Genomic DNA, 43,142 nt, shown 5'->3' with positions numbered 1-43,142 from the left:
CGCGGCACTTGGGAGCCGGTAGAGGACCCGGACAAAGGCTACCGCGCGGGCAAACTCGTATTTAACCTGCACGGCCACAAGATGCATGGGCCGCTGGGCGCTGGTGCGCATGCGGGGCAAGGGCGAGAATAAGGAGCCCTGGCTGCTGATTAAGGGAGAGGGACGAATACGTTCGCCCTGCCGCTGAATTCAGCGTGGTCGATGAGATGCCGGACAGCGTCAAAGCGCTTGGCGCGGTCGCCGCGACGGAAGCACCCGAACGACCGGCGGCGCCACGCATCAAACGCCTGCCCCGCCGAGTTGGAACCGGAACTGGCAACGTTGGTCGACGGCCCGCCATCGACGCCGGAAGACTGGCTGTTTGAGGTCAAGTACGACGGTTATCGCCTGCTGGCACGGATCGAAGGCGGCGATAGTCACGCTGCACACCCGCAACCGCAACGACTGGACGCATAAGCTGGAACCGTTGCGCGCGGCGCTGGCCAAGGCCAAGCTTCCCGACGGTTGGTATGACGGTGAAATCGTGGTCCACAACGAAGAGGGCCGGCCGGATTTTGGCCTGTTGCAGCAGGCTTTCGACGGCGAGCGCACGAAAGACATCGTCTACTTCCTGTTTGATTCTCCTTACCTGGGCGGCGAAGACTTGCGTGGCCTGCCGCTCGAAGAGCGCCGGGTCAGGCTGGAGGCTGCAATGGCCAAGATTAAAGGCGACACCATCCGCCTCAGTGCCGTACTGCGGGCTTCTCCCGACGAAATGCTGGCTGCAGCCTGCAAGATGGGGCCTCGAGAGGTGTGATCGGCAAGCGCCGCGATTCGACCTACACGGAGCGCCGTTCGCGCGACTGGATTAAACTCAAATGCGTCCAGCGCCAGGAGTTTGTAATTGGCGGCTACACCGATCCGCAAGAGCAGCCGCACCGGCATCGGCTCGCTGCTGCTTGGTACTTACGGAAAGGATGGCGAATTGCATTACGCCGGCAATGTCGGCACTGGTTTCAACGACAAGACCTTGCGCGACCTCGCAGAGAAACTGATGCGATTGAAGGCAGAAGAGAGCCCTTTCGCCACCAGCAAAGCCATCGCCCGCAAAGCCCACTGGGTCAAGCCGCAACTGGTGGCTGAAGTCAGCTTCGGCGAGTGGACGCGCGGCGGTTCAGTGCGGCATGCCGTGTTCCAGGGGCTGCGCAAGGACAAAAAGGCCCGTGAAATCAGCCGCGAAGTTGCTGCCCATGTGGAGGAAGAAACCGTGCACAGCAAACTGCCCGCATCGCTCAAAGTGACTAATCCGGACCGCCTGGTCGACTCGGCCAGCGGAATCAAAAAGATTGATGTGGTGCGTTACTACGCCCTGGTGGCGGACTTGATGCTGGAGCACACGAAAGGCCGTCCGATCGCGCTCTTGCGCGCGCCGGACGGCGTCGGTTCCGAAGCATTCTTCCAGAAGCACGCCGATGTGAGCAAACTGCGCGGCCTGAAGGAATTCCCGCGCGAGCTGGACCCCGATCATCCGCCGATGCTGGAAGCGGGTACGACGCAAGCCTTGCTGTCTGCGGCGCAGTTCAATGTGATTGAATTCCACACGCAGAATGCTTTTGGCCGCACTTACGAAAAGCCGAACCGCATTCTGTTCGACCTTGACCCGGGCAGCGGCGTTGAATGGGCGCAGATCCAGGAGGCGGCGCAGCTGGTGCATGCCTTCCTCGAAGAACTTGGCTTGCCGAGCTTTCTCAAGACCAGCGGCGGCAAGGGGCTGCACGTGGTGGTGCCTATCAAGCCGTACTACGATTGGGATACGGTGAAGGCGTTCAGCAAGCAGGTTGTCGAGCATATGGCGATGACGCTGCCGGACAGGTTTGCCGTCAAGAGTGGTCCGAAGAATCGGGTCGGCAAGATCTTCATCGATTACCTGCGCAATGGGCGCGGCGCAACGACGGTGGCTGCGTGGTCGGCCCGTGCGCGGCCGGGGCTTGGGATTTCGGTGCCTGTCGGCTGGGACGAGCTGGCCAGCTTGCGGGGTGGGGATCATTGGACAGTTGCCACGGCCCACACGCGGCTGGATGTCGGTAATTCGCCCTGGGCAGGTTATGCGAAGGCCGCAGTCGGCCTGGCGCCGGCAATGAAGGCGATCGGCGCGACCGGCTAAAGGCACGGGGCAGGCGAGGTCGGGTCTGACCCAGGTTTACCGGTTCTCTTGGTTGATCGAGTATCGGGCTAAAGTCGCGGGCGGCGCGAGTGCATGGAAAACCGGTAAACCAGGGTCAGACCCAAGGGTCTGACCCTGATATTCGTTGGCCGCTGACTTACGGACGTGCCTCAGGCGGCTTTGCGGCGCGGACTGGTGGATTTCGAGGTGGATTTGGCTGCGCTGGTGCGCTTGGCTGCGGGCTTGGCGGCCGATTTGGTTGAGCGCGACGAGGTAGTGCCAGTTTTGCTGGCGGCAGCGCCAGAGCCGGTGCTGCGACGGGCGCGCGGCGCGCGTGGTGCTTCTTCCTGTTCTTCGACCGGTTCGTCGGCAGCGGCTGCTGCGGCCTTGCCCTTGCCACCAAGGCTTTGTTTGAGCAGTGCCACCAGATCCACCACATTGCTGGCCTTCGGTACCGGCGATTCGTTGGAAGGCTCGGTGATCGTGTGGGTGTGGCCAGCCTTTACCTTTTTCTCGACCAATTTGAGCACGTCTTCGCGATAGGTGTCGTGGTATTCCTTGGGATTCCATTTCTCGCTCATGTCTTCGACCAGCGACAGGGCCATTTTCAGCTCCTTGTCGGTCAGGCCGGAGTCGCCCGGCAATTTCAGGTCTTCCGGATTGCGGATCTCGGTCGCATACCGCAGCGTATTCATGATGATGCCGTCGCCAACGGAAACGAGAGCGCACAAATGCTGCCGGGTGCGGATCACCACCGTCGCAATCGCGATCCGGCCGGCCTTGTGCAGGGTTTCGCGCAGCAGCGCGTAGACCTTGTCGCCGCCGCGTCCTGGCGAGAGGTAGTAGGGCGTTTCATAGAACGTCAGCGGCACTGAGTCCGCATCGACGAAGGCCATGATGTCAATGGTCTGCGTCGCTTTCGGGTTCGCCAGCCGCAAGTCCTCGTCGCTCAACACCACGTACTCGCCATCCGAGTATTCGTAGCCTTTGACGATGTTGTCCCAGGTGACTTCCTTGCCGCTGCCTTTGTTATAGCGCTTGAAGCCGATCGGCGAAAAGTCCCGCTTGTCCAGCATGGTCAGGTCCAGGTCGTGCGATTCCACCGCCTTGTGCAGTTCCACCGGGATGTGCACCAGGCCGAAGCTGATTGCGCCTTTCCAGAGTGCTCGTGCCATGTTTATTCTCCAACGCTGCCGGTAATCGGCAACACGATGCCGGTGATATAGCTGGCGCATGAGGGTGCCGCGAGGAATACGAAGGCCGGCGAAATCTCTTCCGGTTGCGCTGGCCGGTGCATATCGGTCTGCGAACCGAATTCCTTGATTTTTTCAGGTGGCTGGTCGGCCGGGTTCAGGGGCGTCCACACCGGGCCAGGGGCCACAGCGTTGACGCGGATGCCTTTCTCAAGCAGGTTGGACGCCAGCGACATCGTGAACGCATGAATGGCGCCCTTGGTAGTCGAGTAATCCAGCAGTTTTTTCGAGCCGCGCAAACCCACCACCGAGCCGGTATTCAGGATCGAGCTGCCGCGTTTCATATGCGGCAACGCCGCCTTGGCCATGTGGAAGTAACCGTAGATATTGGTCTTCATGGTCAGGTCGAAGCGTTCCTCCGATAGCTCCTCCAGCGAGCCGGCGTGCTCCTGGAAGGCGGCGTTGTTGACCAGGATGTCGACCTTGCCGAAAGCACGCATCACCTCATCGATGGCTTGGCGGCAGAATGCAGGTTCGCGTACATCGCCTGGAATCAGGATGCAGTGCTGGCCTTCGGCCTCGATGTATTTCTTGGTCTCGACAGCGTCTTCCTGCTCATCGGCGAGATAGATCAGTGCAACGTCGGCGCCTTCGCGCGCATACAGCACAGCTACCGCGCGGCCGATGCCGGAATCGCCGCCGGTAATCACGGCCGCCATGCCGGCGAGCTTGCCGCTGCCGCAATAGTCGGGCGCCATGAATTGGGGCTTCAATCGCATCTGGTGTTCCAGGCCGGGTTTTTCCAGGTGCTGTTCAGGTAGCGGCGGCGCCGGGAAATCGTGTGTCCCGGTCTGTGCTGGCTGTTTATTTTCCTCAGCCTTAGGCCTGGCCGCGTCGCGCTGGTCCTGTTCTTGCTGGACGGTGCGCTGTTCGCTGCCCGCACCAGTCTTTTGCTGCGAATTCGACATGGCTTCCTCCTGTGCTCGGAAGTTCAGTATTCGCCCGAGCAACGTTGCTAACCGTGCGCTCCCTCACATAATAGGGATGTTGTCTGGAGTGAACTTGTGGCAAACTAGGCCTTATGGCTAATGCTGCTGGCCGTCGACATCACACCGGCCTTTTCTTCCATCCCGATCCCGTGCGAAGCCAGGAGTTTGTGGCCGCCTGCGCCGAATCGTTCGATCGTTTGCTGACCGCGGACAGCATTGCCAGCGCACGTTATGCGATGGCGCATAATAAGATCTCCCTGCTCGTTATCGATCTCGATGGCCCGGATACGACGGCCGGCAATGAGCTGGCGGCACTGGTGCGGAGCCGCGCCGGAGCGCCGGTTCTGGTGTTGTGCCCGGTTACCCGTACCTCGACCATGGCCGAACTGATGGCGCAGGGTCCGCTGGCTTACCGCATCACGCCGATCACACCGAAAGCCGTGTGTGAAGCGGTGACAGCGCTGCTGGCACCGGTCGCCAATACCAAGGCTTCGGCCCAGCAGCACTTGCTGGACCTGGAAGCGGACCTGAACGACCTGCTGTCGATCCAACGCAGCTTGCAACGTGCACTCTACGGTTCGGAAGAAATCGAACGGATGGGCTCCCGCATCTGCAATGCACTGTGCAGCTATCCCGGCATTTGCCACGCTGCTTTGTTCCAGGCTGTCGATGAGGGCGCGTTGCGGCTGGTGGCACAGGATGGCCGTATTGATCTCGACATCAAGGAAGTGCTGGGCGGGCGGGAAGAATTGCTGGAAGCGCCCGTGCGGCGCGGGGAACTGGTGCTGCTCGATGCGCCAACCAAAGCCGGCGATCCGGAGCTGACGGAAATGCTGGAAGAGCAGGGGGTGCACATGCTGCTGGCTTTCCCGTTGCGCGGTGAGCCCGGTGGGCCGCTGCTGGGCGCTGTCAGCATGCTGTTCGACCGGCCCGTGATCATGAGCCGTGAACATTTCAGTTGTTTCGGCTCTGCCGCACAACTGATCAGCTTTGGCATGGTGATGAGCGACCTGCGCCACCAGAATAATGCACTGGGGCTGGAGATCACGCAGATTACGCCATTTGACGGCTTGACCGGCGTGTCCAACCGGCGCCAGGGCGAGCACGTGCTGGATAGCGAAATCCGGCGCGCGCGCCGCTACGGCCTGCCATTGGCGGTGATTGCCTTCGACCTCGACAGCTTCCGCACCGTCAACGAGTTGCATGGCTATACCACGGGCGACCGCGCCTTGTCGGTATTGGCCGCGATGATTCAATCGCGCCTGCGCAGTTCGGACACCATGGCGCGCATGCGTGGCGAACAATTCATGGTCATCGCCACGCATACCGTAGCGATCGATGCCTTCAAGCTGGCCGAAGAACTGCGTGAGACAATTGCTGCCACCGAACTGCCGGGTGGCGACACTGTGACGGCCAGCTTCAGCGTGGCCCAACTCGCCCCCGACGAGGGCGCCACCGAACTGGTCACGCGGCTGGAGGCTGCGCTGCACCGGGCAAAGCGGGCAGGGCGCAACTGCGTCGAACTGGCCATGGCGCGCTGAAAAAGACGGCGGCTCACCCTCGCAAGCCGCCGCAAAGCACGATAAATAGATGACGATCGTCATCCGCGTGTGATATATTACATCCATAATAAAAATAATCAAGGAGAAGATCATGCGTGTTAGCAGGGAGCAAGCGGCCCAGAACCGCGAACGCATTGTTGAAACGGCATCGCGGCTATTCCGCGAAAAGGGCTATGACGGCATCGGCGTGGCCGACCTGATGAAAAGCGCCGGCCTGACGCACGGCGGCTTTTACGGCCATTTCGCCTCCAAGGAAGACTTGCTGGCCGAAGCTTTCGGCAAGGCGATGGAAAATTCCGCCAAGCGCTGGCGCGAGCTGCTGTCCGAGCAGCCGGCCAATCCGCGCTCCGCACTGGCCCATATGTACCTGACTGCCAAACACCGCGACAACCCGGGCAGGGGTTGTGCGCTGGCGTCGCTTGGCCCTGATGTGTCGCGTGTCGGACCGGAAGTGCGGCAAGCGATGGACGACAGCTTCAAGGCGCAGCTCGAGGCGCTGGCGCAGGCGCTGCCCGGCGAATCTGGGCAGGCAAGGCGCGATGCTATCGCCACTTATGCCGCCATGGTCGGCGGGCTGGTGCTGGCTCGCTCGGTGGCCGATAAAAAGCAGTCCGACGAAATCCTGGCAGCGGTGCTGTCGTCGCTGGAACAGGAACGCTGATGCTGGCCTGGCTTCGAAACTACCGGCGCGCGATGCTGCCGGGAGATATCAGTGCGGGTATCGTGGTGGCGATGATGATGATCCCGCAAGGCATGGCTTATGCACTTGTTGCGGGCTTGCCGCCGGTGACGGGCATTTACGCCAGCATCCTGCCTCCCATGATGTATGCGATCTTCGGCACCAGCATGACGCAGTCGGTGGGCCCGATGGCGATTGTGTCGTTGATGACGGCTGCCATCATCGGTCCTATGGCGGGCGCCGGTTCCGGCCTGTATTCGGTGCTGGCGGCGCAACTGGCGCTGGTGTCGGGGGCAGTGCTGCTGCTGTGCGGCCTGCTGCGGCTTGGGTTCCTCGCCAACTTCTTCTCGCGTCCCGTGATGAGCGGCTTTACCGTCGGTTCCGCCCTGGTGATCGCGTGGGGCCAGCTCAAACCTTTGCTGGGCGCCGGGCTGCCGCATTGGCATGGCCCGAGTGCCGCCCTGGGGCTGGGTTCCGTGCTGTTGCTGGTGCTGTCGCGCAGCCACCTTGCGCCCATGCTGCGCGCCCTTGGCATGAAGCCGGCAGGCGCCGACATGGCGACGCGCCTGGCGCCGATGCTGGTCGTGATGCTTGGCCTGCTTCTGGTACAGGTGCTGGGGCTGGAAGCGATGGGGGTGAAAACCACCGGTCAGGTGCCGAGCGGCCTGCCGCAATTGAACCTGGCGATGTCGCCGGCGCACTGGCAGCAACTGGTGCAACCTGGCCTGCTGGTCGGTTTCGTCATCTTTATCATGAGCATGTCGGCAGCGCAGTCGTTGGCGTTGAAACGCAACGAAAAGCTGGTCAGCAACCACGAATTGGTGGGCCTGGGAGCGGCCAATGTGGCCGCCATGGTATCCGGAGCTTTCCCGGTTACCGGCAGCATGTCGCGCTCCGCGGTGAATTTCGCGGCCGGTGCGCAGACGCCTTTGGCCAGCATTTTTACTGCCGCTTTGCTGGCCTTGGCGCTGGTGGCACCGACCGGCTGGCTGGCGCTGCTGCCGATGCCGGTGCTGGCTGCGACCATCATCGTCGCCGTGCTCGGCATGCTGGAGCTGGGCACTTTGCGTACCGCATGGCGCTATGACCGCGGCGATGCACTGGCCTGGTTTGCCAGCGCTGCCGGCGTGGTGGCGCTGGGCGTGGAAGCAGGCGTGCTGGTCGGCGTGGCGCTGTCGATGGGCACCTTGATCTGGCGCGCCAGCCGGCCCCATATCGCGGTGCTGGGCCGCATTGCGGGCAGCGAGCATTTCCGCAATATCGAACGCTATCCGGCCGAAACCAGGCCCGAGTTGCTGGCGCTGCGCATCGATGCCAACCTGTTCTTCGGTAACGTGGAAGCGGTGCAGGAGCGCATCGAGGATGAACTGCGCAGCCACCCGACGGCGCGCAACCTGGTGCTGGTGATGACGGCAGTCAGTTCGATCGATACTTCGGCGCTGTTCGCGCTGTCCGAATTGAACGCAAACCTGGCGCGTCGCGGCATCGGCTTGCACCTGGCCGAGGTCAAGGGGCCGGTGATGGACCGCCTGCGTCAGTCCGACCTGCTGCAAACGCTGAACGGCGAAGTTTTCCTCAGTATCGACATCGCCGACAAAAAGTTGCGCTAGTCGCTGGATTGGGTATGATCGCTGCTACATGGGCGGCATATCCTTCAAACGATTCTGGGCCGGCTTGCTACTCGCCGTTTGGGCGCTGGCTGCGCACGGCGCAGGCACGGCAAGTGCCCACGTCCTGTTGCTCAATTCATACAGCCCCGGGCGGCCCGGCATCGACCGTGTCACCGATGCTTTCGTACAGCGCCTGCGCGAAAGCGGCATCCCGCTCGATCATATTCATGTCGAATTCCTGAACCAGGAGCAGCCCAATGCGGAAATCGTGGCGCCGGCACGCCGTGCCTTGCTGCTGGCGCAGCATGGCGGCGGGCGCATCGACATGCTGGTGGCGCTGCAGCAGCCGGCCCTGAATTTCGCTTTGCGCGAACTGGGCGACATCGCGCCCGAAGCGCCCCTGCTGACCGACAGCGAACCGTCGACATTGCAACTGGCCGGCAGCCGGCGTCCGATCTTCCTGTACACGATCGTGCCGGACCTGGGGGCTACCGTGAAAGAGGTCATGCAGCTCATGCCGCGCACGCGGCGCGTGGTGATTCCAGGCGGTGTCGGTGAGGCGGACCGGGCGTTCCAGCGCCAGGCGGAGGTCGACCTGGCGCCATGGCTGCGCCAACTGCAGGTCGAATTCCTGCAGAACATGAGCTGGGCCGAGCAGATGCGCTACATCGGCAACCTGACGCCGGATACCGTGGTCGTGACAGGCATGTTCAACCGCGACCGTGACGGCTATTCGCTGCCCACCATCGACGCCGCGCGCGACACCATGCGAGCCGCAAATGTGCCGGTGTTCTCGCTGTTCGACAGCATCGTGGGCGAAGGGGCTGTGGGTGGCGCGGTGCGCAACCTGCGGCAGTCCGGCCGCGAGCTGGCGCAAAGCGTGCTGGCTGTCATCGGCGGGCGGCAGGGCGCAAATGGCGCCGTGACCAGGGTGCCGGTGGGGCCGGTGCAAAGCCTGTACGACTGGCGCCAGCTCGAACGCTGGAATATCGACCCCTCGCCGTTGCAAGGCGCGACTATCCTGTTCAAGCCGCCGTCGCTGTGGCAAGCCTACCGCGGCGCAGTGCTTGGCGCCGCCAGCGCGATCGTGCTGCTGGCCGGGCTGCTGGCAGCCATGCTGGTACGGCGGCGCCGCTTCGGTTGAATCCCCGCGCAGCTTGATACGTTTCTGCACAATCGCGGCATTGACGGCGCCGGGCCTTTGGCCGTAAGGTACACTCCCGGAACCGTTACCAACCTGAGCTTCGGGAGCACCATGAAACAGATTGTCGCAGCACTCGCCATCGCAGCAGCCTTCAGTTCTCCATCCTTTGCAGCAGCCAAACCCGGTAGTGCCGATGCCCGTTTTACCGCCATCCACAAGGCGGAGTGGAAGTGGCGCCTGCAGCAGCGCTTGGAGGACGATGAAGACGATGTGCGCGGCGTCGAGAGCCGCCTGCCAAACGTCAGCCTGGCGGTGCAATTGGAGCGCCAGAAGAAATGGGAAGAAACGCTGCGCCAACTCGAAAGCATCAAGCCTGAACAGCTTTCGAACAAGGAGCGCATCAACTACCAGGTGTACCGCGCGCAGGTCGCCGCGCTGCTGGATAACCAGCGCTTCCGCGAATACGAAAAGCCGCTGAACGCCGACTCTTCGTTCTGGGGCAACCTGGCCGGCGAAGCGCGCAAATCCTTCCGCACTGCCGAAGACTACCGCAATTACGTGGCGCAATTGAACGATGTGCCGCGCTACTTCAGCGAAGAGATCACGAATATGCGCGCCGGCCTGGCGCGCGGCTTCACGCCGCCGAAGATCACGCTGGAAGGCCGCGACAAGTCGATCACCTCGGTCACTGAGGCCAAGCCGGAAGACGTGGTGTTCTTCAAGCCGTTCAAGGAAATGCCGAACGTGATCCCGGCCGCCGAGCAGGAGGCGCTGAAAGCCGAGGGCTTGAAGGCGATCCGCGAAAAGGTGATTCCGGCCCATGCCGGACTGCTGAAGTTCATGCGCGAGGAATACGTGCCGCAAGCGAAGGAGACGCTGGCCGCCGAAAGCTACCCGGACGGCAAAGCGTATTACCAGTCGAAGATCGTTGAATTCACGACCACCACGCTGAGCGCCGAGCAGATCCACCAGATCGGCCTGGACGAGATGGCCAAGATCCGCGCCGAGATGCACGAAGTGATGAAGCAGGTTGGCTTCAAGGGCGACCTGCCGGCCTTCCTGCAATTCCTGCGCACCGACCCGCAGTTCTACGCCAAGACGCCGGAAGAACTGCTGATGCGCGCGGCGTGGATCGCCAAGAAGTTCGATGGCAAGGTGGCCGACTACTTCGGCCGCCTGCCGCGCAGCCGCTTCGCCATCATCCCGGTGGCGCCGGAGATCGCGCCGTTCTACACGTCCGGCCGCGGCGGCCCTGGCGGTTACTGGGTCAACACCTATAACCTGCCGGCCCGTCCGCTGTACTCGCTGCCTGCGCTGACCCTACATGAATCGGCGCCGGGCCACGCTTTCCAGATGCCGGTCGCACTGGAACAGAAGGGCCGTCCGGCATTCCGCAATGCCTATATCTCCGCTTACGGCGAAGGCTGGGCACTGTACTCCGAGCGCCTGGGCACCGAGATGGGCATTTACGAGACCCCGTATGAAGTGTTCGGGATGCTGAGCTACCAGGCCTGGCGCGCCTCGCGCCTGGTGGTGGACACCGGCGTGCACGCCAAAGGCTGGACCCGCGAACAGGCGCAGAAGTACCTGATGGAGAATACGGCGCTGTCCTCGCATGAGGTGATGACGGAGGTCGACCGCTATATTTCGTGGCCGGGCCAGGCGCTGTCCTACTACCTGGGCGAGATGGCGATCTTCGAGGCGCGCAAGAAGGCGGAGCAGGCCTTGGGCGGCAAGTTCGATATCCGCGCCTTCCACGACACCATCCTGGAACTGGGTTCGGTACCGCTGCCGGTACTGCAGGCGCGCATCGACGAATTCATCGCCGGCGGCGGCAAGAGCCCGTATCCGAAGGAATAAGCGCACCGGTGTGGTGCATCGCCTTATGCTGGTGCAAAAAAAGTGAGAGAATCACTTGAAATTACTGGCATGAGTCTTGCAGATATAGGTCATATGACTGATCGCACTACACTGACTGTGACAAACCAGGGGAACCGTCCTATCCAGGTCGGCTCCCATTTCCACTTTTTCGAAGTCGATTCGGCGCTGCAGTTCGAGCGCTGGAAGGCGTATGGCATGCGGCTCGATATCGCGCCTGGAACGGCGCTGCGTTTCGAGCCGGGCAAGGCGCAGTCCATCACGCTGGTGCGCCTTGAGGGGGATGCGGAGGTCGCTGGCTTCAGTGCTGGCGCAAGACGATAGGCGCCATCAGCTCGGGATGCTTGCCGAGGTGGCCCTCGAAACCGGCGCGAATGGCCGCCATGTCTTGTTCCTCGTCGCCGGTCATCCACACATGATCGATCAGGCCCAGGGTCTTGTTCGGGAAATCGATATACACCAGCACCAGCGGCACCTTGGCGGCCAATGCCAGCTGGTAGAAGCCGCTCTTCCAATAAGGCTTGTAGCCGCGCGTGCCTTCCGGCGTGATGCCGACCCAGTACCAGTCTTCCTTCATCATGGCATCGGCCTGGGCCTGGATCAGGCCTTGCGGCGCGCTGCGGTCAACCGGCGCGCCACCGAGGTAAAGGAACCAGCGGCCCAGCAACGGGATCTTGAACAGGCTGTCCTTGGCCAGCCAGCGGAACGGCAGGTTCAGCGCCCATTTGCCGAGCAGCCCGATGATGAAATCCCAGTTCGACGTATGCGGGTAGACCACAGCGATACCGCGTGGCTCCGGCAATGGCTTGAACTTCATCTGCCAGCCGAATGCATGCAACAGGCGTAAGGCGACGCGCTGCTTTAGTGTTGGCAGTTTGTCCGCCACTAGCTTATATTGATCCATGCCTTCCCCATTGTTTTATTGCTACCATTGAGCATTTGTAACTCTTGGTGCTGAAAATTTGTGCGGCGGTATTCTATCTCGCCGACCCCGGGGCAGCAAGGTGAAATTATGACGAGGCAAGTCTTGTGCGTCGCTGCGACAACGGCAGCGCTGCCGGCGGCTTTGCTTGCCGCCGACAAAACTTTCGACGTCTGCCACGTGGCCGGTCTGGCCGAGGCAGCGGCGGCCTTGCGCGAACAGCACTTCCCGGTGGGCTTGCTGGTGCTGGATGGCTGGACCGGCCCGCTCACCGAACTCGACCATTTCCTGCGCCGTCACAGCCGGCCGCGCTGGGTGGCTGTATTCCTGCCGCAAGCGTTGGAAGAGTCGGCTTTCCGGCAACTGGTCCATGACCATTGCGTCGATTTCCATACCTGGCCGCTGGATGCGCCACGCCTCAGCCATACGCTGGGGCATGCGCTTGGGCTGGCCGCGCTTGTCGGGCTCGGCCATATGCCGGAAGAATGCCAGTCGATGCGGCTGACCGGAGGCAGCACGGCTATTACGCTGCTGCGCCAGCAGATACTGAAAGTCGCCGGCGCCGACGCGCCAGTGCTGATCTGGGGCGAAAGCGGTACCGGCAAAGAGCTTGTGGCGCGTGCGATACACGAACATTCGGGACGCAGCGGCGGGCCGTTCGTGCCCATCAATTGCGGGGCGATTCCGGCCTCGCTGGTGCAGTCGGAATTGTTTGGCTACGAGAAGGGCGCGTTTACTGGCGCCGGCCAGGGCAAATGCGGGCTGATCGAATCGGCCAGCGGCGGTTCCATTTTCCTGGATGAGATCGGTGACCTGCCGCTGGAGCTGCAGGCCAACCTGCTGCGCTTCCTGCAGGAGAAAACCATCTACCGCGTGGGTGGCACCCGCAGCGTGCCGGTCGATGCGCGCGTGATTGCGGCCTCGCACGTCAAACTGGGCGACGCGGTCGAGCGCGGCCATTTCCGGGAAGACTTGTTCTACCGGCTCAATGTCCTGACCTTGCAGGTGCCTGCCTTGCGCGAACGGCGCGACGACGTGGTGCCGTTGGCGGAGGAGGTGTTCCATGGTTACGCGACAGAACGTGCACGGCACGTGCGCGGCTTCAGCAACAGTGCTTTGCGGGCGCTGCGGGCGCACGACTGGCCGGGCAATGTGCGGGAGCTGCTGAACCGTGTGCGGCGCGCTGCCGTGATGGCCGATGGCGCCTTGATCCAGCCGCACGACCTGGAGCTGGATGGCTTGGGCAGTGCCGTTGCCGCGGAAGATCTCGACACTGCCCGTGCCGGTGCCGAGCGGATCGCTCTGCAAGGGCGCATCGATGCCGGCCACAGCATTACCGCGATGGCGCGCGAGCTGGGGGTATCGCGCATGACCTTGTATCGCTTGATGGCGAAACATGGCATCCAGCGGCCGTCACGCCGTGGCGAAGACTGAGCTCGCGAACTGCCGCGTCACAAAAATGTGACATTGCCGTACGACCCTTCTCTCCTATGGTGGAAGGCACGCTGTGGTTGCCAGTGTGTCACAGCGGCGTGACACACTGACCTCCTTGATGCACTCCACTTGCTGTGCCGCCGCATTAAAGTCGAGCAATTTCAACGGCTTAATGTAGGTGGCATCAAGCTTGCGATATCGGTACAAGCCCCAGTGTTGCGGGCGCTTGAAAATATATCGACATTAGCGAGGACGAGATGAAGAAAACATTGCTTGCAGCAGCCATCGCACTGGCGATGGGTAGCGCATTTGCACAGGAGACTCCGCCGCCTAACGTGAGCCAGGCCGGGCCAGGGGCCCAGGCCAACGACAATTCCACGGCCACACAGACCAGCGACAGTAGCCAGGCAAATGCCAACAACAACAGTAGCGGCGCCGCTGATGCGGCTGCGATTGGGGCCGCCGCGGCCAACAACGGCGCGACAGCGACATCGTCGATGGCCAATGCCTTCAATACTTCGACAGCTACCGCGGTCAGCACCCTGACCGGTACCGTCACCAATAACACCATCAACAATATCGGCAATGTCGCCAGCAATGGCGGCAATGCCAATGGCGGTGCGGGTGCTGCTGCGACTGGAGGCGGCGCAGCGGGCGGCAATGCGAACGGCACTGGTGGTGCTGGCGGCATGTCCAACGGCGGTGCCGGTGCGGCAGGTTCGACCGGCGGTGTGGCCTTCAATGGCAGCGCTGTTGGCGGTAATGGCAGCGGTGGCGGCGGTTCCGGCGGCGGAGCAACCGCCGGCGCAGGAACAGGCGGCACCACGGGTGCCGGGGGACTGGCGGCCGGCGCGGCAAGCGGTCGCGGCGGCGATGGTGCGCGTGGCGGTGAAGGCGGTGCCGGTGGTGCAGGCGGCATCGTTGGGGGTGGTGCCGGTGGTTCTGGTGGCGCAGGCGGTGCGGCGGCCGGCGGAGCCGGCGGCCTGGTCGGTGCTGCCGGCAGCGGTGCGGGCGGAGCCACGGGCGCGGCAACTGGCGCGCGCGGCGGCGATGGCGGAGCAACCGGTGCAGCTGCCGGTGGCGCGGGTGCTATGGGCGGGTCAGGCGGTGCGGCAGGCGCTGGCGGCATGTCAGGTGCCACCGGTAGTGTTGCCTCTGGCGCTGCGACATCCTCGCAGAGCTCAGCGGGTGGCGCCGCCTCCAGCGGCAGCGCGGGCGCGAGCAATACCGCCTCGAATGGCACCAGCGGCACCGAGCCACTGACCATTCCTGGCATGGGTGACCAGAACAGCACAGGCGGCACCTCCGGTTCGGCTGACGCACAGTCCGCCAATACCGGCAACGCTTCGACTTCCGGTGCCGGCACCAGTGGTGCTGGCGGCACTGGCGGTGCGGGCGGCGGCGGCGGTGCTGGCGCTGCTGGCGGCAGTGGTGCCGCGGCAAGCAATACCGCCGGCAATGGCGCTGCTGGCGGGGCCAACAGTTCGGGGGCCGGCGGCGGCAGTGGCGCCGTTGCGGCGAATGGCGGCGCCGGTGCCTCGGGGACTGGCGGCGCAGGCGGCGGCGGTGCGGCTGGCGGCAGCGGCACCAGCACCGGTGGCGCAGGTGCTGCCGGCGGCAATGGCGGCAACGGCGGCTCCAGCGGGCTGGCCAGCAATACGGCCGGTTCGAGCGGTGGGGCCGGCGGCGGCACGGGCGGTGCGGCGACAGGTGGCAGCGGCAGCGGTGCGGCGGGCACCGGCGGTGCGGCCACCAATGGCAGTGCCACGGCGGGTGACGGCGGCGCTGGCGGTGCCGGCGGCGGCGGCAATGTGGCTGGTGCGGGCGGCGACGGCGGCACCAATACCGCAGGCGCGGCGACCGGCGGCAATGCCACCGGCGGCAACGGCGGCGCTGGCGGCACCAATAGCGTTACGGCGGGCACCTTCGACATGTCGAACACCATGAGCGGCGTTGGCCAGTCGGCTGCGGGCATCATGGTGATCAGCCAGAACAACGGCATGTCTTCGCTGGTGCAGCAGAGCGTGAACGTGCAGGCCAACCTGGCCGTGGGCAAATAGCCCGCGCGGCATCATGCAAAGCTTAGGCAGGCCAGTGCTAGTCCTGGCCCTGTGCGCCGCATGGGTGCCGGGCCTGGCGGTAGCGTCCCCTTGGGTGGGTGCGCTGCCGCTTGGCCCGCTGGCCGCAGTGGCGGGCCCGTCCCCGCCTGAAGCGTGGCCCGCGCCGCAAGCGCTTCCGGCGGTGAGCGGCAAAGAGCGCCCCGCGCAAGATGAGCGCCTGGAACAGATGCGCGGCGGCAGCGAAGCGCCGTGGAGCGATATGAAGCTGGCCGGCACTGTGGCCAACAACAGCGCGGTCAATGTCGTGACCGGCGCCAATATCGTGACTGACGGTGCGTTCAGCAACGCGTCGGGCCTGCCGATGGTGATCCAGAATTCGGGCGCCAACGTGCTGATCCAGAACGCAACCATCGTCAACGTGCAGATCAAATGAGAGGCCTCATCAGCGTTCTGGCATTGCTGCCGGCATTTGCCGCGCAGGCCGCCGACTTTTCAGCCGGCGGCGCCAGTTTTGTGCTGCCGGTGACCAGCATGAAGGAGGCGCGCTTCCGCACGACTGTGCGGCAGCAATACGATTTTAGTTGCGGCTCGGCGGCGTTGGCGACCTTGCTTAGCCATCACTACGATTTTCCGGTCACGGAGCAGGAGATCTTCCGTGACATGTTTGTCCGCGGCGACCAGCCGCGCATCCGGAGTGAAGGATTTTCGCTGCTGGACATGAAGCGCTTCCTGGCCACGCGCGGTTTTACGGCGGACGGCTTCGAGCAACCGCTGGACAAGCTGGCGCAAGCGGGCTTGCCGGCGATCGTGCTGGTGGCCGACAACGGCTATCGGCACTTTGTCGTGGTCAAGGGGGTGCAGGGCGAGCGGGTGCTGCTGGGCGATCCGGCTGGCGGTACGCGTGCCTTGTCGCGCCAGGGCTTTGAGGCGATCTGGCAGAACCGCCTGCTGTTCGTGATCCACGGCCGGCCTGGCAAGGCGCGCTTCAATGAAACGGCGGACTGGCGGGTGGCGCCGCAGGCCTTGCTGGCGGAAGGCATCTCGCGCGACAGCCTGCGCGACGTGACGGTGCCGAAACTGGGCACCAGCGATTTTTGAGGGGAGGGCAGCATGAAGCGAGGAATCGGCACGACGGCGGGATTGTGGCTGGTGCTGGCACTGCCTGCCATGGCGCAGGGTCCACCCGACGGCTGGGCTCCGGCGCCGGATGCAAGGCTGGAAGAAGCCCGTGGTGGTTTCGAGAACGGCAGCGGCTTGCTGGTGGCGCTGGGTGTGGAGCGCATGATCGAAGTGAACGGCGTGGTGGTGGCGCGCAATCGTGTCGATCTGGCCGATGTGGCGCGGCTGGCGAATTCGCCGGAGGCCGGCGCGGCGCTGGCGCCGATGCTGGTGCAGAACAATACGAATGGGCAGTTGATCCGCAGCCTGACCACGATCGACTTCACGGTCAACGCACTGTCGGCATTGAAAAGCATGAACCTGGAAGGCAACCTGCGCCAGGCATTATCGAACGTCATTGTGCCCCGCTAGGGAGGGAGCGATGCTTTCAAAGAAAATCGCGGCCGGGATGCTGATCCTTGCGAGCGAGGCGGCGCTGGCGCAAGTGCCGGCGGCGCAGCGCAGCAATGCAGAGTTGTCAGCCGAGCTGACTGAGTTGAAAAAAGCGCTGGCCGAGCAGCGCGCCTTGCTGGAGGATTTGCGGCGCCAGGTGGTGGAGGAGCGCCTGGCATCCTCGCGCGGCACCGGCGCTGCGGGTGCAGGCACGGGTGAAGGCACAGCGCAAAGCCAGCCGCAGCCCAATGTTCCGCCGCCGGGTGGGGCACCGCAGCCGGCACTGGCGGTCGGGCAGCCGCCGAAACGCGATATCAAGCCGCCGGAGGTGGCGCCGATCTTCGAAAGCCCCGGTGTGCTGACAGCGCGTGGCAAGCTGGTGCTGGAACCCGCCTTCCAGTTCGGCTATTCGTCCAGCAACCGTGTTGCCCTGGTTGGCTACACCATCATCCCCGCCTTGCTGATCGGCCTGATCGACGTGCGCGAAGTGAAGCGCAATACGAGCACCGCCACGCTGAGCGGCCGTTACGGCTTGAGCAACCGCACCGAACTTGAATTGCGCCTGCCGTACATCTACCGCTCCGACTCCACCGTGAGCCGCGAAGTGTTTACCGGCACTGCTGTGGAAAAGGTGTTCGACGTCAGCGGCCGCGCCATGGGCGACATCGAGCTTTCACTGCGCCACCAGCTCAACGAGGGCGGCGCCGACAAGCCGTATTACATTGCCGGCTTGCGCTTCAAGAGCCGAACCGGGCGCGACCCATTCGATGTCGTAACCGATTGCGTGCGCCGTTGCATCGGGGAGAACGCGACGGGCACCGGCTTGCCGCTGGAATTGCCAACCGGTTCCGGCTTCTATGCATTGCAGCCCAGCCTGACCTGGCTCTACCCGAGCGATCCCGCCGTGCTGTTTGGCAGCGTCAGCTACCTGTACAACTTCCAGCGCAAGAACCTGAGCCGCCTGGTGCTCGATGGCGAGCGCGAGCCGCTCGGCACGGTGAAGCCGGGCGCTGTCATCGGCTTTAATTTTGGCGTCGGCCTGGCACTGAATGAAAAAGCTTCCATCAGCTTCGGCTACGACCACAGTTCGATTGCCCGCACGCGGCAAAACGGGGTGCCGGGGCCAGGCTCGGTACGTACGCAACTGGGCACCTTGCTGGTTGGCCTTTCCTATCGCCTGAATGCGAAACGGACGGTCAATGTTTCGGTGGGAGCGGGGCTGACGCGCGACACGCCGGATGTCTCCATCATGCTACGGGTGCCGACGAGCATGTAGTTGCCGTTTACGCTAATCTAGCGTTTTGGCAACTAAAAAGAAGGAGATCGAATGATCCTGAAAAAGCTCGCCGTACCGTTCGCATTGGCCGCCATTGCAGGCGCCGCTCACGCCGCCGCGCCGATGGCCAAGACCCAGGCACCTGGCTTCTACCGCATGGCGGTGGGTGACTTCGAAGTGACCGTGCTGAGCGACGGCACGATTGACCTGCCGATGGATAAGCTGCTGCATCAAAAGCCAGAGAAATCGACCAAGACGCTTGAGCATAACTTCCTGAAGTCGCCAGTTGAAACGTCGGTCAACGCGTTCCTGGTGAATACCGGCTCGAAGCTGGTGCTGATCGATACTGGTGCCGGCGGACTGTTCGGCCCGACCCTTGGCAATCTCCTGGCCAGCCTGAAAGCGGCCGGCTACCAGCCGGAGCAGGTCGACGAGATCTACATCACCCACCTGCATGGCGACCACGTCGGCGGCCTGGGCGTGCTGGACAAGCCGGCGTTCCCGAATGCCGTGGTGCGCATGGATAAGCACGATGCGGATTATTTCCTGAGCAAGGCGAACCTGGATAAGGCCAGCGCTGAGGCGAAGGGCAATTTCCAGGGGCCGATCAATGCGGTGTCGGGCTATGCCGGCAAGGTGAAGCCGTTTGAGGGCAATACCGAACTGGTGCCGGGCGTGCGCTCGACTTCCAGCTATGGCCATACGCCTGGCCACACCACCTATGTGGTGGAGAGCAAGGGGCAGAAGCTGGTGCTGATTGGCGACTTGATGCACAACGCGGCGGTGCAGTTCCCTGAACCGGGCGTGACGATTGAGTTCGACAGCGATTCGAAGGCTGCGCTGGCGCAGCGCAAGGTGGCGTTCGCCGAGGCGGCGAAGCAGGGATATTGGATGGGAGCGGCGCATTTGCCGTTCCCGGGCGTGGGGCATTTGCGCGCCGAGGGGAAGGGGTATAAGTTCTTCCCGGTGAATTACTCTGTAAACCGTTAAAACCGGTAAACCAGGGTCGGACCCAAGGTCTGACCCAGATGTGCCGAAGCCTCAGACCGAAATGGAGGCGGGTCAGACCCTTGGGTCTGACCCAGATTTACCGGTTTCAGGCCAGCGCAGGATAGTCGGTATACCCCTCAGCCGCCGGCCCGTAGAACAGCTCCGGACGCTGCGCATTCAGCTCCGCGCCGGTCTGCAGTCGACGCGGCAGGTCCGGATTTGCAATAAAGTCCTTACCCCACGCAATCGCATCGGCACGGCCTTCGGCCAGCGCAGCCTGCGCACCGGCCACATCGAACTTCTCGTTGGCGATATAAATCCCGCCAAACTCCCGCTTCAACAACGGGCCCAGCGAATCATCGCCGACCGCCTCGCGCGCCGCAATGAACGCAATGCCACGCTTGCCCAGTTCGCTCGCGACATAGCCGAACGTCTCGACCGGTGTCGAATCGCCCATGTCATGCGCATCGCGGCGCGGCGCCAGGTGCATGCCGACGCGGTCGGCGCCCCAGACGCCAATCACGGCATCGGTCACCTCGAGCATCAGGCGTGCGCGGTTCTCGATGCTGCCGCCGTATTGGTCGCTGCGCTGGTTGGTCGAATCCTGCAGGAACTGGTCGAGCAGGTAGCCGTTGGCGCCGTGGATTTCCACGCCGTCGAAGCCCGCTTTCTTCGCGTTCTCGGCGCCTTTGCGGTAAGCCTCGACCACGCCGGCGATTTCGGCGGTATCCAGTGCGCGCGGCACGGAATAGGGACGTGCGGGACGCAGCAGGCTCACGTTGCCTTTGGCTGCAATTGCGCTCGGCGCGACCGGAGCCTGGCCATCCAGCAGGCTAGGGTCGGAAATACGGCCCACGTGCCACAGCTGCAGCACGATCTTGCCGCCTTTTGCATGCACCGCTTCGGTCACCAGCTTCCAGCCTTCGACTTGTTCGTCGGACCAGATTCCGGGCGTGTTTTCATAGCCCACGCCTTGCGGCGTAACGGAAGTCGCTTCGCTGATGATCAGGCCGGCAGTTGAGCGCTGCGCGTAGTACTCGGCCATCAAGGCATTCGGCACGCGCTTGCCACCGACCGCGCGCGAGCGGGTGAGGGGCGCCATGACGACGCGGTTTTTCAGGGTCAGCGCGCCGATGGCGATGGGGTCGAACAGGGTGCTCATAAGGTATTCCTCTCATGCTCAATAAATTGCAGGATGACCTCCTCATTGCGTTTGAAGAAATTCCACTGGCCGACCCGCTGCACCGTCACCAGTCCCGCTTTCTGCAGGATGGCAAGGTGGCCCGAGACGGTCGATTGCGACAATCCGGCCTGCTTGTCGATCATGCCCGCGCAGACGCCCAGCGACAGCGGCGCAAGCTGCTCGCTGAACCAGGCGTCCGGCTCTTTTAGCCAGGACAGGATCTGGCGCCGGACCGGATTGGCCAGGGCCTTGTGGATTGCATCAATGTCAATAGAGTTGGTCATATTTCGGTGTTTCGCGATAAGTATATCGGAAAATACCGATGCGTATATCGGAGCATAGCGATGGAATTCAAGGCTTGATTTTATGCCAACCGGTAAAGAACCAGTGCCAGCACAGCCGGCACGGTCTGCACGAAGATGATGCGTTTGCTGACGGTCAGGCCGCCCCAGATGCCCGCCACGGCCACGCACAGCAAGCCATACGTGATGAAGGCGGAACGCACGGCAGGTTCACCATGCAGCAGCCCGACAGCCAACGCCGCCACCAGGAAGCCGTTGTAGCAGCCCTGGTTCGACATGGCCGGCTTGACGATGGCCGCCTTTTCCGCTGACAGGCCGAACACGCGGCGGCCGCGGGTGTCGAAGAAGACAGTTTCCAGCAGCACGATATAGACGTGGATCAGCAGGACGATGGCGACGGCGATCTGCGCGAACAACAGCATTGTGGGGCTCCCTGAAAGTTTGGACCCCCAATGATATACTGTCGGCCTTCTCCCGCGGGGACGACCTCGCCGCAAGACCTGGGAGCCAGGCGGGGACGACCCCGTCGTGACTTGGGAGAGCATCATGCATTGGATCGTCCTGTTACTTGCCGGCCTGCTGGAAGTCGTCTGGGCCGTCGGACTCAAATACACCGAAGGTTTCACCAGGCTGGTGCCGAGTGCGGTGACCTTGGCCGCCATGGCCGGCAGCGTTGTGCTGCTTGGGCTGGCGCTACGCACACTGCCGCTGGGCACTGCCTACGCCATCTGGACCGGCATCGGTACCGTGGGCACCGTCATCTGGGGCATCATGATGCTGAATGAGCCGGCCAACGTGGCGCGGCTGGTGTGTATCGCAATGATCGTGCTGGGTATCGCCGGCCTGAAGATGCTGTCGCCGCATTAATTGTTGCGCGGGCCGACGCCCGATTCATCCGACCAGCGCGCGTGGATGCGCGCCAGCTCGCCGCTGTCGCTGAGCTTCTTGACTGCGGCGACCAGTAACTGCGCTGCCTGTGGCGGCGCCTTCTTGCTCACCCACAGGAACATCGAGTCCTCCTTCAGGATCGCTGGCATCAGCTTGACTTTGTCCTGCAGTTTCTGCTCGCGGATCAGCCAGTGCAGGGTCAATTCGTTCATGTAGAAATAACGTACGTGGCCGGCCACGATTTTGCGCAAGTTGGTCACGTTGCTGCCGGTGCTGTCGTCGACCGTGATGCCGCGCGAACGCAACTGGTCAATATAGGCTGCGCCGCGGGAGGTCGTGACCAGCGGCTTGAGGCGCGCCAGGTCGTCCAGCGAATTGATTTCGGCCGTATCGTCGGCAGCCGCCGCCAGGCGCTGGCGCGAGATGTATAAAGGCTGAGGAATCGCGATGGCGATATGGCGGCGTAAAGGAGTGGAGACCAGGGCACAGGCAATATCGGCCGTGCCCAGGCGCAGGTTCTGCTCGATCACCAGCACCGAGCGGATGTCATCCTGCCCCGTAAAGCGGATGCGCGGTTCAACGCGGGAGATAGCGGCAAGGATGTCGGGACAAACGCCGGTGGAGGGGCTGCCCTCCTGCTGGATCCATTTGGGCGGCAGGCTTTCCTGCCCGGTGACGCGCAATACCAGGTCGCTGGCGGCCGCCGCAAAGGGCAGGGCTGCAAACAGGATCGCGAGCATCGCGGTAAGTGGGAATATTTTCATTATGTTTACCCCCTACCGCGATTCTAAAACTAATGGCTATCAGACGAAAGAGTCACTCACCTTTGCGAGATAGAACCATTCGGCGTTGGGCTTTGCATTGACGTCGGGGAACAACATATAAGCGTCGAATGGCGCCAGCACGGCGCTGCCATCGGCCCGGCGGCCGATTTCGTCGCCAACCGACAGTCGGTCAAAGCTGGACCAGGTGCGGCTGAAGGCATCGGCAGTATCGAGCTTGTCGTGCACTTCGACCATCGACAGGTATTCCATGTCCTCCAGTGCGATCGGCTCGGGCTTTGGCGCATCGATCAGGCCGAAGTGGGCCAGGACGTTCATGATGGCGCGGTAAGCTACGTCCGGTGCCTGCGGGTCAAAGTGCTGGCCGCATTCCAGGGTCAGGGCCATGCCGCCGGTGCTGCGCATGTATTCGGTGGTGCCGACGCCATATTTCAGGACGGTCTGTACTTCGCTGTCGTTGCGCAGGCGGCGTTGCACGCCGGCGCCGTAGGTCGCCATCCAGCCGTCGACGAAACGCTTGACGCCGAGGATGCGGGCCATGGCGCGTTCTTCCGCCTCGTGCCTGAACGGCTGCAGGCTGCCGTCGTTGTTGCGCGGGCCGACCATCACGAATGGCTGGCTTTGGGCGTTGAAGGAGTGCAGGTCCAGCAGGATTTCATGTTGACCGAGCAGGGGGCACAGCCAGTTGGCGATGTGGTCTTCGAAATCCTGCGGGTTCTCGCTTGGGAACAGGTTGCGGTTCAGGTTACGGTCGCCGGAGCGCTGGCCTTTCTGGTAGGCCAGCGGATTGGTAATCGGGACGAAGGTCACGCTGCCGTTCAGGATATGCAGTTCGCCCTTGTCCAGCTGCTCCATGACGCGCAGGATGCCTTTGGTGCCGCAGGTCTCGTTGCCGTGCACGGCGCCGGTGACGATCAGGCGGCGGCCCTTGCCCTGGCCGGTGTAATTGACAGATTTGAAATGCATTTTGCTGGCGTCGGTCATGCTGTTCCCTTGTGGCGAATAAGTGGCCAGTATTCTATCGCAGTAAAATGCGCGCATGAATCGATCTTCCCGCATCCACGGCCTGGATACTTTGCGCGCGCTGGCCATCATGCTGGTGTTTGCCAACCATTACATGTCCTTTGTCAGCCACGAGCCGACCTTCGGCTGGTTCAGCGAAATCGGCTGGGCCGGCGTGGACTTGTTCTTTGCGCTTTCCGGTTACCTGATCGGCAACCAGGTGTTTTCCGCCTTGCGTGGGCCAGGGCTGTCGCTGCCGAACTTTTACGCACGGCGTCTGCTGCGCACCTTGCCGGCTTACCTGGTGGTGCTGGCGCTGTATGCGTATTGGCCGTATTGGGCGGGCAATTCGCCACATGCGCCGTGGTGGAAGTACCTCACCTTCACGCTGAATATCAACCTGAAGCCGGGGACATTGTTTTCGCACGCCTGGTCGTTGTGCGTGGAGGAGCAGTTTTACCTCCTGTTGCCGCCAATCGCGCTGGCGGTCGCGGCGGTCATGCGGGTGGGCGGTTCGCGCGGCCTGACGCTGGCGCTGGGCTGGGCGGCGCTGGTATCGGCGATCGCGGCAGGCATGTGGCTGCGCGATGGCTGGTGGCAGCCGGCCATGGACCTGGGCGAGCGCGGTAGCCGCAGCTACTACACCTTGATCTACTATTCCACGCTGTCGCGCTTTGACGAGCTGCTGGCCGGCGTCGCGCTGGCGATGCTGCGCAACTTCCACCCGAACCTGTGGCAGCGCCTGGTAAGGCATGGAAACTGGACGCTGGCTGCCGGTGCAGCGTTGACGGCGCTGGCCTTTTGGCTGTTCCTTGAACACCACTTCAGCTGGGGCATGTCGGTCTTTGGCTACCCCTTGCTGGGCCTTGCCTTTGCGACCCTGCTGCTGGCAGCCCTCAGCGAAGGCTCGCTGCTGCACCGCACCCGCATCCCCGGCATGGGCGCGCTTGCCGTCTGGTCGTATTCGATCTACCTGACGCACAAGCAGCTGTGCATCCTGCTGGCCGACCATTGGGAGGCGGTCGACCTGGACTCGATCGCCATCATGATCGCGGCCAGCATTTTCGCCGGATGGCTGCTATATTTTGCGGTCGAAGCGCCGTTCATGAGCCTCCGCGAGCGCTTCATTCCGAACAACTTCAAACGGAGATCGAATGAAGCAACTGTTGGCAGCGTCCCTGCTACTCCTTAGCGCGCAAGCATTCGCATAACCCGCAGCCGGGCCCTGCGCGCGCATGGTGGTGATCCAGCCGAGGCTCGATACAGCCAGTATCTGCCAGCCCCTGCCTGGGGCGAGGGCGCTGGTACGCGGCGTCCGGATGGAGCTGCTGCGCTACCGCGCCGACCTGAGCTACACACCTAAAGACTAGCTGCGCATTTCGATGACGTTGTCCTTCTCGGCGTCAGTCAGGAAGGCAAACAGGGTACGGACGCGAGCCGGCGCCTCGTAGCCTTCGGTCGCTTCGATGGTGCGGCGCAGGCCAGGCGAGGCTTCAATGGTATGCGGACTGGCGAAGGCACGAATCAGCAAGGCAGCCAGTTGCGCCGCCTCGCGCTCGTGATTCTGGCGCAGCCGCCGTTCGATCACGTCGATCACCACGCGCTGCATGCGCGGGGTGGGATTCTCGATATGTGCGAACACCAAAGGTGTATTGGCGATGGCCTCGCAGATACGGCGCTCGATGTCGTCCGCCTTGGTATCGGAGGGGATGTCGAAATACGCACCCGCCCACCGGGTACGTGCGTACTGGTGGCCGGGCGGGAAGGAGTCGGCGGTGTCGAAGCCGAGCGCATGGCTCAGCCTCTTCAACCAATCAAGGATGACGGTGCTCATGGCGGACATTGTACCGCCACTGTCCAGGCGACGTGCGCGGGCCTCACGCATGCTGCTGGTATACTGCTCGGTCGCCCCTGAATGCCAGCATGTGATTGCACTGGCAATGTGAAGAGAAAATGAAGAACAGCCAGCTTGACCCGCTTGGTCCTTTATGGACAGGGGCCGCCACCGCCATCGCTTCGCTTTACGGCCTGTGGCCCGCCATGGAATGGCTTCGTGGACCGGGGCAGCAAGGCGAGAAATGGTTTGTGCTCATGTTCCTGGGGCCGATCATGTTCTTTGCGGTGATGCTTCCCGCCACCGCGATTCTTTGCATGATCTATAAGCGGATCGAAGAGGCGATCAGGTACACTGCCTCTGTGGTGCTGGCCGGCTTGTTCCTTGGCTTTGTGGGCGTGCCCGGGCTGATAGGGCTGACGGTGGTCGCCGTCGCCTTCTTTCTTGCGTGGTCGACTGCGCGCAAAGATCAGGCCATTGCGCAAGAGCGTGATGACTTCGAAGGCGAAGCGCAACCACGCGACGTTGAAATCGGCCCCGGGTTCCTGGCGTCCTTCCCGGACCCATTGTGGAGCAGGCTGGACCTGGATGATTGCGAAGCGTTGTGGGCGATCGAGGGCGAGCAGGATGGTGCCCCTTACATGATCATTGAAATAAGCCACGACCAGTTCGGTCTGATGGCGAATGACCACTCCCAAGCAACGACCACTTTCTTTCTTGCCACCCATACCCGCGTCGATTGCTGGTCGGCAGGTGACATGGCAACCGCCTGGCTACCATGCCTGGGCCGACGAAAAGTATGTCTACCTGGCCTTGCCGGGCAAACAAGCCATGCCATCCAACTGGCGGGCGACGCTTGCCAGCACGTTCCACACGGTGGGCGCCTTGCAGCAACGCAGTGCCGGGGCAGGGCGGGCACGTGCTGGATCTCGACCCTATCGTGCGGTTGGCGGCGGCTTTGTGGCCCAGGCCATGCGCTGTGCGTCGTTGCTGGCAATGGCTTCATTATTGCTGTGGGGCGCGCTTGCTCCACTATTCGGATGGATCGAGTATTCGGTGGAAGCTGTCAAGACGGTTGCCGCTGTACCTGCTGGGTAGCCTGTTCTGTTTTGGCGGCGCCGGCTACTATGCGATACGGGCACGCACCTGCTGGCTGCACGCATCCGGACTGAGGGCAGTCATCGCCCGCCGCGATACCCACGGCGAGCGATGACGTTACCGATGACGGCCTGTGTGCCGCCTGCGCTTACATAGCGTGTGCTTCTTCGCCGAGGCGACCGGCGCGGAAATCCTCGACAGCCTGGAAGATCTCGTCCCTGCGAGTTCATCACGAATGGACCGTACTGCACGATCGGCTCATTCAGCGGCTTGCCCGACAACAGGATGAAGCGGCTGTCAGGGCCGGCCTTGATGGTCACGCCATCAGCGCCAGCGTTATTGGCCAGGATTGCCATGCTTTGCGCAGGAACTGCCTTGCCATCCACCGTCACCTCACCGCGATAGGTGTAGATGAAGGCGTTATGGCCTTCGCGGATGGCCTGGCTGAAGCCTTCGCCAGCCGCCAGTTCCACGTCGATATACAGCGGTTCCGTCACTTCGCGTTGCACGGCACCCGCCACACCTTGGCTTTCACCGGCGATGACGCGCACAGTCGTCCCGCTTTCGGTCTTCACTACCGGGATTTCAGCTGCTTCGAAATCCTTGTACCAGGGCTGCTGCATCTTGTCCCTGGCAGGCAGGTTAAGCCACAGCTGGAAGCCTTCCATCAAGCCTTCCGCCTGTTCCGGCATTTCGGAGTGGATCACGCCGCGACCGGCCGTCATCCACTGCACGCCACCGCTGGATAGCAAGCCTTCGTTGCCGGCGCTGTCGCGGTGGCGCATGCGGCCGGTCAGCATATAGGTGACCGTTTCAAAGCCGCGGTGCGGGTGGTCGGGGAAGCCGGCGATGTAGTCGTTGGCTTGCTCCGAACCGAAATTGTCCAGCATCAGGAAACGGGTCGAGGCGACGCTGCAATGGCTGGGTCAACACGCGGTTGATCTTCACGCCAGCGCCATCCATGACGGCCTGGCCGCGGATAATCCGTTCCACTGTGCGGGTTTGTGCGATGTTGTCCATTTTCGTCTTTCCTTTGTTGGTTAAGCCAGCAGTTCTTCAACGCGTGCATCGGCAGCAGCTTTCTGCTGCGCGGCCACTTCCGGACCATAGCCCTGGCCTTCGATGAACACGTATTCCACGTCGGTCAGGCCGATGAACGCCAGGAACATCTTCAGGTGCGGGAACTGGGTATCAGTTGGCGCATCTTTGTGCATGCCGCCGCGCGAGGTGGCGACATAGACTTTCTTACCTTGCAGCAGGCCGAGCGGACCGTTTTCGGTGTACTTGAAGGTGACGCCGGCGCGCGCAATTGCGTCGAACCAGGACTTCAGCTGCACCGTGATGCCGAAGTTGTACATCGGCGCGCCGAGCACGATCACGTCGGCAGCCTGCACTTGGGCGATCAGGGCGTCATCCAGGGCCACGCGGGCAGCTTGTTCAGCGCTGCGCTGGTCGGCCGGGGTGAACAGGGCCTGCAGGGTCGATTCGTCCAGCACCGGGTGCGGGTTGGCAGCCAGGTCGCGCACCTCGACGGTGGCGCCTGGGTTGACCGCCAGCAGCTTGTTCACGATATTGGTCGCGACGCGGCTGGATTCGGAACCGGAGCTTTTTGCGCTGGAGTTGATTTGCAGGATGTTCATGGTGTGCTTCCTTTCAGTATTCGGTTAAGTGCTGCGATGGAGTCACTATAGCGGTTCCATATTTGCTCCAGAAGCCATTAAAATGGATTACATTGTTCCAATAATGGAACGTGGAACCTCAAATGACTGAAATTGACCCCAGCGACTTGCTGTTATTTGCCCGAATCGTCGAATACGGCAGCCTGAGCCAGGCATCCGAGCGGCTGCAACTGCCCAAAATCCACGGTTTCCCGCCGCCTGACCCAGCTAGAGGCGCGGCTGGGCGAGCGGCTGTTGACGCGCACCACGCGCAAGCTGGTGCTGACCGAGTTGGGCGCCAGTCTGCTGGACCATGCGCGCCGGGTGGCGGAGGAGACCGAAGCGGCCGGTGCGTTGGCCCAGCACCGCCAGCAAGCGCCAAGCGGCTTGCTGCGGGGTGTCGATGCCGGCCGATTTTGCCAATGTCTACCTAGCGGCGATCCTGCCTGCTTTCATGGCCAAATACCCGGCCATCAAGCTGGAACTGGACCTGTCGCCGCGCCGGGTCGACCTGGTAGCCGAGAACTTCGATATTGCGATCCGCATGGGCGCGTTGCCAGACGACGCCACGCTGGCGGCGCGCAAGGTGCTGATTTCAACCTGGGGCCTGTACGCGGCAACGTCATACACCGTGGTGCACGGCTTGCCCGAGCATCCGGATGATCTGTTCAAGCACGAGCTGTTAAGCCTGCGGCCCCATGCCGAATGGACTGGTGCGCTGGACGCTGACACGCGGGAAGTCGACTTGGGAGCGCGATTTGCCGGTACGGTTGATGGCGAATTCACCGGAGCTGCTGACACGTATGGCAGCTACCGGCATGGGCATCGCCACCTGTACGACGCAGTTTGCTGCGCCGCTGGTGGCACGCGGTGAACTGGTGCGCGTGCTGCCGGATTGGTGTTTCCCCTCAGGTCACCGGATGGGCGGTTTTTCCCGGCCGCCGCCTGATGCCTGCCAAGACGCGCGTCTTCCTAGATATGCTTGAGTCAAACGTCAGGGACGCTTCATAACTGCCTTCCCACCGGCCAAGCGTTGTATGAGATTGTCCGGAAAGCTCGTTCGAGTCCGACGGTTAGCGCCCGGTTGGGGGATGCCCGGGAAATTGTTGGTCAGAAGAAGCTTGCGGGACAACGATGACCGTTGGTGCCGGCGCAGCAGTTGTTTGGGTAGCACGCGGCATGGCATTGTTCATCAGGAAGGCGACCAAAGTCGTGTAAAGCAAGAGTGCCGTGGCGACAATGCCAGCACACCATTTCACCGTGTCGGCCGTCGTTTTGTGCAGCTCGGCGCGCAATTCGTTAAAGCGAGAGTCGATTTTTGCTTCCAGCGCCGCTCGGGTCTCACCCACGGCGCTGTCGACCTTTTTGTCGAGGCCGTTGAAGCGCGCTTCAAAGTATTCTTTATCGCTGGTTGTCATCTCGCCCCCGTCTGGCCAGTTTAGACCAAAGGGAGGCTTCGTATATTTGCGGCACGTCAAGCGCCGTAAGAATTACTTGAGGTTGGCCATCAGCTCGCCCAGGCGGACCGGGCCGGCAGGTTGCCATTGATCGTTGAAGTGCAGTGTGTCTTTCGGGAACAGCATGACGACGGTGGAGCCGAGCAGGAAGCGGCCCATCTCTTCGCCTTTCTTGAACACGTACTCGTTCTTCTTGTAAGTCCACTCGGTGACCTTTGGCAGGCGCGGCGGGGTTAACGACGCCATGCCAGGTGGTGGCCATGCTGCCGACGATGGTGGCACCCACCAGCACCATCACGAACGGGCCGAAGGCGGTGTCGAACTCGCACACCACGCGCTCATTGCGCGCGAACAGGCCCGGCACGCCGCGCGCGGTCGTCGGGTTGACGGAGAACAGCTCGCCCGGCACGTAGATCATGCGCTTCAGCACGGCATTGCACGGCATGTGGATGCGGTGGTAATCGCGTGGGCTGAGGTAGAGGTTGGCGAAGCTGCCGTGTTCGAAATGTTTGGCGAGCGTAGCATCGCCGCCGACCAGGGCAGTGGTGCTGAACTTGTGGCCTTTGGCTTGGAAAATCTGGTCGCCTTCAATCGCGCCGAACTGCGAAATACGGCCATCGACCGGGCACACGAAGTCGGCCTTGGCCAGCGGGCGGGCGCCCGGCTTCAGCGCGCGGGTGAAGAATTCGTTGAAGCTGTGATAGCTGGCGATGTCCGAGTTGGCCGCCTCGTCCATGTTGACGTCGTACTTGGTCACGAACCAGCGGATCAGGCGGGTCGTCATGTCGCCCGCTTTGGCGCCTGCCACGCGGCCAGCGAAGTTGGTCAGGGCGCCTTTCGGGAGCAGGTATTGCGGCAATACGGCAAGTCGGGACACGGTCGGCATTCCAAAGATTTGAAGATCCCGAATTATATCCTTGCTACCGTCTGCACCATAGGGTACAGTTGCGGCCAAGAATTATTTATATTTTTTGCAACAATGATTCGCCTGACACTCGCAGCAGCCGCCATCCTCGCCGCCACCCAGGCCATGGCCGAGGAGCAGAAACAGGAACCCGTCCAGAAGGTCGAAATCAAGGGCGCGGCCGAAACCTATAACCCTCGTAAAGACGATACCGCCAGCAAGATCATCGTCAGTAGCGATGAGCTGAAGCGCTACGGCGACACCTCGATCGGCGACGCGCTGAAGCGCGTGCCAGGCGTGTCGGTCGGCGCCGGCGGCCGCGATATCCGCATGCGCGGGCTTGGCAGCGGCTATACCCAGATCCTGCTGAATGGCGAACGGGTGCCGCCGGGCTTTAATATCGAGACGCTGGCGCCGGACAGTATCGAGCGCATCGAGGTGATCCGCGCGGCCAGCGCGGAGTTCAGTACCCAGTCGATCGCGGGCACCATCAATATCGTGTTGAAGAAGGCGGTCAAGACGGCGCAGCGCGAGCTGAAATTCGGCGTCAGCCACAGCAAGGAGGCCACCAATCCGAATGGGAACCTGGTCCTGTCGGATAAGGACGGCAATTTCTCCTACTCGGTCAACCTGGGCGGCGGCCGCTACGAATTCGACCGCAATAGCATCAGCGCCGAAGAATTGATCGACCTGACCGGCAAGCCGCAAATGGATCGCCGCATGCTGACGCATGACCGCGGCCACGCGCGCGGCCTGGAACTGTCACCGCGCTTGAATTGGAGCCTGGAGAACGGCGACACGCTGACCTCGCAGTCTTTCATCAACCGCAATATCTTCAAGAGCGCGATCGATCGCAACTACGACGTCGCTATCGGTGCTGCACCGTTCTTCGACTCCGTGCATATCAAGAACGAGAACAAGAGCCTGTTCGGGCGTTCGGACTTGAACTGGGTGCACAAGTTTGGGGAAGGCGCCAAGCTGGACGCCAAGATCGGCGGCCACCGCATGCGCAGCAACGGCCGGTGGTACGAGTCCGACGCACATGAGAATTCCCCCAACCTGCAGCACGATGTATTCAGCGGCGTGCGCGAGTGGGGCGTCAGCAGCACCGGCAAATATTCGACGCCGGTCGGGACCGACCACTCCCTGGCCGCCGGCTGGGATGCCGGCTACACCGACCGCGACGATTGGCGCAACCAGCGCGACCTGTTCAGTGCCACCGGTGCACGCGACGACAAGGACGAGGGCTACCACGCCACACTGCGCCGCCTGGCCGCCTACGCACAGGACGAATGGAACATCAGCAAGGCATGGTCGGTCTACGCTGGCTTGCGTTGGGAGGGCATCCATACGCAAAGCTCCGGCGCTGGCTTCGACCCGGTCAGCAACCGCAGCAGCGTGTGGAGCCCGCTGGCGCAGACGCTGTACAAGCTCCCCAATGGCAAGGACCAGTTGCGTGCCGCGTTGACGCGTACTTACAAGGCGCCGCAGGCGTCCACGCTTTCCGGCCGCCGCTTCACCGCCACCAACAACAGCCAGATCGAGACCGACTGGATCGGCAATCCGCAACTGAAGCCGGAACTGGCGACTGGTATTGACGCCTCGTACGAGCATTACTGGGCGGAAGGCGCGCTGTTCAGCGTGGCCGCAGCAGCGCGCCGCATCAACAATTTCACGCGCCGCAGCGTGTTCCTTGACGATACAGGCCGCTGGGTTGCGACGATGACCAACAATGGGCGGGCCGATGTGCGCAGCATGGACGTGGAATTGAAATTCCCCATGAAGGCCGTGATGGAAAAGGCACCGGCGCTCGATGTGCGTGCCAGCGTAAGCCGAAACTGGTCGCGCGTCGATTCCGTGCCGGGACCGCACAATACCCTGGACCAGCAAGTGCCGCTGACGGCGATCTTCGGCCTCGATTACAAAACCCCGGACGGCATCTGGAGTATGGGCGGCAGTTTTAACCTGCGCACCAACGGCGAAGTTCGGGTGGAGGAAAATCGATATAGCTGGGCCACAGTATCACGCCAGCTGGATGCCTACGTGGCGTGGAAACTCGATAGCAAGACCCAGTTACGTTTCTTCGCATGGAATTTGCTGAAACAGGATTACCGGTCGAAGACTATCTACAATACGGATAATGGTTCGCTGGCCTCTGAGCAGACCAGTTTCGGCGTGCGGAATATACGCCTGCAGCTTGAGACGCGCTTCTGAAAGTAAATAGTCTCGGTTTACCGCGATTTAATAGAAATGAAATAAAAAGCGCCGCCTGTCAAATGTGTGGCGCTTTTTTTTTAATATGGTTAAATTATGTAGATAAAATCATCGCAACTATGGTACATTGCAGGGAAGAAATCTCACACATTGTCACACTTTGATTTTTCATACACTTAGGGTAAAGAAAGATGACCACCTACCAAGAATATCAGGCAAAAATTGCCGAACTGCAAAACCTGGCGGCTGATGCGCGCAAATCGGAAGTGCAGAAGGCAAAAGAACAGATCTGGTCCATCATGCGTGAATATGACCTGTCGCCGGCTGACCTCGGCCCAGCCGCCAAGAGCAATAAGCCGGTCAAGCCTCGTGCCCGCGTGCCGATGAAATACCAGGACCCGGTATCCGGTTCCCAATGGACTGGCCGTGGTCGTGCACCGAAATGGCTGGAAGGCAAGAAGAAGGAAAACTTCCTGATTAAATAAGCCGTTCACGGCGAGAGGGGCGGATTAATATCCGCCCCTTTTCTTTTTATACGGCGAGATTATGTCGCGCTTAGCGTTGCGGCCGCTGCTGGCGCCGACACCGAGCGCATTGCATTACCGGGCAAAACCTTGTTGCCCGGCCTGATGGACCTGCACTCGCATGTGCTGCTGCACCCGTATAACGAGCGCCGGAAGCGACCAGCGAGTACTTCCAGAAGCATGTACGGGGCGGGCCGCCGACACCGTCCATGCAGGCCGCAGCGGCCACCGCCGATATAGCGGCCTTGTACCGTGTTGCCTTTGTCATGAAAGGCGGCATTGCCTATCGAAACGTGCGATGATGAAGTATGTCCGCGATCCCCTTGTTCCCGTTGCATACGGTGCTGTATCCGGATGGGTACCTGCCGTTGCAGATCTTCGAGGTGCGCTACCTCGATATGGTGAAGCGTTGCATCGAACATAAGGAAGATTTCGGCGTGGTCGCGCTGGTGCAGGGCGATGAAGTGCGCAAGCCGGAGCAGCACGAAACCTTGTGCGCAGTCGGCACCATGGCGCATATCGGGGAATGGAAGGCCATCTTGCCAGGCCTGATGCAAGTGCGCTGCAATGGGCGCCGGCGTTTTCGCATCGTCTCCGCCGAACAGCTTAAACATGGCTTGTGGATGGCGGACGTATCGCCGATCGAGGACGATATGACGGTGCCGGTTCCTTCCGACCAGCAGGATGTGGCGGATAGCCTTGGCATACTGATCCAGACCTTGCAGGAGCGCGGTATTCCCGCCGGGCAGATGCCGATGCAGGCGCCGTACCGCTTGCAGGAGGCGGGCTGGGTGGCGAATCGCTGGTGCGAGTTGCTGCGCCTGTCGCTGGCGCAAAAACAGCTCTTGCTGGCGCAGGAGAATCCGGTCTTGCGCCTGGAACTGGTGCAGGATGTGATGGTCGAACATGGCCTCCTGAATTAGGCCATCGCTGGCTCTATGCGCGTTCCCGCGCCCCGCGCTACACTGGGCGCATGTACCTTCCTACTGCTTTCGCTGAAGACCGGCTCGAGGTCAAACATGGATTGATCCGGGCGTACCCGCTCGGGATGCTGGTCATTGCTGGCGCCGCGCCTTCTGCGGACCTGGTGCCGTTTGCGCTTTATCCCGATGAGGGCGACGCGGGACTGGGCGTGCTGCGGGCGCATATTGCGCGGGCCAATCCGGCCTGGCGTACCTTGGCTGCCGGCGGAGTCGAATGCCTGGTGGTGTTTCAGGGGCCGGAGGCTTATATCAGCCCCTCATGGTATGCATCGAAGGCGGCTTCCCACAAAGTGGTGCCGACCTGGAATTATGCGATGGTGCAGGTGCGTGGTGCTGCGCGTATCGTTGAAGACGCAGCGTGGCTGCGCCGGCAGCTCGGCGACCTGACGGCGATGCAGGAGAATGGCTTGCCGGAGCCTTGGGCGGTGTCCGATGCGCCGGCCGATTTCGTGGATGGCCTGCTGAAGGCGATCATCGGGATCGAGATTCCGATTGCGTCCATCGCCGGCAAATGGAAGGTGAGCCAGAATCGCAGCACCGCGGACGCGGAGGGTGTCGTGGCTGGCCTTCGCGCCCGCGCCGAGCCGATGGCGGCGCTGGTGGCGGAGCGCATCGAGGCCGAGGTCAAGCCGGACTGAGTTCTTCTTCCTGGGCGTGGACGTGCATCGACCACGTCACGCCGGCGATCAGCAGCACGATGGCCGCGACTTCCAGCGGTCGCGGGAATTGCTGCTTGTAGATAAAGCCGTACATCAGCGCGAACAGGGTCTCGAACAGGATCAACTGGCCGGACAAGGTAATCGGCACGCGGCGGCTGGCGATATTCCACAAATGATTGCCGATCACCGAGGCGCCAAGAGCCAACAGGCTATTGCAGATCCAGAACAGCGTCCAGTCCCGCCCCGATGCCGCGCCGGCGGCGCCAGTCACGTCGCCGTGGAAGATCGCGAACGCGATCCCGCCCACAACAATTGCAATCAGCCCGGTCGACAGGCCATACAATGCCGACCATTCAGCGCTGCTGTAATGCGGATTGCGTTTCAGGTAGCGCGAGTTATCCAGCGTGTACCAGCTCCAGCACAGCAAGGCGCCGGTTGCACAGGCCACGCCGATCATGGTGTTGAGCATGGACGCGCCGGCAGCAGCGGCATGCTGGAACACGTCGATATTGATGCAAAGGATGCCGGCGGCCGTTACCAGCAAGGGCATGGCCAGTTGGCGCAGCGGCACCGCACCGTGGTCATTCCGCCCCATCAGTGTGACAGCGATCGGCAGCACGCCGATGATCAGGGAAGTGGGCGCCACGCCGGCCAGCTTTACGCCCAACGCCAGGAACATGTAGTAGATCAGGTTGCCCGCCAGGGCATGCCGTACCAGTGCGAAATAATCATCGCGCTCCAGACGGCCGACCAGATTGCGCAGGCGTGGCAGCATCAGGACGAAGGCAATCGCGCCATAGGCGACATAGCGGCCGACCGCCATCTCCAGCGGAGTAAAGGCCGACAGCAATTCCGGCACGATGAACACCATGCCCCACATAGCGCCCGCCAGCAGGCCGCACACGACACCAGTCCACATGCAATATATCCCCGTTTAAACCTGCGACAGTTTCGCACAGCTTGCGACATCTTGCTGATTCATGGTCCACATCGACCGAAGCACGGCGCTCGGGCCGCGGGAGCGTTCAGCCTAGCGCGATGAGCGCCGCCAGGTTCAGGACTACGGTGAACCAGAACTTGACGAGGAAAGAGGTCTTGGACGATTTGTGGCGCAGCAGCTGCTGCGCCGCGAAGCCGCCGGGCCAGCCGCCGGCCAGCCCAAGCAGGAGCAGCGTGCGCTCGGGTGTGCGGCGTCGGCCCTGGCGGGCAGCCGACTTGTCGAGCGCATAGGCGATAAAGCACACCGCGCTGGCGACTGCATACAGCGCGGCGGCGAACAGCATCAGAAGTAGTTCAGGCCCAGGGCGACCTTGACTTCGTCGGTAGTGCGGGCAGCCACTTCGCGGGCGCGCATGGTGCCTTCCTTCAGTACCTGCATGATGTAGCCCTTGTCCTTGGCCAGTTCTTCGCGACGCGCGCGGATCGGTGCAAGCATGTCCTGCAACACGGCTTCCAGGCGCTTCTTGACGACGGAGTCACCCAGGCCGCCGCGCACATAGTGGTCTTTCATCTCCTGCAGGCTGGCCTTTTCGGTATCGAAGGCATCCAGGTAGATGAAGGCGACGTTGCCTTCCAGGTGGCCAGGGTCGGACACTTTCAGGTGCAGCGGATCGGTGTAGACCATTTTCACGGCAGCGGTGATTTCGGCCGCACTGGCGCCCAGGTTGATCACGTTGCCAAGGGACTTGGACATTTTCGCCTTGCCGTCGATGCCTGGCAGGCGGCCCACTTCCGGCACCACGGCCTTGCACTCGACCAGGATCTCCTTATTGGCCAGGCGGTTGAATTTGCGCACGATCTCGTTGGTCTGTTCGATCATCGGAATCTGGTCTTCGCCGACAGGAACGATGGTGGCCTTGAAAGCCGAAATATCGGCAGCCTGCGAAGCAGGGTAGGTCAGGAAGCCGGCCGGGATGTCGCGCTCAAAGCCGCGCAGCACGATTTCCTGCTTCACGGTCGGGTTGCGCTCGAGGCGGGCGACGGTGACCATATTCAGGTAATAGAAGGTCAGCTCGGCCAGTTCAGGGATCTGCGACTGGATCAGGATGGTCGATTTGGCCGGATCGATGCCGCAAGCCATGTAGTCCAGCGCCACCTCCACCACGTTACGGTGCACCTTGTTGGTGTCTTCCATATTGTCGGTCAGCGCCTGCGAGTCGGCCAGCATGATGAACTGCTTGTAGTCGTCCTGATAGGAGACACGGTTGCGCAGGCTGCCCACGAAGTGGCCGAGGTGCAGCGGGCCGGTCGGACGGTCGCCGGTCAGGATAATCGGTTTGGCGTTGGATGCTGGCTGGCTCATAGGGTTCTTTCTGCTTGCCCCTACCGATTGCGCCAAGAAAAACGCCACCTGGACAGGGGCGGCGTTGATATTAAAATCACATCACTTTTCAGTGGCCGCGCTATCTCAGCGGCGCCACCAATTGCGGGAAAGCAGATGTGATTGGATAAATTTCATCCCGCAATGGTTACAGTTCAGCGCGGCCCTGTCAAGATGTCCACCTTGGGGTCAGGAACGAATGTGGACATTTCTTGAGAGAACTCCCCTGGCCTAGTAGCGGTTCGGGTTATTCGGACGGTCGTCCTGCCGGTTTGGCACGCCATCGTTGTCGCGGTCGCGGTCATAGCGGTTGGGGATGCCGTCGTGGTCACGGTCGCCGCGTTCCCAGCGGCCGCGCTCCATGCGCCAGCGGCCGTTGTCCGTCTGGGCCCAAGCCGGTTCGCGCCAGTAGTAGCCGTGGCGGGCGCGCACATATTTGCCGTTGACCCAGACGTGGCGATGGCCGTTCCAGCGCCAATAGCCCGGGGTCCAGACATAGCCTCTGCGCGCTTCAGGGATCACTTCTTCGCGTGGTGCCGGTGGGGCAACACGCACCACGACCACATCGGCGCTGGCAACGGGTGCAAAGGCCAGGCCGCCGCCCAGGGAACCTGCCAGAAGGGTGGCAATGAGCAATTTTTTCATGATTGGCTCCTTCCATTACGGTAATAAGGGCTATTTTTGCTGAGGCTGCCACGGCCGTATGTGCGCGCACTAGCTTTCATATCGGCATTGGTTTTCAAGTAATATTGCAAAGTTCATGCCCCATCGGAGTTCCCATGCGTAGCTGCCTCGCCCTGATTTCCCTGCTGCTGGTTTCCCAAGCAGGCGCGCAAACCTCGCCAATGGCGCCGGATATCATGCCCGGTTTCGAGGCGCCACAGGCGCAGGCGGATTACATCAAACGCGTGGTGATGATTCCTATGCGCGATGGGGTAAAGCTCCATACCGTGATCGTGATACCGAAGGGCGCCAGCAAAGCGCCGATCATCCTTACCCGTACTCCGTATAACGCGGCCGGCCGCGCGCGGCGCAATGTGAGTCCATATATGCAGTCCTCGCTGCCGCAGGGGGACGAGGTGTTCGGCCGCGACTTCATCCGCGTGTTCCAGGACGTGCGTGGCAAGTACGGCTCGGAAGGCGAGTACGTGATGACGCGTCCGGTGCGCGGCCCGCTCAATTCCAGCCAGACCGACAATGGCACGGATGCCTGGGACACCATCGACTGGCTGGTGAAAAATGTGCCGGAAACGAACGGCAAGGTCGGCATGATCGGCTCTTCGTACGAAGGCTTCACCGTGCTGATGGCCCTGACCGAGCCGCATCCGGCACTGAAAGCCGCGGTGCCAATGAGCGCGATGGTGGATGGCTGGCGCGGCGACGACTGGTTTCACAACGGCGCCTTCCGCGTCAACACGCTGGACTACATCGCCAGTCAGAATACTGTGAAGGGACGCGGCGAGCCCCTGGCAAAAGGGGCGTACGACGATTACGACGTGGTGCTGCGAGGCGGCTCGATGGGCGACCTGGCGCGCAAGTATGGACTGGACCAGCTCAATTTCACCAAGAAGCTGTTTGAACATCCCGCATACGACAGCTTCTGGCAGGAGCAGGCGCTGGACCGCATCCTGGCCAAACGCCCACTTTCCGTGCCAACCATGCACGTAGTAGGACAGTGGGACCAGGAGGACATCTACGGCACCTACGCGACATACGCCGCCCTGGAAAAAAAGGACAAGGACAATAAGCTGAATTTCCTGGCGGTCGGGCCGTGGCGCCATAGCGGCGTCAATTACGATGGCTCCGCACTGGGCGCCCTGCATTTCACCGGCGACACGGCGCTGGAATTCCGGCGCGACGTCATGCTGCCTTTCCTGACGCAGCACCTGGTCGACGGCGCTCAGCCTGCGGACACGCCACCTGTACTGTTCTACCAGACTGGCAGCAACAAGTGGCAGCACCTGGCGCAGTGGCCTGTGTCGTGTTCAACTGGCTGCGCGTCGGCAGCGAAAGCGGTGTACCTGCAGGATGGCTTCAAGCTCTCGTGGTCGCAGCAGGGTAACGCCAAGGGCTTCGACGAGTACGTGGCCGATCCCGCCAAGCCGGTACCGTTCGTGCCGCGTCCTGTGCGCATGGGCGATGAAAACGTGTGGAAGCCCTGGCTGGTGCGTGACCAGCGTTTCGTCAGCGACCGCACTGACGTGTTGAGCTATGTGTCGGATCCGCTGAAGGAGCCGCTGGTATTGTCCGGCGCGCCGCAAGTGCACCTGGTGGCGTCGACCTCGGGCAGCGATGCCGACTGGGTGGTGAAGGTGATCGATGTGTATCCGGACGAAGTGCCGTCACAAACGGATTTGGGAGGCTACCAGTTACCGCTGTCGATGGATATCTTGCGCGGGCGCTATCGCGACAGTTTCGAAAAGCCTTCGGCCATCCCATCGAACAAGCCAGTGCAGTTCGATTTTGCGCTGCCGCCGGTGAACCACGTCGTGCTGCCCGGGCATCGCGTGATGATCCAGGTGCAGTCAAGCTGGTTCCCGCTGTACGACCGTAATCCGCAAACATTTGTGCCGAATATCTTCCTCGCGTCACCGGGTGATTACAAGAAGGCGACGCAACGGGTATTCCATGGCAGCTCGGTTGAGTTGCCGGTGGTAGGGAAGCAATGAAATTCGCATTGGCCTCCTAGGAGATTTCATGGAAATTCGCTGGACTGAATCGACCGAAAAGCTCGACTGGGACGAGATGTCCGAGCTCTATCGCATCGCACCTCTTGGGATCAAGAGTGGCGATTGGCTGAAGACCACTTATTCGAACAGCATGTTCAAGTGTGTTGCCTTCGACGGTGAACAAATCGTCGCTGCAGGACGCGCGGTCGCTGACGGCGCTGACTGCTCCTATCTTTGCGACATTGTGGTTCACCCGGGTTATCAGGGTTCGGGGCTTGGGAAGGAACTTATACAAAGACTGGTTGACCTGTCTAAAGGCCACCGAAAGATAATCCTGTACGCCGTTCCGGGGAGAGAGCCATTTTATGAAAAGTTCGGATTTCGCCGCATGAACACTGCGATGGCGATATTTGCGGACCCACAGAAGGCGGCCGAGGACGGATACACCCAATGATTGGGCGCTGAACTGAATGACACGTTATGGACTCTAGAAAGGAGGTTCGCTCAAATGCTTCAAACAGCAAACTACCGAATCACAAATAATGGAGCAACCTATGCAAGTACACATCTTCAGAGGGCCGGGCCGCATTTTTGGCTTTACCGAACAATCATCGGGTGAAAAGGGCAGCCCACGATCTGGCCGAATCATCGTATCAAGAGAATCCATCGAAAAGAGGTGAGCCGGGATGGGACGAAAAACAAAGGATTCTTCTTGCTGATATGGCGCTTCATCTGCTTCAAACAGCATTAAAAGAAGGTGAGCTATCGGAAGAGGGCCTGAAAAGGAACCTGTTTTCTATATTGACGATTTCCAATCAGCTAATTCCTGGTTATGAACTGAAGAATGTCGCTGACAAGCTGTACTCCGCGTAAGTCTCATCATGCTTCGCATTGAAGGTGAGGAGAGCGAGTATATCGACGATTTCGTGGATACACGCGATGTCGGTGAGCTTGCACGCGGTGACATGTATGAAGGGGAGAAGGGCGTCGCGTTCTATAAAGCACGCAGGTTCTCTGAACGTCGGAGCGAAATCGAGCTACTGGTGGTGTTGGCGCCGTGTGCGCTGATTGGGGACCATTGTTCTCTCTCAATTAGCGTAGGAGCCAACAAGCTCGAGCTGGTGGAACCTTCCAGCATCTGGATTGATTGGAGTCCCATGGCGCTCCCCATCACGCCACACGAGGCGAACACTTATCATCTTGAAGCCCGAGATCGAGCGATACAAATTGCGGCATTTGTCCTTGAAAATGACAGAGCAATTCGTGAGTACGCGCAGGAAATCGGTGTGGGAGCCGATCCGGAAGAATTCGATGCCTAGACGGAGTGAACTTGGAAGCATTGCCAGTGGCTTGCTGCATTCGTTTGTAAGCCGGAACAATGATCTTGATGGATATTGGGGTCTAGGTGTGCTTTACCTTTACGCCAAACAAGTCGGTGAACTTAAGGTGACGATTGATATCTTGAGTGATCCCTTGGCCCCTGCAGCCAAGCGGTTACCGCGCAGACATCTGCAGCCAAACTTCGAAGCGCTCATTGGCCGCTATAGAACCATGCTCCATGCTGTGATGACAAAGCGAGGAATACCTGAATCCTGGGTTACCGAGGCAGCATTCATCATCGAATTCGAGAGTCAGGACGCTGAGCCGTCCTCCTCGAGAATTGGAGAAAATTCCGAGGCGTTTGCATGCAGGCTGTCGATCAAAGATGATCTCGGACGGGCGCATGTCTTGCGCGCAGACGGTTGGTGCTGGCCGCATAATCCTCGGCGCGAAATGAAGAGCGCTCGGGATTGACTAGCCTGCGGCTCTGAGCGTTGATGATGCGATGGGAGTCTTTGCCAATACCACGCCTCAATCAATCCCCAATACGAAGGCCACTTTGGAACTCGAGGAATGGAGCAAGGTTACGGCGGCTGCCCAGAGCAGCTTGAATGTTCTCGCCGGCCCATAAATTACTGCTAGAGTGCTAATCATGATGACGACCGGGGGAAAACAATTGAAGCATTCGCTGCTCCTTCTTGCCGCCTTTGCGCATGTCGCCGTTAGCGCGGCCGAGCCGCCATACACCTTCATCGAAGGAAAAGTTCCGGAAGATGTGCAACCGGACGGAAATTCGATTGTATTTGAAGGCCCGAACGAGATGCTGGTCATTGATACCGGCCGCCATCCAGAACACACCGACAAAATCATTGCCGTCGCAAAGGCGCGGAATAAGCCGATCACGGCGATCATCAACACGCATTGGCACCTCGATCACGCGACGGGCAACGCGCGCATCCGAGCTGCATATCCGGGGGCTAAGCTGTACACCAGCACGGCCGTAGAAGGCGCCTTGAAAGGCTTTTTGATCCGGAATGTTGAAAAGGCAAAGGCCCGGCTGGAAGATCCGTCCGTGCCTGAACCGCGCAAGGCTGATACGCGGCTGTACCTGAACGCGATCAATGATCCTGCTAATTTGATTCCCGATCATCCGGTGACGGGGACGATGTCAATTAGGCTAGGCGAACGCAATTTGAAACTGCATCTTGCAAAGCACGCGGCCACCGAAGGCGATGTCTGGGTTCATGATCCGGTCAGCAAGACTGTGTTCGTTGGCGATCTTGTCGTGGTGCCGTTACCGTTCTTCGATACGGGATGTGCGGAAGGCTGGCGCCAGGCGCTGGCTGAGATTGACGGGCTCGATTTCCAGACCCTGGTGCCGGGTCACGGTCTGCCGATGGATCACGCCATGTTCTCCAGCTACCGCAGCGCATTCGATGCATTTACTGCCTGCGCCGAAAGCAGCCAGCCTACAGCGAACTGCGTTGCGACCTGGATGCAGAAGGGGGCGCGCTTCGTCGCCATGCATCCGGCTCCGAAGTATTCGGAGCCAGCGCTGGCATACTATGTCGATCAGGTGTTGCGTGTGCCTGCCAAGCGCGCTGAGTACTGTGGCAAACCAAATGAAACCACACGATAAGATAATCAAAGAAGCTGCAGTACGCCATTTGGTGCCAATTGGTGGAGTTCAGAAGGGCAGGTCCAGAATCTGGCTGGTGGATTGCGGTTGGTATGCCGCGATTGTTGAATTCCAGCCTAGCTCATGGAGCAGAGGCGCATACCTGAATGTAGGTGCGCATTTTCTCTGGCGCCCGACGAGCGATATCTCTTTCGACTTTGGATATAGAAAAGAGGGCCATGCACAGTTCGTTGATGAGGAACAGTTTGCGAAGGACGCGGATTGGCTTGCACAAA

General features: G+C 61.5%; 43 protein-coding genes and 3 pseudogenes (1 of these 46 only partly in view). 29 read left to right on the top strand and 17 right to left on the bottom strand.

The genetic code is table 11. The annotated features are described in order from the left end of the window. The first annotated feature begins 361 nt into the window (after positions 1–361). Complete coding sequence (locus tag ACQ4MM_RS09970; protein WP_431477225.1) at positions 362–796, top strand: hypothetical protein; 435 nt, start codon at positions 362–364, stop codon at positions 794–796. 87 nt (positions 797–883) lie between these two features. Further along, positions 884–2,143 carry a DNA ligase D gene (ligD, locus tag ACQ4MM_RS09965; RefSeq protein WP_431477224.1) on the top strand — a complete coding sequence of 420 codons (1,260 nt, stop codon included), beginning with the start codon at positions 884–886 and terminating at the stop codon, positions 2,141–2,143. 170 nt (positions 2,144–2,313) lie between these two features. On the opposite strand, the gene ACQ4MM_RS09960 is transcribed toward ligD, so the two are convergent. Both ACQ4MM_RS09960 and ACQ4MM_RS09955 read right to left on the bottom strand, forming a co-directional pair. Beyond that, entirely contained in the window at positions 2,314–3,318 is a 1,005-nt protein-coding gene (locus tag ACQ4MM_RS09960) for a Ku protein (RefSeq protein ID WP_431477223.1), read from the bottom strand. A gap of 2 nt (positions 3,319–3,320) precedes the next feature. Next, a complete protein-coding gene (locus ACQ4MM_RS09955; RefSeq protein WP_431477222.1) occupies positions 3,321–4,304 on the bottom strand; it encodes an SDR family oxidoreductase in 984 nt (327 codons plus the stop codon). A 113-nt stretch (positions 4,305–4,417) separates the two neighbouring features. Between ACQ4MM_RS09955 and ACQ4MM_RS09950 the strand changes: the two genes are divergently transcribed. From ACQ4MM_RS09950 to ureB, 6 genes are all read left to right on the top strand, one after another. Further along, on the top strand, positions 4,418–5,866 hold the full coding sequence (locus ACQ4MM_RS09950) for a diguanylate cyclase (RefSeq protein WP_431477221.1): 1,449 nt from the start codon (positions 4,418–4,420) through the stop codon (positions 5,864–5,866). A 112-nt stretch (positions 5,867–5,978) separates the two neighbouring features. After that, positions 5,979–6,548: a TetR/AcrR family transcriptional regulator gene (locus tag ACQ4MM_RS09945; protein WP_431477220.1), complete on the top strand. Its 570-nt coding sequence runs from the start codon at positions 5,979–5,981 to the stop codon at positions 6,546–6,548. Continuing rightward, a complete protein-coding gene (locus ACQ4MM_RS09940; RefSeq protein ID WP_431477219.1) occupies positions 6,548–8,176 on the top strand; it encodes a SulP family inorganic anion transporter in 1,629 nt (542 codons plus the stop codon). Before ACQ4MM_RS09945 ends, ACQ4MM_RS09940 begins: the two co-directional genes overlap by 1 nt. Positions 8,177–8,240: 64 nt before the next feature. Beyond that, positions 8,241–9,320: a hypothetical protein gene (locus ACQ4MM_RS09935; protein WP_431477218.1), complete on the top strand. Its 1,080-nt coding sequence runs from the start codon at positions 8,241–8,243 to the stop codon at positions 9,318–9,320. Positions 9,321–9,431: 111 nt separating this feature from the next. Continuing rightward, positions 9,432–11,180 (top strand): DUF885 domain-containing protein, encoded by a 1,749-nt coding sequence (locus ACQ4MM_RS09930; protein ID WP_431477217.1) that lies wholly within the window; start codon positions 9,432–9,434, stop codon positions 11,178–11,180. Between the two features lie 69 nt (positions 11,181–11,249). Next, positions 11,250–11,522, top strand: coding sequence for an urease subunit beta (gene ureB / locus ACQ4MM_RS09925; protein WP_090442381.1), 273 nt, complete (start codon positions 11,250–11,252; stop codon positions 11,520–11,522). Here ureB and ACQ4MM_RS09920 read toward each other — a convergent pair. Then, on the bottom strand, positions 11,500–12,102 hold the full coding sequence (locus ACQ4MM_RS09920) for a 1-acyl-sn-glycerol-3-phosphate acyltransferase (RefSeq protein WP_431477216.1): 603 nt from the start codon (positions 12,100–12,102) through the stop codon (positions 11,500–11,502). The genes ureB and ACQ4MM_RS09920 overlap by 23 nt on opposite strands. A gap of 108 nt (positions 12,103–12,210) precedes the next feature. On the opposite strand from ACQ4MM_RS09920, the gene ACQ4MM_RS09915 reads away from it, so the two are divergent. From ACQ4MM_RS09915 to ACQ4MM_RS09885, 7 genes are all read left to right on the top strand, one after another. Continuing rightward, a complete protein-coding gene (locus tag ACQ4MM_RS09915) occupies positions 12,211–13,554 on the top strand; it encodes a sigma 54-interacting transcriptional regulator (RefSeq protein ID WP_431477215.1) in 1,344 nt (447 codons plus the stop codon). 257 nt (positions 13,555–13,811) lie between these two features. After that, a complete protein-coding gene (locus ACQ4MM_RS09910; RefSeq protein WP_431477214.1) occupies positions 13,812–15,614 on the top strand; it encodes a hypothetical protein in 1,803 nt (600 codons plus the stop codon). Between the two features lie 34 nt (positions 15,615–15,648). Beyond that, a complete protein-coding gene (locus ACQ4MM_RS09905) occupies positions 15,649–16,047 on the top strand; it encodes a hypothetical protein (RefSeq protein WP_431477213.1) in 399 nt (132 codons plus the stop codon). Next, complete coding sequence (locus tag ACQ4MM_RS09900) at positions 16,044–16,712, top strand: C39 family peptidase (protein WP_431477212.1); 669 nt, start codon at positions 16,044–16,046, stop codon at positions 16,710–16,712. The genes ACQ4MM_RS09905 and ACQ4MM_RS09900 overlap by 4 nt, the downstream gene beginning before the upstream one ends. Before the next feature lie 12 nt (positions 16,713–16,724). After that, positions 16,725–17,144 carry a hypothetical protein gene (locus ACQ4MM_RS09895; RefSeq protein ID WP_431477211.1) on the top strand — a complete coding sequence of 140 codons (420 nt, stop codon included), beginning with the start codon at positions 16,725–16,727 and terminating at the stop codon, positions 17,142–17,144. Positions 17,145–17,154: 10 nt separating this feature from the next. After that, a complete protein-coding gene (locus ACQ4MM_RS09890) occupies positions 17,155–18,441 on the top strand; it encodes an acetate kinase (protein WP_431477210.1) in 1,287 nt (428 codons plus the stop codon). Positions 18,442–18,492: 51 nt separating this feature from the next. Beyond that, entirely contained in the window at positions 18,493–19,431 is a 939-nt protein-coding gene (locus tag ACQ4MM_RS09885; protein ID WP_431477209.1) for an MBL fold metallo-hydrolase, read from the top strand. A gap of 106 nt (positions 19,432–19,537) precedes the next feature. Here the strand turns inward: ACQ4MM_RS09885 and ACQ4MM_RS09880 are convergent, their stop codons facing one another. The 3 genes from ACQ4MM_RS09880 to ACQ4MM_RS09870 form a co-directional block, all read right to left on the bottom strand. After that, positions 19,538–20,593, bottom strand: a complete 1,056-nt coding sequence (locus ACQ4MM_RS09880; RefSeq protein ID WP_431477208.1) for an alkene reductase — start codon at positions 20,591–20,593, stop codon at positions 19,538–19,540. Then, positions 20,590–20,898 carry an ArsR/SmtB family transcription factor gene (locus ACQ4MM_RS09875; protein WP_431477207.1) on the bottom strand — a complete coding sequence of 103 codons (309 nt, stop codon included), beginning with the start codon at positions 20,896–20,898 and terminating at the stop codon, positions 20,590–20,592. The genes ACQ4MM_RS09880 and ACQ4MM_RS09875 overlap by 4 nt, the downstream gene beginning before the upstream one ends. A gap of 80 nt (positions 20,899–20,978) precedes the next feature. Then, positions 20,979–21,338, bottom strand: a complete 360-nt coding sequence (locus ACQ4MM_RS09870) for a DUF1304 domain-containing protein (RefSeq protein WP_431477206.1) — start codon at positions 21,336–21,338, stop codon at positions 20,979–20,981. Positions 21,339–21,462: 124 nt separating this feature from the next. Here ACQ4MM_RS09870 and sugE point away from each other — a divergent pair, with 124 nt between their 5' ends. Continuing rightward, positions 21,463–21,783 (top strand): quaternary ammonium compound efflux SMR transporter SugE, encoded by a 321-nt coding sequence (sugE, locus tag ACQ4MM_RS09865; protein WP_431477205.1) that lies wholly within the window; start codon positions 21,463–21,465, stop codon positions 21,781–21,783. On the opposite strand, the gene ACQ4MM_RS09860 is transcribed toward sugE, so the two are convergent. Next, on the bottom strand, positions 21,780–22,568 hold the full coding sequence (locus ACQ4MM_RS09860) for a substrate-binding periplasmic protein (protein ID WP_431477204.1): 789 nt from the start codon (positions 22,566–22,568) through the stop codon (positions 21,780–21,782). The two genes, sugE and ACQ4MM_RS09860, sit on opposite strands and share 4 nt — an antisense overlap. A 39-nt stretch (positions 22,569–22,607) precedes the next feature. Further along, positions 22,608–23,570 (bottom strand): succinylglutamate desuccinylase, encoded by a 963-nt coding sequence (locus ACQ4MM_RS09855; protein WP_431477203.1) that lies wholly within the window; start codon positions 23,568–23,570, stop codon positions 22,608–22,610. Positions 23,571–23,625: 55 nt separating this feature from the next. Here ACQ4MM_RS09855 and ACQ4MM_RS09850 point away from each other — a divergent pair, with 55 nt between their 5' ends. Then, positions 23,626–24,780, top strand: coding sequence for an acyltransferase family protein (locus ACQ4MM_RS09850; protein ID WP_431477202.1), 1,155 nt, complete (start codon positions 23,626–23,628; stop codon positions 24,778–24,780). A gap of 174 nt (positions 24,781–24,954) precedes the next feature. On the opposite strand, the gene ACQ4MM_RS09845 is transcribed toward ACQ4MM_RS09850, so the two are convergent. Further along, entirely contained in the window at positions 24,955–25,422 is a 468-nt protein-coding gene (locus ACQ4MM_RS09845; protein WP_431477201.1) for a hypothetical protein, read from the bottom strand. A gap of 119 nt (positions 25,423–25,541) precedes the next feature. Between ACQ4MM_RS09845 and ACQ4MM_RS09840 the strand changes: the two genes are divergently transcribed. Further along, a complete protein-coding gene (locus ACQ4MM_RS09840) occupies positions 25,542–26,594 on the top strand; it encodes a hypothetical protein (RefSeq protein ID WP_431477200.1) in 1,053 nt (350 codons plus the stop codon). Between the two features lie 74 nt (positions 26,595–26,668). Here the strand turns inward: ACQ4MM_RS09840 and ACQ4MM_RS09835 are convergent. Together ACQ4MM_RS09835 and ACQ4MM_RS09830 are read right to left on the bottom strand one after the other, a co-directional pair. Further along, a pseudogene (locus ACQ4MM_RS09835) lies at positions 26,669–27,540 on the bottom strand (pirin family protein). A gap of 20 nt (positions 27,541–27,560) precedes the next feature. Next, complete coding sequence (locus ACQ4MM_RS09830; RefSeq protein WP_431477199.1) at positions 27,561–28,160, bottom strand: FMN-dependent NADH-azoreductase; 600 nt, start codon at positions 28,158–28,160, stop codon at positions 27,561–27,563. A gap of 122 nt (positions 28,161–28,282) precedes the next feature. Here ACQ4MM_RS09830 and ACQ4MM_RS09825 point away from each other — a divergent pair. Beyond that, positions 28,283–29,189: pseudogene (locus ACQ4MM_RS09825) on the top strand (LysR family transcriptional regulator). Between the two features lie 62 nt (positions 29,190–29,251). Here the strand turns inward: ACQ4MM_RS09825 and ACQ4MM_RS09820 are convergent. Both ACQ4MM_RS09820 and asd read right to left on the bottom strand, forming a co-directional pair. After that, positions 29,252–29,596 (bottom strand): hypothetical protein, encoded by a 345-nt coding sequence (locus tag ACQ4MM_RS09820; protein ID WP_431477198.1) that lies wholly within the window; start codon positions 29,594–29,596, stop codon positions 29,252–29,254. Positions 29,597–29,668: 72 nt separating this feature from the next. Beyond that, positions 29,669–30,521, bottom strand: a pseudogene (gene asd / locus ACQ4MM_RS09815) (archaetidylserine decarboxylase). A 93-nt stretch (positions 30,522–30,614) separates the two neighbouring features. Between asd and ACQ4MM_RS09810 the strand changes: the two are divergent. The 4 genes from ACQ4MM_RS09810 (at position 30,615) to ACQ4MM_RS09795 (ending at position 34,898) form a co-directional block, all read left to right on the top strand. Then, positions 30,615–32,753 (top strand): TonB-dependent receptor plug domain-containing protein, encoded by a 2,139-nt coding sequence (locus ACQ4MM_RS09810; RefSeq protein WP_431477197.1) that lies wholly within the window; start codon positions 30,615–30,617, stop codon positions 32,751–32,753. A 191-nt stretch (positions 32,754–32,944) separates the two neighbouring features. Then, positions 32,945–33,238 (top strand): H-NS family nucleoid-associated regulatory protein, encoded by a 294-nt coding sequence (locus ACQ4MM_RS09805; RefSeq protein ID WP_431477196.1) that lies wholly within the window; start codon positions 32,945–32,947, stop codon positions 33,236–33,238. A gap of 347 nt (positions 33,239–33,585) precedes the next feature. Beyond that, complete coding sequence (locus tag ACQ4MM_RS09800; protein WP_431477195.1) at positions 33,586–34,200, top strand: LON peptidase substrate-binding domain-containing protein; 615 nt, start codon at positions 33,586–33,588, stop codon at positions 34,198–34,200. Between the two features lie 50 nt (positions 34,201–34,250). Further along, a complete protein-coding gene (locus tag ACQ4MM_RS09795) occupies positions 34,251–34,898 on the top strand; it encodes an FMN-binding negative transcriptional regulator (protein ID WP_431477194.1) in 648 nt (215 codons plus the stop codon). On the opposite strand, the gene ACQ4MM_RS09790 is transcribed toward ACQ4MM_RS09795, so the two are convergent. From ACQ4MM_RS09790 to ACQ4MM_RS09775, 4 genes are all read right to left on the bottom strand, one after another. Then, positions 34,885–35,838, bottom strand: coding sequence for a DMT family transporter (locus tag ACQ4MM_RS09790; protein ID WP_431477193.1), 954 nt, complete (start codon positions 35,836–35,838; stop codon positions 34,885–34,887). The genes ACQ4MM_RS09795 and ACQ4MM_RS09790 overlap by 14 nt on opposite strands. A 106-nt stretch (positions 35,839–35,944) precedes the next feature. Next, complete coding sequence (locus tag ACQ4MM_RS09785; RefSeq protein WP_431477192.1) at positions 35,945–36,202, bottom strand: DUF1294 domain-containing protein; 258 nt, start codon at positions 36,200–36,202, stop codon at positions 35,945–35,947. Further along, complete coding sequence (trpS, locus tag ACQ4MM_RS09780) at positions 36,202–37,221, bottom strand: tryptophan--tRNA ligase (RefSeq protein WP_431477191.1); 1,020 nt, start codon at positions 37,219–37,221, stop codon at positions 36,202–36,204. Before trpS ends, ACQ4MM_RS09785 begins: the two co-directional genes overlap by 1 nt. 249 nt (positions 37,222–37,470) lie before the next feature. Continuing rightward, the gene (locus ACQ4MM_RS09775; protein WP_431477190.1) at positions 37,471–37,884 is read right to left on the bottom strand and encodes a YXWGXW repeat-containing protein; all 414 of its coding nucleotides are present in this window, start codon (positions 37,882–37,884) and stop codon (positions 37,471–37,473) included. Between the two features lie 134 nt (positions 37,885–38,018). Here ACQ4MM_RS09775 and ACQ4MM_RS09770 point away from each other — a divergent pair, with 134 nt between their 5' ends. The 6 genes from ACQ4MM_RS09770 to ACQ4MM_RS09745 all read left to right on the top strand — a co-directional run. Continuing rightward, positions 38,019–39,908: a CocE/NonD family hydrolase gene (locus ACQ4MM_RS09770; RefSeq protein ID WP_431477189.1), complete on the top strand. Its 1,890-nt coding sequence runs from the start codon at positions 38,019–38,021 to the stop codon at positions 39,906–39,908. A 28-nt stretch (positions 39,909–39,936) separates the two neighbouring features. Further along, the gene (locus ACQ4MM_RS09765) at positions 39,937–40,362 is read left to right on the top strand and encodes a GNAT family N-acetyltransferase (protein ID WP_431477188.1); all 426 of its coding nucleotides are present in this window, start codon (positions 39,937–39,939) and stop codon (positions 40,360–40,362) included. Positions 40,363–40,499: 137 nt separating this feature from the next. Further along, positions 40,500–40,781 carry a hypothetical protein gene (locus tag ACQ4MM_RS09760; protein ID WP_431477187.1) on the top strand — a complete coding sequence of 94 codons (282 nt, stop codon included), beginning with the start codon at positions 40,500–40,502 and terminating at the stop codon, positions 40,779–40,781. A gap of 8 nt (positions 40,782–40,789) precedes the next feature. Further along, positions 40,790–41,227, top strand: a complete 438-nt coding sequence (locus ACQ4MM_RS09755; protein ID WP_431477186.1) for a hypothetical protein — start codon at positions 40,790–40,792, stop codon at positions 41,225–41,227. Positions 41,228–41,880: 653 nt separating this feature from the next. Then, positions 41,881–42,867 (top strand): MBL fold metallo-hydrolase, encoded by a 987-nt coding sequence (locus ACQ4MM_RS09750; protein ID WP_431477185.1) that lies wholly within the window; start codon positions 41,881–41,883, stop codon positions 42,865–42,867. Further along, on the top strand, positions 42,851–43,142 hold the start of the coding sequence (locus ACQ4MM_RS09745) for a hypothetical protein (protein WP_431477184.1). The gene runs 323 nt beyond the window's last position; 292 of the gene's 615 nt are visible here — the first part of the coding sequence; the start codon lies at positions 42,851–42,853; the stop codon falls past the right edge of the window. The genes ACQ4MM_RS09750 and ACQ4MM_RS09745 overlap by 17 nt, the downstream gene beginning before the upstream one ends.

This window comes from Massilia eburnea, assembly GCF_050709955.1.
Taxonomy (GTDB): Bacteria; Pseudomonadota; Gammaproteobacteria; order Burkholderiales; family Burkholderiaceae_D; genus Rugamonas; species Rugamonas eburnea_A.
The sequence above is the reverse complement of the archived record's forward strand: the minus strand, read 5'-3'. Positions and strand labels throughout refer to the sequence as shown.

Excerpts from the sequence above, each read along its gene's own strand:
- ACQ4MM_RS09960 (WP_431477223.1), bottom strand. The coding sequence starts at position 3,318 with ATGGCACGAGCACTCTGGAAAGGCGCAATCAGCTTCGGCCTGGTGCAC.
- ACQ4MM_RS09955 (WP_431477222.1), bottom strand. The coding sequence starts at position 4,304 with ATGTCGAATTCGCAGCAAAAGACTGGTGCGGGCAGCGAACAGCGCACC.
- ACQ4MM_RS09950 (WP_431477221.1), top strand. The coding sequence starts at position 4,418 with ATGGCTAATGCTGCTGGCCGTCGACATCACACCGGCCTTTTCTTCCAT.
- ACQ4MM_RS09945 (WP_431477220.1), top strand. The coding sequence starts at position 5,979 with ATGCGTGTTAGCAGGGAGCAAGCGGCCCAGAACCGCGAACGCATTGTT.
- ACQ4MM_RS09940 (WP_431477219.1), top strand. The coding sequence starts at position 6,548 with ATGCTGGCCTGGCTTCGAAACTACCGGCGCGCGATGCTGCCGGGAGAT.
- ACQ4MM_RS09930 (WP_431477217.1), top strand. The coding sequence starts at position 9,432 with ATGAAACAGATTGTCGCAGCACTCGCCATCGCAGCAGCCTTCAGTTCT.
- ureB (WP_090442381.1), top strand. The coding sequence starts at position 11,250 with ATGAGTCTTGCAGATATAGGTCATATGACTGATCGCACTACACTGACT.
- ACQ4MM_RS09920 (WP_431477216.1), bottom strand. The coding sequence starts at position 12,102 with ATGGATCAATATAAGCTAGTGGCGGACAAACTGCCAACACTAAAGCAG.
- ACQ4MM_RS09915 (WP_431477215.1), top strand. The coding sequence starts at position 12,211 with ATGACGAGGCAAGTCTTGTGCGTCGCTGCGACAACGGCAGCGCTGCCG.
- ACQ4MM_RS09910 (WP_431477214.1), top strand. The coding sequence starts at position 13,812 with ATGAAGAAAACATTGCTTGCAGCAGCCATCGCACTGGCGATGGGTAGC.
- ACQ4MM_RS09900 (WP_431477212.1), top strand. The coding sequence starts at position 16,044 with ATGAGAGGCCTCATCAGCGTTCTGGCATTGCTGCCGGCATTTGCCGCG.
- ACQ4MM_RS09895 (WP_431477211.1), top strand. The coding sequence starts at position 16,725 with ATGAAGCGAGGAATCGGCACGACGGCGGGATTGTGGCTGGTGCTGGCA.
- ACQ4MM_RS09890 (WP_431477210.1), top strand. The coding sequence starts at position 17,155 with ATGCTTTCAAAGAAAATCGCGGCCGGGATGCTGATCCTTGCGAGCGAG.
- ACQ4MM_RS09885 (WP_431477209.1), top strand. The coding sequence starts at position 18,493 with ATGATCCTGAAAAAGCTCGCCGTACCGTTCGCATTGGCCGCCATTGCA.
- ACQ4MM_RS09880 (WP_431477208.1), bottom strand. The coding sequence starts at position 20,593 with ATGAGCACCCTGTTCGACCCCATCGCCATCGGCGCGCTGACCCTGAAA.
- ACQ4MM_RS09875 (WP_431477207.1), bottom strand. The coding sequence starts at position 20,898 with ATGACCAACTCTATTGACATTGATGCAATCCACAAGGCCCTGGCCAAT.
- ACQ4MM_RS09870 (WP_431477206.1), bottom strand. The coding sequence starts at position 21,338 with ATGCTGTTGTTCGCGCAGATCGCCGTCGCCATCGTCCTGCTGATCCAC.
- sugE (WP_431477205.1), top strand. The coding sequence starts at position 21,463 with ATGCATTGGATCGTCCTGTTACTTGCCGGCCTGCTGGAAGTCGTCTGG.
- ACQ4MM_RS09860 (WP_431477204.1), bottom strand. The coding sequence starts at position 22,568 with ATGAAAATATTCCCACTTACCGCGATGCTCGCGATCCTGTTTGCAGCC.
- ACQ4MM_RS09855 (WP_431477203.1), bottom strand. The coding sequence starts at position 23,570 with ATGACCGACGCCAGCAAAATGCATTTCAAATCTGTCAATTACACCGGC.
- ACQ4MM_RS09850 (WP_431477202.1), top strand. The coding sequence starts at position 23,626 with ATGAATCGATCTTCCCGCATCCACGGCCTGGATACTTTGCGCGCGCTG.
- ACQ4MM_RS09845 (WP_431477201.1), bottom strand. The coding sequence starts at position 25,422 with ATGAGCACCGTCATCCTTGATTGGTTGAAGAGGCTGAGCCATGCGCTC.
- ACQ4MM_RS09840 (WP_431477200.1), top strand. The coding sequence starts at position 25,542 with ATGAAGAACAGCCAGCTTGACCCGCTTGGTCCTTTATGGACAGGGGCC.
- ACQ4MM_RS09830 (WP_431477199.1), bottom strand. The coding sequence starts at position 28,160 with ATGAACATCCTGCAAATCAACTCCAGCGCAAAAAGCTCCGGTTCCGAA.
- ACQ4MM_RS09820 (WP_431477198.1), bottom strand. The coding sequence starts at position 29,596 with ATGACAACCAGCGATAAAGAATACTTTGAAGCGCGCTTCAACGGCCTC.
- ACQ4MM_RS09810 (WP_431477197.1), top strand. The coding sequence starts at position 30,615 with ATGATTCGCCTGACACTCGCAGCAGCCGCCATCCTCGCCGCCACCCAG.
- ACQ4MM_RS09805 (WP_431477196.1), top strand. The coding sequence starts at position 32,945 with ATGACCACCTACCAAGAATATCAGGCAAAAATTGCCGAACTGCAAAAC.
- ACQ4MM_RS09800 (WP_431477195.1), top strand. The coding sequence starts at position 33,586 with ATGTCCGCGATCCCCTTGTTCCCGTTGCATACGGTGCTGTATCCGGAT.
- ACQ4MM_RS09795 (WP_431477194.1), top strand. The coding sequence starts at position 34,251 with ATGTACCTTCCTACTGCTTTCGCTGAAGACCGGCTCGAGGTCAAACAT.
- ACQ4MM_RS09790 (WP_431477193.1), bottom strand. The coding sequence starts at position 35,838 with ATGTGGACTGGTGTCGTGTGCGGCCTGCTGGCGGGCGCTATGTGGGGC.
- ACQ4MM_RS09785 (WP_431477192.1), bottom strand. The coding sequence starts at position 36,202 with ATGCTGTTCGCCGCCGCGCTGTATGCAGTCGCCAGCGCGGTGTGCTTT.
- trpS (WP_431477191.1), bottom strand. The coding sequence starts at position 37,221 with ATGAGCCAGCCAGCATCCAACGCCAAACCGATTATCCTGACCGGCGAC.
- ACQ4MM_RS09775 (WP_431477190.1), bottom strand. The coding sequence starts at position 37,884 with ATGAAAAAATTGCTCATTGCCACCCTTCTGGCAGGTTCCCTGGGCGGC.
- ACQ4MM_RS09770 (WP_431477189.1), top strand. The coding sequence starts at position 38,019 with ATGCGTAGCTGCCTCGCCCTGATTTCCCTGCTGCTGGTTTCCCAAGCA.
- ACQ4MM_RS09765 (WP_431477188.1), top strand. The coding sequence starts at position 39,937 with ATGGAAATTCGCTGGACTGAATCGACCGAAAAGCTCGACTGGGACGAG.
- ACQ4MM_RS09755 (WP_431477186.1), top strand. The coding sequence starts at position 40,790 with ATGCTTCGCATTGAAGGTGAGGAGAGCGAGTATATCGACGATTTCGTG.
- ACQ4MM_RS09750 (WP_431477185.1), top strand. The coding sequence starts at position 41,881 with ATGATGACGACCGGGGGAAAACAATTGAAGCATTCGCTGCTCCTTCTT.